Below are 57671 nucleotides of genomic sequence, written 5' to 3' on the forward strand. Positions count from 1 at the left end.
TGGGGGGACGCCTGCAGCATTGACCGGAGCGGGCTATGATGGCGGTTGCACAACGCCCGCCAGGAGCCCGTCTTGACCGCCATCCTTCCCGACGACGAATCGTTCTGGTCCACCATCCGCGCGCAGTACACGCGCTCGCCCGACTTCCTCAACCTGGAGAACGGCTACTTCGGCATGCCGGCCGATCCCGTGCGCGCGGCGCTCAAGCGTTACCAGGACGAGGTCGATGCCGAGAACGCGTTCTTCCTGCGCGAGCGCTGGCCCGCGCGCCTCGCGCACGTGAAGGCGCTGCTCGCCGGCTTCACCGGCGTCGCGGCCGATGAGCTCTTGATCACCCGCAGCGCCGTCGAGTCCTTGAACATCGTGTTCCAGGGTTATCCGTTCGAACCGGGCGACGCGATCCTGATGGCGCGCCACGACTACGACTTCAGCCACGACATCGTCCGCATGGTCGCGGCGCGCAAGGGCCTGACCGTCATCGAGGTGGACGTGCCCCACGACGTGGAAGACGAAGACGCGATCGCGGCACTGTACGCGGACGCGATCACGCCACGCACCCGCGTGCTGCTGATCACGCACATCGTGCACCGTACCGGCCGCATCATGCCGGTGGCGCGCCTGGGCGCGCTGGCCCGGGAGCGTGGCATCGACCCCATCGTCGACGGCGCGCACGCGCTCGCGCAACTGGACTATACGATCCCGCAACTGGGGACGCAGATCGCCGCGTTCAACCTGCACAAATGGGTCGGCGCGCCGCTGGGCACGGGCCTGCTGTACATCGCACGCGAACGCATCGCGGACATCGCCCCGCTGTACGGCGACGTGACGTCCGGCCGCACCGACATCGACAAGCTGGGCGCGTTCGGCACCGTGCCGCCGGCGCCGGTCATGGCGATCGAGGATGCGCTGGCGTTCCACGCCTCGATCGGGTCCGGCAACAAGGAAGCGCGCCTGCGCTGGCTCGCGCGGCGCTGGATGGACCAGGTGCGCGACCTGCCGGGCGTGCGCGTGTACACCCCGTGCGATCCGGCCCTGCATGGCGCGCTGGGCGCGTTCGGCATCGACGGCGTGCCCGCCGCCGAGGTCGTGCGGCGGCTGATGGATGACCACCGCATCTTCACCGTCATCCGCAAATTCGGCGGCACCGAGATCGTGCGCGTGACGCCGCACCTGTACAACGGGCCCGAAGACCTCGATGCGCTGGCGGATGCGATCCGTCAGTGGGCGCCGCCCAGGTAGGCCGCGACCACCTTCGGATCGTTCTTCAGGCTCGCGGCGGGGCCGTGCACGGCGATGCTGCCGTTCTCCAGCACATAGCCGTAATCGGCCACGTTCAGCGCGGCCTGGGCGAACTGCTCGACGAGCAGCATGGTGACGCCTTCCGTCTTCAGGCGCGCGATGATACGGAAGACTTCGTCCACGAGGATGGGCGCGAGGCCCATCGACGGTTCGTCCAGCAGCACGACGTCCGGATTCAGCATGACGGCGCGCGCCATCGCCAGCATCTGCTGCTCGCCGCCCGACAGGGTGCCGGCCAGCTGCGTGCGGCGTTCCTTCAGGCGCGGGAACAGTTCGAGTGCCCGCTCCAGGTCGTGCTGCACGTCGCCTTTCGGCCGCGAGCGCGTGAATCGCGGGAAGGCCCCCAGCAGCAGGTTGTCCGTGACCGTCATCGTCGCGAACACGCGCCGCCCCTCCGGCGAATGGGCGAGGCCCGCGCGCGCGATGCGATGCGAATCCATGCCGGTGATGTCGCGGCCGGCCAGGGTCACTTTACCGCCGCGCGGCTTGATCATGCCGGAGATGGCGCGCATGGTCGTCGTCTTGCCGGCCCCGTTGGAACCGATCAGCGTGACGAGCTTGCCCTTCGGGACCTCGAGCGAGATCCCGTGCAGCACTTCGACCTTGCCATAGGCCGCGTGCAGGTTGTCGATGGTGAGCATGCGGTCTCCTCAGACGGCGGCGGATGCGGCGGGTTCGCCGGCACCGCCCAGGTAGGCCTCGATCACGCGCGGGTCGGACTGCACGCGCGCCGGCGATCCTTCGGCGATCTTCTGGCCGAAATCCAGCACGGTGACGGTGTCCGAGATCGACATCACGACGTCCATGTGGTGCTCGATGAGGACGATGGTGATGCCGTGGTCGCGGATCTTGCGGATGATGGCCATCAGCTCGCGGATGTCCGGTGCCGTCAGGCCCGCGGCCGGTTCGTCCAGCAGCAGCAGGCGCGGGTCGAGCGCCAGCGCGCGGCCGATCTCCAGCAGGCGCTGCTTGCCGTAGGGGAGGTTGCGCGCTTCCTCGTCCGCCAGGTCGGCGAGGCCGACGAAGCTCAGGATCGCCGCGGCGCGCGCCCGTGCGGCCAGTTCCTCGCGCAAACGGCGCGGCGTGTGCAGCATGGCGTCGAACACGTTCGAGCGGAAGCTGTGGTGCAGCCCGACGAGGATGTTTTCCGTCGCCGTCATCTCGCCGAACAGCTGCACGTTCTGGAACGTCCGCGCGATGCCGCCCAGCGCGATCTGCGCGGGCGTGCGGCCCGTGATGCCGCTGCCGGCAAAGACCACCCGGCCGGCCGTCGGTTTATAAATGCCGGTGAGGACGTTCATCATCGTGCTCTTGCCCGAGCCGTTCGGTCCGATCAGGCCGTGCACGGTGCCGCGCGCGACGGTCAGGTCGACCTGGTTCAGCGCCTTCAGGCCGCCGAACTGCATCAGCACCTGCTCGACTTTCAGCAGGTCGCCGCCGGCGGCTTCCGCCTGCGGGACGCCTGCAAAAGGATCGCCGCCGTGGTCGGCCAGCGCGCGCGCATGCTGGCGCCCGCGACCCAGCACGTCGCGCAGGAAGCCGACGATGCCCTCCTGCAGGTAGTAGACGACGAACAGCGTCATGAGGCCGAAGATCGTGAGGCGCCAGTCGACCATGCTTTGCAGCTTGTAGGAGACGACGGCCAGCGCCAGCGTCGCCACGACGGGCACGATGACGCGGCGCGCGGTCGTCTTGCGGCGCGCGAGCAACAGGCCCGCGACGACGACGGCGAGGATCGCGGCGCCGACGGCGATGCGGCGGAACAGGTCGATGTCGGACAGGAGGCTCGGCAGCATCACGACGATCACGGCGCCGATCAGCGCGCCGCTGCGGGTCTTGCGGCCGCCCATGATCACGGCGAGCAGGAACAGGATCGTCAGCTCGAAGTTGTACGTGTTGGGCGAGATGTATTGTTCGGAATACGCATAGAGGCTGCCCGCGAGGCCCGCGAAGCCGGCGCTGATCACGAATGCATACACTTTATAACGGTACACGGAGACGCCCATGCAGTCCGACGCGATGGGGCTGTCCCGAAGGGCCTCGAACGCGCGGCCGATGTGCGATTTCAGCAGCCGGTGCACGAGCAGCAGCGACACGATCATCAGCGCGGCCACGGCATAGTAGTACTCGACTTCCGTCAGCTCGTGGCCGGCCACGCTGGGCTTCGTCAGCATGATGCCCATCGGGCCTTCGGTGAGGAAGGTCATCTCGTTGATGAGGATTTGCACGATGGTGCCGAAGGCCAGCGTCACCATCGCGAGATACGGCCCCGTCACCCGTAGGGCGGGGAGGGCGAGGATCGCGCCGAACAGCGCCGCGCCCGCGATGCTGGCGGGGAGCGTGAGCCACCACGCGGCGCCCAGCTTCATCACCAGCACGCCCGTCACGTACGAGCCCACGCCGAACAGGCCGGCATGGCCCAGCGACACCTGGCCCGTGTAGCCGACGACGATGTCGAGGCCGAACAGCAGGATCGCGTAGATCAGGATCGTCTCGACGAGGTGGATGTAGTACGGGTTCCCGACCAGCACGGGAAAGGCGGCCAGCAGCGCGATGCCCGCGATCGCGCCGCCCCAGGTCAGCTTGTTCATCGTCATACCTTCTTGATGGCGGCCTTGCCGAACAGGCCGGACGGCTTCACGGCCAGCACGAGCAGCAGCAGGACGAGGCCCGGCACTTCCTTGTAGCCGGTCGACAGGTAGAAGCCGGTCGCCGTCTCCGCGATGCCGAGGATGATGCCGCCGACGATGGCGCCCATGCCCGACGTCAGCCCGCCGATGATCGCGACGGCGAACGCCTTCAGGCCCAGCGACGCGCCCATCGTGGCGCTCGTGAGCGTCAGCGGCGCGACGAGGGCGCCGGCGAAGGCGGCCGTCGCCGACGACAGCGCGTACGAGAACGTGATGACCATGCCGGTGTTGATGCCCATGAGGCCCGCCGCGTCGCGGTCGTTCGCGGTGGCGACGACGGCCTTGCCGTAGATGGATTTGCGGTTGAAGATCTCGACGGCGAACATGATGGCGAGCGCGCCGACGATCACGGCGACCTGCATCGGCTGCACGTTCGCGCCGAGCACGGTGAACGGTTCGGACGACAGCGGCGAAGGGAAGGGCAGCACGTCCTTGCCCCAGATGTTCTCGGCCACGTTCTTGAAGATGATGGCGAGGGCGATGGTCGACATGATCCAGCCGAATTCCGACTTGATGCGGATCGCGGGCCGCACGGCGATCCATTCGACGAACACGCCCTGCAGCGCGCCGAACAGGACGACGATGGGAATCATCAGCCAGTAGCCGAGATAAGGCCCGCCGTGGATGGTGCCGACGAGCGACAGGCCGACGAGCGCGCCGAGCATCAGCGCCTCGCCCTGGCCGAAGTTGAGGGTGCCGGACGTGGCGAACGTGAGCTGGTAGCCGAACGCGATCACGGCATAGATCATGCCGAGTGCGATGCCGGACACGACGAGTTGGAGCAGGATCTCCATGGTTCCTCCGGGAGCAGACGCGTGAATCCAGTAACGTCGTTCCCGCGCAGGCGGGAACCTAATTTGCGTGCGTAACGACGGCGCAAACAAAATTGGGTCCCCGCCTTCGCGGGGACGACGTTATTTGGCCTGCACCACTCGCCCATCCTTCACTTCACCGAACTTGGTGTTCTCGAAGTTGATGGCCTCGTGGTCCGCATGCGAGTACGGCTTGTTGTAGGTGGTGACGACGCCTTCGACCGGCAGCGTGAGGTTTTCCAGCGCGGCGGCGATCTTCGGTCCTTCGGTACTGCCGGCCTGCTGGATGGCGGCGGCCAGCAGGTACACGGAATCGTAGCCCTGCGCTGCCGACACGGCCGACGGCATGCGGCCGCCCGGCGGGTTGTAGGCCTTGATGTAGGCGTCGATGAACGCCTTGCGCTTCGGCGTGTCCGGGTTCTGGATGAAGGTCTGCGGCATGCGGGTGCCGTCGCCGTTCTTGCCCGCGTTGTCGATGAAGTTGGCCATCGCGAGCGTCCAGCTGCCGACGATGGGCACTTTCCAGCCGAGCTTCTGCATGCCGTTGGCGATCTGCGCCAGCTCGGGGCCGATGCCGTAGGTGAGGACGACGTCGGCGCCGGCCTGCTTGGCGCGCAGCAGCTGCGCCGTCATGTCGACGTCGCCGATGTTGTACTTCTCGACGACGACCGGCTTCACGCCCTTCTTCTCGAGCACCTTCTCGAGGTCTTCGCGGCCCAGCTGGCCGTAGTTGGTGGAGTCGGCGAGGATCGCGGGCTTCTTGAAACCGCGGCGCGCGATCGCTTCCTCGACGATCATCGCGGACTGGATGGTGTCGTTCGCGGAGTTGCGGAAGATGTAGTTTTGCGGCTGGTTCGCGAACTGCTTCGTGACGATGGAGCCGGTGGCCACGTTGTTCATCACGGGGATCTTCGCCTGCTGGTAGAAGCGCTGCGAGGCGAGGGCCACGCCGGTGTTGATGTAGCCGACGGTGGCGACGACGCGCTCCTTGTTGATGAGTTCCTGCGCGACCTGCACGCCGCGTTCGTTCTTCGCTTCGTCGTCGCGTTCGACCAGTTCGACCTTGCGGCCCAGCACACCACCCTTGGCATTGATTTCAGCGACGGCGAGACGGACGCCATCGCGCATCGACACGCCCATCGGCGCCGACCCGCCCGTGAACGGACCGGACACGCCGATCTTGACCGGCTCCGCCGCCATGCCCGACATCGAAAAACCCAACACTACCCCTGCAACCAATGCCTTTACCTTGAAATTCATTGTCGTCTCCGTAGTCGTATTCTCGTTTTACGCCGGGCGCCGCGGACCAGTGCCGGGCCCATCGTGAGCCGATTGTAGAATAGCAATCAGACAACAGCAATCGATTGATGTGACGCGATGCAACATGCGTCATTCATGCAAACGCGTAAGGAAAGCGTCAGGCAGCAGGGGTACGGACGAAAAAAAAGCTGCGCCGAAGCGCAGCCTTTTCGGTACGGCGGAGGTCAGCGGTGACGCCACCCGCCCCGATGGCCCCAGCCGCCGCGATGGCCGCCGCTCCAGTGGTTCCAGCTGAAGCCGAGGCCGATCGAGATCGGCGGATACCACAGCGGGTCGGCATAGACGGGGGCCGGCGCGTAGATCGGCGCGGGCGCGTACACGGGCGGCGCGACGTACACCGGCTGGGTCACGACGGTCGCCGGGGCCGGGGAATAGGTCACGCGGCCGGCGTCGCCCGATGCTGCCGCGGCCGCACCGGTCCCGGGCGCCACCGGCGTCACGGACACGACCTGCCAGCCGTTGGCGTCGGGTTGCGCATAGGCGCGCGTGCCGTAGTTGGCCGGCGCCGGGTAATACGTGGCGCAGCCGGTCAGGGCGGCGGCGCAGGAAACGATAATAGCGAGCTTGATCATGGCGGTTCTCCTCACCTGCCAACTATAAAGAATCCGTTGGCGCGTGCCTGTTGTTTTACAGGCTGTTACAGATGTTCATGTTCCGGAAAAAGAGCGTTACCCGGTCCCATCCCATCGTAGCGCCGGCGGAGGGGGCCGGTTTGATGATATCGTCGCACGTTTCGCTACACGCCGCTTTTCGATGTCCTCTTTCACGCGTTCGTCCATTTTCCCCTACGCGGCCCTGTTGTTGTCCCTCGTCTCGCTGACGACGGGCGCCTCGCTCGCCAAGCACCTGTTCCCCGTCGTCGGCGCGGCCGGCGCCACCGCGATGCGGCTGACCTTCGCCGCCGTGATCCTCGCGATCGTGTTCCGGCCGTGGCGTTTCAAGCCGCGCGGCGACAGGCGCGCGCTGCTGCAATACGGCCTGTCGCTGGGCGCCATGAACCTGAGCTTTTATTCGGCCCTGGCGTACGTACCGCTGGGGATCGCGATCGCCGTCGAGTTCACGGGGCCGCTCGTCGTGGCCGTGGCGACGTCGCGCCGGCGCCTGGACTTCGCCTGGATCGCGCTCGCGTGCGTGGGCCTCGCGCTGCTGCTGCCGCTGGGCGGCAATGCGCCGGCCGTCGACTGGCGCGGCATCGCGTTCGCGCTCGGCGCGGGCGCCTGCTGGGCCGTGTACATCCTGGCGGGCAAGCGCGCCAGCGCGGCCTATGGCGCGGCCGCGTCGAGCTGGGGCACGGTGCTCGGCGCGCTGATCGCGGCGCCGGTCGGCATCGCGCACGCGGGCGCGGCGCTGCTGGAACCCTCGGTGCTGCTGTTCGGCGTGGCCGTCGCCGTGCTGTCCAGCGCGATCCCGTATTCGCTCGAGATGGTCGCGCTGCGCCGCCTGCCGGCCAACACGTTCAGCACGCTGCTCAGCGCGGAGCCGGCCATCGGCGCGCTGATGGGCCTCGTGCTGCTGGGCGAGCACCTCGACGTGTCGCAATGGCTCGCGATCGCGCTGATCGTCGCGTCGTCGATCGGCGCCGCGACGAGTGCCAGCCTGGCCGCGCGCCGCCGTCCCGCCGATGCCGAGCCGCCGGTGCCGGTGTAGCGCGGTTACCCCGGGCCCACGCGTGACGTATGCGTTTTGCCGGCGTCACGCGTGGGCGGAGGGCCGCCCACCCTACGAACTGGGGTAGAGTAGCGCACCAAATTCACCCACAACCGAGGGAAGACCATGCAACGACGACAACTGGGCCAGGACGGCCTGACGGTACCGGAGATCGGCCTGGGCTGCTGGCAGCTGGGCGGCGGCTGGAGCAACGACTGGAACGACGACATCGCGCAGCAGACCTTGCAGGCGGCCATCGACGCCGGCGTGCGCTTCATCGACACGGCCGACGTCTACGGCGACGGCGCGAGCGAGCGTTCGATCGGACGCTTCCTCGCCGGCCGCAAGGAGCCGGATATCGTCGTGGCGACGAAACTGGGCCGCGCGGGCATCTACCCGGACGGCTACACGCGCGCGTCGCTGCGCGAAGCGACGCAGCGTTCGCTCGAGCGCCTGCGGGTGGACGCGCTGGACCTCACGCAGCTGCATTGCGTGCCGACGGAGGTGATGCGCCAGGGTCACGTGTTCGACTGGCTGCGCGAACTGCAGCAGGAGGGCCTGATCAAGCGCTGGGGTGCCAGCGTGGAGTCGGTCGAAGAGGGCCTGATCTGCCTGGCGCAGGACGGCCTCACGTCGCTGCAGGTGATCTTCAACGTCTTCCGCCAGAAGCCGGCCGAGGAACTGTTCCCGCGCGCGGCGGAGCAGAAGGTCGGCATCGTCGTGCGCCTGCCGCTCGCGAGCGGCCTGCTGGGCGGGAAGATCACGCGGGCGACGACGTTCCGCGACGACGACCACCGCAATTTCAACCGCGACGGCGCGATGTTCAACGTGGGCGAGACGTTCGCCGGACTGGAACTGGAGCGCGGCATCGCGGCCACGGAGCAGGTGGCGGCGCTGGTGCCGGCCGGGATGACGATGGCGCAGATGGCGCTGCGCTGGATCCTCGACCACCCGCAGGTGTCGGTGGTGATCCCCGGTGCGAGCCGCCCGGAGCAGGTGCGGGCCAACGTGGACGCTGCGGCAGTGCGGCCGCTGCCGGCGGACCTGCACGGGAAGCTCGCGGGCGTCTACCGCGCCCACGTGCGCGACTTCATCCGGGGGCCGTACTGATGGTGCGCGCCGGTGCGCTGGCCGCGCTCGTCCTGGCCGCAACGATGGGCGGCGCATCCGCCCAAACCGTATCGAACGGCACCTGGGCCGGACCGCCCGCCAACGCGGGCCCCATCGCCGTCACGCCTCCGCCGCCGGGCGCGGCGCCGGCGTCCCCGGTGCCGCCCGGGATGCGCTCGCCGTCGCCCAAGCACGTGCTGGTGCTGGGCGGCGCGCGCGGCTGGCATCACGATTCGATCCCGGCCGGCATGGCCGCCGTCTACAACTGGGGCCGTGCGACGCATCTGTGGGACACCGAGATGCGCACGGAATTCAGCCTCGTCAACGGGCGCGGCGGCCAGCCGATGACGGCCGGCTTCCAGCCCGTGGGCCTGCGCGACTTCGATGCGATCGTCGTCGTCAGCGCGACCGGCGACTGGGGCCTGGACGCCGCGCAGAAAGCCGCGTTGCTCGACTTCGTGCGCGCGGGCGGGGGCCTGGTCGCGATCCACGGCGGCGTCGACGCGAATGCCGGCTGGAAGGATTATGTGGAGATGGTGGGCGGCGTGTTCGTTTCCCATCCATTCAACAACCACGCGTGGCCGCTGTTCCCGTTCCCGCTGCGGACCGAGAACCGCGATACCCCGATGACGTCGTTCCTGCCGGCCCGCTGGATCCGCCAGGACGAACTCTATGTCGTGAAGAATTTCTCGCGCGCCGACTCGGAAGTCCTGCTCAGCATGGACGGCGAGCGGCTGGACATGACGCGCATCCCGGAGCAACTGCCGCCCGACCGCGACGTCCCCGTCGCGTGGATCAGGCAGTACGGCCAGGGACGGGTGTTCGCGTCCACGATCGGCCACGCGAAGGAAGCCTTCGACGATCCCGATGTGGCGCGCATGTACACGGAGGCGATCCGCTGGGCGCTGCGCCTGTCCGGAGACGACGCGCGCCCGCGTCCCGCGCTTACAGGGCCACGTCCAGGCGGGCCGACCACGAACGGCCGTTGATGCCGAACGGGCAGGTCTCCCAGCAGTAGGTGAAGCCCAGTTGCGGGAACGGCGCGGCCTTGACCGGGTCCCACTTGGTCGGGAACGTGTTGAAGATGTTGTTCGAACCGACGGTCAGGCTGGTCGACTTCGAGAAGTTGTAGCGCACGGTGGCGTCCACGATCCACTTGCCGTCCCAGGTCTGCACGAACGGGGCGGTGAAGCCCTGGCCCTGCACTTCGCCATACCAGTTGGCGCGCACGTTGCCGTTCCACTGGCCGTGCGTCAGGTCGGCCGCGAGCACGTGGTGCTGGCGCGGCTGGCCCCGTTCGATCAGCGTCACCTGCGAATCGTCGAACAGCTGGGCGCCCGTCAGCACCGGCGAATCCGAATGGCGGCCCGTCACCGACGTGCGGTTGAAGTCCAGCTGCGCGGACAGCACGAGCGTCGTGGCCGGCCAGCGCGTCGTGTGCTCGGCGACGATGTCCAGGCCCTTCGTTTCGGTGTCGATCGCGTTCGTGAAGAACTGCGCCTGGCCGACCTTGAGCGGATCGAGGATCGCCTTGATCGGGCACGCGGCGGCCGTCGCGCACGCACCCGATTCCGGTGCGATGTTCGACGAGAACACGATGCGGTTGTCGATGTCGATGCGCCACAGGTCGGCGGTGACCGAGAAGTTCGAGGCCGGACGCAGGATGATGCCCACGCTGCCGTTCTTCGACGTTTCTTCCTTCAGGTTCGGGATGCCGAAGGCCTTGGTGACGGCGCTGCCTTCGCGCGCGGTCAGCGTCTCGGTCAGCACGCCGGCGCCATTCAGGTTCGTCGACACGGAGCTGTAGAACTTCTGCTGCACGCTCGGTGCGCGGAAGCCGGTCGACAAGGTGCCGCGGAAGCCCACCTGGCGGCTCGGGTCATAGCGCAGCGACAGCTTGCCGGTCGTCGTGCTGCCGAAGTCCGAGTATTTTTCCCAGCGCGCGGCGGCGCCGACCAGCAGCTGCGGCGTGATGTTGTATTCGGCGTCGGCGTACAGCGCGATGTTGTGGCGTGCATCGTCGACGGCGGTAGCGGGCGTGTAGCCGGGGAAGCCCTGCGTGCCCGACGCGGCCGCGCCGCCCGTCTGGTCCTTGATCACGATGGCCGGATTGTTCGTGCGGCCGTACTGGTACGAGACCGGGTCGCCGGCGTCGATCGCATAGCCGTCGCGGCGCCATTCGAAGCCCGTCGCGAAGTTGATCGTCCTGCCCAGGACGTCCAGCGGGCCGCGCAGGTCGGCGTTGAACGTCGTCTGCTTGAATTTCAGCTTGCCGGTATCGGCTTCCAGCGGCGATTCGGCGTAGATGCCGCCGCCCGGTTTCGGTTCGAACCAGTAGCTGACGTTGATCGTGCTCTTTTCATGGAAATCCAGTTCGCTGCGGCCGTGGTTCAGGGAGACGTCGACCTTCCAGTCGTTGGCCAGGTCGCGGCGGTAGCCGACGGCCAGCGACGCGTCCTTGACGGTGGTGCGGATGTTCGGCAGGAAGCCGTTCGGGTAGACGGCGGGCACGTTGCGGCCGTCGCCCGCGGAGCGGAAGAAACCGGCCGAATCGCCCGTGCGGTGCGACACGCCGCCGAACGTGTAGAACTCGCCCTGGCTCGACACCGGCACGGCCGAGTTCCACCAGAAGTACTTGTCTTTCGCGAGGCTGTCGCCGATGCGCTGGGTGACGCGCGGCGGGTCGACCCGGAGGGAGTCCACGCCCGCGCGGTTGGTTTCGCCGCGGTGGCGGGCCTCGGCCGTCAGGTTGATGTAGCCGCCGTCGCCGATCGTCCAGCCCTTGTTGACGCTGCCCTGGCGCAGCTCGCCGCCGCCCTCGGTCGTGCCGCCGACGGTGCCGGACAGCTGCGTTTCGTTGGTCTGGTTCTTCAGCACGATGTTGATCACGCCGGCGATCGCGTCGGAACCGTACTGCGCGGCGGCGCCGTCGCGCAGCACCTCGATGCGCTGGATCGCCGACATCGGGATCGCGTTGATGTCCGTACCGGCCGAGCCGCGGCCGATGGTCTGCTGCACGTTGACGAGCGCCTGCTGGTGGCGGCGCTTGCCGTTCACGAGCACGAGCAGCTGGTCGGGGCCCAGCGAGCGCAGGGTGGCGGGGCGGATGATGTCCGTGCCGTCGCTGATGAACGTGGTCGAGAAGTTGAAGGACGGGTCGAGCGTCTGCAGCAGCTTGCCCAGTTCCACCGGACCGGCCATCGCCATGTCCTTGGCGCCGATCAGGCCGACCGGCGCGGCCGAGTCCAGCGCCGTGCGCGCGGTCGAGCGCGAGCCCAGCACCACGACGGACGCCATGCCGTTGTCGGCGGCCGGCTGTGCCTGCGGCGCAGTGGCGGGGGTCTCTTGAGACCAGGCGGGAGAGAAGGCCAGGAACAGCGAGGAAGCAAGCAAAGTGCGGGTAAAGACGGGTACGGCGCGGAGTTGGGTCATCCTTATTCTCTCGTCGATGGTTGTTGTTGTGAGAACGCCCAACCGCACCGGGTTGGATGCCGGCCAGGCGTGACGCAGTGTAACGAGCGCCCAGCCGTATTCACAATCGTCACTTGTCTATACTGTTGTGAAATTGATGCATCAAGGGCAATCTTGCTTGTTGTGATAGACGAAATGCGGCTATTCTGGGGAGGATGCGGCATTGCCGGCCACGCAAAGGCCGTTGGCGAGCATGAGAATTCCGGATATGCATATACGCGGAATGTCACAAAGTTGCTGGTTTGTTAGTGCGAGACGGGCCCGGCGGCATGCCGGGCCAAGGTGGACGGTCAGGCCGATACGTCGGTGGTGGAGCCCGGAGCTGGGGTGGGCGCGGTCGTTGCGGACGCGCTGCAGGTCAGCGACTCTGCGCCGCCGGCTTGCGTCCGGTGGGCGCGGCGATGATGCGCTTCCTGCGTTTCGCCGCTGGCTTCCCTGCGGTCGTCGCGCAGCTTCGCGAGCGCCCTGGCGCTCGTGAGGTCGCCGCCGTTACAAGCATGACGCGCAGTCCATGTAGCGGTCACACGTAGACATTGATCGTGTTGACGATGCCCTGCGCGACGGCGTCCTCGACCGCGACGCTCGTCAACGCGGGATTCGATTTCAGGATCGTGCCCCAGTCGCCCGGCACGGCGGCCGCCACGGATGTGCTGGATTCCGCGGACGTGTCCACGGATGCGGCGGGATCGGTCGACGCCGGCGCCGCCGTGCCCGCCTGCGCCATGCCGGCCTGCGCGACCGCGTTCAGCAGGCCCGCCGCGTCATACGTCTGGACGCCGTTGTCGCGGTTGCCGAGTGTCGCGACGATGCTTGCCTGTTCGGACAGGTTCGATAAGGTCACGCGGGTCGCCGGATCCTGCGTCGCCGTCTCGGGCGGTTTCGTCGTCACGGACGTGTTTGCCGTCGAGGTGGTCGTCGACGAGATGGAAGAGATGGCCATGATATTCACCTGAATTGTTGCCACAAGCAAACTATACACCGAACCAGCCCAACGGTATCGCTTTCGCCACGGCTTCGTAGCCGAGATCGTTCGGATGCAGGTGATCCCCGCCGTCGTAGGCCGGCAGCAGCCGGGTGGGACGGCCCGGATCGCGCAGCACGGCATCGAAGTCCGCCACGGCATCCCAGGCGCCGGACGTCCGGATCCATGCGTTGGCGCGCTGACGCACGGCATCGCGCGCCGTCGTGAAATACGGATGGCCTTCGTACGGCAGCAAGGTGGCGCCGATGACCTGCATGCCGCGCGTGCGCGCCCGCGCGATCAGTTGCAGCCAGCCCGCTTGCAGGGATTCCGCGGGGATGGGACTTGACGCAGAACTATAGAGGATGTCGTTGATGCCGATGAGGACGAACAGCCAGCGCGCGCCGGCCGTGGCCAGCACGTCGCGGTCGAAGCGTTCCAGTGCGTCGCGGCCGGACAGCAGCGCCGTCGGATAGTCCGTCAGCAGCGAATTCGCGCTGATGCCCCGGTTGACGACGGCGATGGGCGGGCTGCCGGGCAGGGTTTCGGTGCGCAGGCGGCGCGCCAGGTAGTCGGTCCAGCGGCGGTTGGCGTTGCTCGTGCTGCGCACGCCATCCGTCAGCGAATCGCCCAGGGCCACGATGGCGGACGGCGTGCCGGCGGCACTCGTCACGTCGACTTCGGTCAGGAACGGCCACGAGGCCAGCGTGCGCTGCACGGGCAGGGTGTTCGCGCCCGCGTAATTGCCGGCGGCGGACACGTAGTTCGTCTGCAGCGCGAGGTCGTGGATCGACGCCGCCTGCGTGCTGCCCGGCAGCCAGAGGCTGACGGCCAGGTCGGCCAGCGCGGGCACGGCGAAGTCGACGGGGTCGGAGACCAGTGGGTCGCCCGGTGCGACGGTGGCGGACGGCGATCCGCCGAACGTCAGGTCGCGCCCGCTGCCCGCGACGAGGCTGGCGCCACTGGATCGGAGGCCGATGTGCGCGGCGCCGATGCGCAAAGGCCCGCTGCCCATTTCGTTGGACAGCCGCACGCGCACGCGGTTGCCGGGGATGCTCGTGTGCACGATCAGGCGCAGCGTCTGGTTGCTGAACGTCTGCAGGCTGGCGGACGGCGGCGGCCCGGCCGGCGCCGTGCCCCACGTGGCGCACCAGGTGTCGGCACCGATGGCCGGCAGCGTCAGGCAGCCGGCCAGTGCCGGCAAGGCGTGGAGAAATGTGCGGCGTGACGGCATCGCGGGCTCCGTGATCGACGAGCGGACCCCATCAATCTACACATGCACACCGCATAGCCCTTGCGCCAGATCAGGAGAGGCGTCAGGCGAGGACGGCCAGCAGGCCGTCGAGGCCCGTGACATTCAGCGCCACGTCGGCCTGCGCGCGCACCACGGGCTTGGCGCGGAAGGCAACGGACAGGCCGGATACGCCCATCATCTTGAGGTCGTTGGCGCCGTCGCCCATGACGATCGCCTGCTTCGTGGCGATGCCCAGCTCGGCGCACACGCGTTCGACGGTGCGCTTCTTTTCCTCCGCGTCGACGATCCCGCCGACGACTTTGCCGGTCAGCACGCCGCCGGCCGCTTCCAGCACGTTCGCGTGGGTGTAGTCGAGGCCCAGGCGGGTCTTGAGGCGTTCGGTGAAGAAGGTAAAACCGCCCGAGACGAGCAGCGTCCTGAGGCCCGCGGCCTGCACGGCCTGCAGCATCGCTTCGCCGCCCAGCGAGATGCGCAGGCGTTCTTCGTACACGCGCTCGAGCGCATCGACCGGCAACCCTTCCAGCAGCGCGACGCGGCGCGTGAGGCTTTCCGAGAAATCCAGTTCGCCGCGCATCGCGGCTTCCGTGATCGCGGAGACCTGGGGCTTGAGGCCCTGCATGTCCGCGATCTCGTCGATGCATTCGATGGTGATCAGGGTGGAATCCATGTCCATCGCGACCAGCCTGAAATCGGCCAAGGTCAGGTTCGCGTCGACGAACGTCGCGTCGACGCCGGCGGCGTGGGCGGCCGCCTCGACTTGCGCTTTCAGTTCCGGCGTGAAGTCGAACCCGTCGCAGCGGAGCGCGTGCGCGTGGACTTCGGTGGTGCGTGCCGGACGGACGATGGCGGCGATCTGTGCGAGTGCGGCCTGGTCGGCGTTCGGGCCCTGGAGGACGAGCTTCTTGAACATGATTTGGTTTGCTTTAAGCTATTTAAGCGAGGAGTTGTTTGATGGTCTGCTTGACCTGGTTCACGCGCGCGGCCAGGTCCGGCATGTTGGCCGTGATGCGCAGCTTGTCCTGGCCGGCCAGCTTGACGTGGCGGTTCTTCTGGATCAGCGTGATGATCCTGATCGGGTCGATCGGCGGCTTCTCCATGAACTGCAGGCTGGCGGCATCCGCATGCGCGTCGATCTTGACGATGCCGACGGACTTCGCCGCGATGCGCAGGCGGTGCGTCTCGATCAGCGCCTTCACGGCATCGGGCAGCTTGCCGAAGCGGTCGATGAGTTCTTCCTGCATGTCGTCGATGCGGCCCTGCTCCTCGCAGTTCGCGAGGCGTTTGTAGATCGACAGGCGCTCGTGCACGTCGCCGCAGAAATCCGCCGGGAGCAGGGCCGGCACGTGCAGGTTGATCTCCGTCGTCGACGACAGCGGCGCGCTCATGTCCGGTTCGCGGCCGGCCTTCAGCGCCTTCACCGCTTCGTTCAGCATGTCGGAGTACAGCTGGAAGCCGATTTCCAGCATCTCGCCCGACTGGTTCTCGCCCAGCACTTCGCCGGCGCCGCGGATTTCCAGGTCGTGCATGGCGAGATAGAAGCCGCTGCCCAGTTCTTCCATCTGCTGGATCGCATCCAGGCGGCGCTGCGCCTGCTTCGAGAGCCCCAGCACGTCGTTCACGAGCAGGTAGGCATAGGCCTGGTGGTGCGAGCGGCCGACGCGTCCGCGCAGCTGGTGCAGCTGGGCGAGGCCGAACTTGTCGGCGCGGTGCATGATGATCGTGTTCGCCGTCGGCACGTCGATGCCGGTCTCGATGATCGTCGTGCACAGCAGGATGTTGTAGCGCTGGGCGACGAAATCGCGCATCACCTTTTCCAGGTCGCGCTCGTGCATCTGGCCGTGCGCGACGGCGATGCGCGCTTCCGGCAGCAGTTCGCGCAGCATCGCGAGGCGGTTCTCGATCGTCTCGACTTCGTTGTGCAGGAAGTAGATCTGGCCGCCCCGTTTCAGTTCGCGCAGGCACGCCTCGCGGATGACGGAGCCGTCCTCGCCGCGCACGAACGTCTTGATCGCGAGGCGCTTCTGGGGTGCCGTCGCGATGACGGAAAAGTCGCGCAGGCCTTCCAGCGCCATGCCCAGCGTGCGCGGGATCGGCGTCGCGGTCAGCGTGAGCACGTCGACTTCCGCCCGGAGGGCCTTCAGCGCTTCCTTCTGGCGCACGCCGAAACGGTGTTCCTCGTCGATGATGACGAGACCGAGGCGCGTGAACTTCACGTCCGGCGACAGCAGCTTGTGCGTGCCGATCACGATGTCGACGGTGCCGTCGGCCATGCCCTTGATCGCGTTGTTGATTTCCTTGCCGGTGCGGAAGCGCGACAGTTCGGCGATGCGCACGGGCCAGTCGGCGAAGCGGTCGGAGAACGTCTGCGCGTGCTGTTCCGCGAGCAGCGTGGTCGGCGCGAGGATCGCGACCTGCTTGCCGCCCATGACGGCGATGAACGCGGCGCGCAGGGCAACCTCGGTCTTGCCGAAGCCGACGTCGCCGCACACGAGGCGGTCCATCGGCCGGCCCGACGTCATGTCCTGGATGACGGCGGCGATGGCGGCGCGCTGGTCCGGCGTCTCGTCGAAGCCGAAGCTTTGCGCGAAGTTCTCGTAGTCCGTGGCCGAGTATTCGAACGAATGCCCCTGGCGCGCGGCGCGGCGGGCGTACAGGTTCAGCAGCTCGGCCGCCGTGTCGCGCACCTGTTCCGCGGCTTTTCTCTTCGCCTTGTCCCACTGGCCCGAGCCGAGCGTGTGCAGCGGCGCGTCGTCGGGCGAGGCGCCCGAATAGCGCGAGATCACGTGCAGCTGCGACACCGGCACATAGAGCCTGGATTCTTTAGCGTATTCCAGGTGCAGGAATTCCGTCTCGCCTTCGCCCAGGTCCATGCTGACGAGGCCCAGGTAGCGGCCGATGCCGTGATTGATGTGCACGACGGGATCGCCGATCTTCAGCTCCGACAGGTCGCGCACCATCGACTCGACCTGCGAGCCAGCTTCCTGCTTCTTCTTGCCCGCGCGCCGCCCGGTGCCCGCGTACAGCTCCGTCTCCGTGATGAACACGAGATGGCCGGCGCCTTCTTCCATCAGCTCGAAGCCCGCCTGCAGCGGCGCGACGCCCAGCACCACCTTCGCCGCCGTCGCGCGCAGGCCGTCGAAGCCTTCGATCGATGCGAGGTCCAGCTTGTACTCGCTGAAGTACTGCTGCAGGGTCTCGCGCCGGCCGGCCGACTCCGCGCAGATCATCACGCGCTTGCCCGCGGCCTGCATCAGGTACGAGCGCAGGTTCGCGAGCGGATCGTCGAGGCGGCGGTTGACGGCGATGTCGGGGACCGCTGCGGAGAGCTCGGAAGCGCCCGCCGACGGGTCGCGCGCGATGGCCCAGCGGCCGTGCGGCTTGGCCTGCACGAAGAAATCCTCGGCGCCGAGGAAGATCTCCTTCGGTTCCAGGATCGGGCGATCGCGGTCGCTCTTGAGGAATTTGTAGCGCGATTCGGTATCGAGCCAGAAGCGCTGGATGGCCGCCTCGATGTCGCCGACGAGGGCGAGGCTCGTTTCGTCCGGCAGGTAGTCGAACAGCGTGGCCGTCTCGTCGAAGAACAGCGGCAGGTAGTATTCGATGCCGGCCGACGCGATGCCGTTGCCGATGTCCTTGTAGATCGTCGACCGCGACGGATCGCCTTCGAAGCGTTCGCGCCAGCGGCCGCGGAAGGCGCTGCGCGATTGCTCGTCCATCGGGAATTCGCGGCCCGGCAGCAGGCGCACTTCCTTCACGGGATACAGCGAGCGCTGGGTGTCGGCGTCGAAGGTGCGGATCGTCTCGATCTCGTCGCCGAACAGGTCCAGGCGGTACGGCAGCGCGGAACCCATCGGGAACAGGTCGATCAGGCCGCCACGCACCGAGTATTCGCCCGGCGACATCACCTGCGTGACGTGTGTGTAGCCGGCCAATGTCAGCTGCGCTTTCAGCTTCGCTTCGTCCAGGCTTTCGCCCTGGCGGAAGAAGAATGTGTAGGCGGCCAGGAACGACGGCGGCGCGAGGCGCACCAGCGCGGTAGTCGCGGGCACGACGAGCACGTCGCACTGGCCGTTGCGGACTTCGTGCAGCGTGGCGAGGCGTTCGGATACGAGGTCCTGGTGCGGCGAGAACGCGTCGTACGGGAGCGTTTCCCAGTCCGGCAACAGGTGGCAGGACAGCTTGCCTTCCGCGAACCAGGGAATTTCATCGAGCAGGCGCTGGCCGTCGCTGGCATTCGCGACGATCACGGTCAGCATCTGCTTCCTGGCTTTCAGCGCAAGGGCGGCGACGGCGAGCGCATAGGCATCGGCCGAGCCATGCAGCTGGGGCAGGGCGAAACGGGTTCCGGGCTTGGGAAGGTGTTTGGTGAGATCGAAGGGCATTGACGCGGTGCTGTTCGGGTTCGTCAGGACGAGCGTCCATTATAGTCGAACAACGTGCGGGCCGCCCTCGTGCCGGGTTGGCCGGAGTCGTCCGGCCCGGGGTGGCCGGACGACGGAGACGATTACTGGTTGCCGCTGGTCTGGGCCGGTGCGGGGTTGGTACCCTGGCCGGTGGCGTTCGAGTTGCCGGTACCGCCGGCGGAGATGCCCGTCGGCGTCGTGCTGGAGGTGCCCGTGGCGTTGGATTCCGGCGTGCCGGTCGAGGCCGGGGCGGCGCCGCTGCCGCTGGACATTGCGCCCGACGAGGAGCTGCCGCTGGCGCTGCTGCTGTCGCTACCGCTGGTGCCGGTCGAGCTGCATGCGGCCAGGGACATGGCCATCAGGCCGCCGATCAGGAGGGCTTGGTACTTTTTCATGTTGACTCCTTTTGTAAAAGTGACGCCATCATGGGGGCACACTTTTGCGTTCGAAATAGGATGAGTTCGTACAGACATGTAGGACTGGGCGCACGATCTCTTCCATTTGTTGCAATGCGATTGCCGGCCTGCCAATGAAAACGGGCCGCACGCGGCGGCCCGTTCGTCGAGTGACCAGGGGTCAGAACAGCGTATTCGACGGCTGCTGTTGTTGCGGCACCGGCCGCACCGGCTGCACCGGCTGGCCAGGCTGGCCCGGCGGGACCGTGCCGTCCACCGGCTGTACGGCGTTCGGATCCGGCGCCTGGTCGAGGTCGATGCCGCCGAGGGCCGGCGTTTCCGCGAACTCGGCGTACACCCAGTCGTCGTTCTCGCGCACGACGCCCTCCGGCGCCAGGCGCTCTTCCTGCTGCGGGCGCTTGGCCAGCGCCACGCGCATGTAGTCGATCCAGATCGGCAGCGCGACGGTGGCGCCGAATTCGCGCCCGCCCAGCGATTTCGGATCGTCGTAGCCCATCCACGCGACCGCGACGACGTTGCCGCCATAGCCCGAGAACCAGCCATCCACGGCGTCGCTGGTCGTACCGGTCTTGCCGGCGATGTCCGTGCGGCCCAGCGCCCTGGTCGCTTCGGCGCCCGTGCCGTAGCGGGTCACGTCGCGCAGCATGCTGTCGGTGATGAAGGCGTTGCGCGGGTCGAGCACGCGCTGTTCGTCGGTGTGTTCGGCGGGCGCCTTCGTCTCCTGGATGATCTTGCCGTCGGCATCCTCGATGCGGGCGATCAGGTAGGGCTGCACGCGGTAGCCGCCGTTCGCGAAGACGGCGTACGCGCCCGCCATCTGCAGCGGCGTCGCCGCGCCGGTGCCCAGCGCCAGCGTGTAGTTCGACGGCTGGCGCGCGAGGTCGAAGCCGAACCTGGCGATGAACTCGTGCGCATACGGCACGCCGACGGCGCGCAGCAGCCGCACGGACGGGACGTTCTTCGATTCGGCCAGCGCGCGGCGCATCGTGATCGGACCGTCCCACTTGCCGTCGTCGTTCTGCGGCGACCACGTCTTGCCGGCATCCTCGCCCGCCATGTCGAGCGGCGCGTCGAGGATGAGCGTGCCCGGCGAATAGCCCTTGTCGACGGCGGCCGAGTAGATGAACGGCTTCATGCCGGAACCGGGCTGGCGGTACGCCTGCGTCACGTGGTTGAATTTCTGGAAGTTGTAGTCGAAGCCGCCGACGAGCGCGTGGTAGGCGCCCGTATCGGCATCGATGGCGACGAAGGCCGCGGCCACCTGCGGCACCTGCGTGACGCTCCAGTTGCCTTTCGCATCCTTCGCGACGCGGATGATCGCGCCCGGCGTCAGCTTCATCTTTTCCCTGGCGCTGGACGACAGGCCGGCCTGCGCGAATTTCAGGCCGGCGCCGGTGAGGTCCACCGTGTCGCCGTCGACGGTCTCCACGCGCACCGTCTTGCTCGTGGCCGACAGCACGACGGCCGGGATCAGGCCATCGCTGGTCGGGCGCTTGCCCAGCGCGTCGCCGATCGCGTCTTCGCGCTCGACCGGATCGGACGGCAGCTCCATGCGGTCTTCCGGGCCGCGCCAGCCGTGGCGCTGGTCGTACGTGAGCACGTTGCGGCGCACGGAGGCGTAGGCGGCGTCCTGCTCGGGCTTCAGGATCGTCGTGTAGACCTTGATGCCTTTCGTGTACGCGTCTTCCTTGAACTGGCTGTAGACGGCCTGGCGCGCCAGTTCGGCCACGTACTCCGCGTGCGTGCCGAAGTCCTGGACGCCGCGCTGGTTGACGCGCAGCGGTTCGGCCATGGCCTTCTCGTATTGCGCGTCCGTGATGTAGTTCAGTGCGCGCATGCGGCCCAGCACCGCGTGCTGGCGCTCGCGCGCCCGCTTCGGATTGGCCACCGGATTATGGCGCGCCGGGTTCTGCGGCAGGCCCGCCAGCATGGCCATCTCGGCCACCGACAGCTGGTCCAGCGTTTTGTTGAAATAGATGCGTGCGGCGCTGGAGAAGCCGTAGGCGCGCTGGCCCAGGTAGATCTGGTTCATGTACAGCTCGAGGATCTCGTCCTTCGACAGGGCGGTCTCGATCTTGTACGCGAGCGCGATCTCGTTGATCTTGCGCGACAAGCGCTTTTCGCGCGACAGGAAGAAGTTGCGGGCGACCTGCATCGTGATCGTCGACGCGCCGCCGGAGCCGAAGCCGCCGCGCAGGTTCGAGCCGACGGCGCCCATCGCACGCTTCCAGTCGATGGCGCCGTGCTCGTAGAAGCGGGCGTCCTCGATGGCGAGCAGCGATTTCTTCATCAGGTCCGGGATCTTGTTGATCGGGACAAAATCGCGGTGCTCTTCGCCGAACTCGCCGATCAGGACGTTGTCCGCCGTATAGACCCGGAGCGGGATTTTGGGCCGGTAGTCGGTGACGGCATCCAGCGCCGGCACGTTGGGCAGCACGCGGAACACCACGTAGCCGGCGACGCCGGCAATGAACAGGACGATGATTGCGGCCGTGACGGCCAGGATCGGGAGCAGGAAGCCGCGTTGGCGGCGGGGGATAGTTGCCAAAACTGAACTCTCTTGATGCGGGTCGTAAAACCCCGTTGAGGCCGTAAACACGGGCGGTTTGAGAAATTATAATCCGCTTTTCTTAACGTACGGCATGTGAGATAGTCACGCTTTCAAGGGCTGCATGGCGATCCCGGCAGTCCTGTTTGCCACTACCCACGCCTGAAGGAAATCCCTCCGATGCCCTACGATCCCCATCCGCCCGCGGTCAAACCGTATATTCCGGCGTCGGCGCATTTGCCCGAGCTGACGTGGCGCGCCCTGATCATGGGCACCGTACTCGGCATGGTCTTCGGCGCGTCGTCGCTGTACCTCGTGCTGAAGGTGGGCCTGACCGTCAGCGCATCGATTCCCGTGGCCGTCATCGCGATCACCCTGTTCGGGCTCGCCAAGAAGATGGGCGGACGCGAATCGACGATCCTCGAAAACAGCATTACGCAAACGGCCGGTTCGGCCGGCGAATCGCTCGCGTTCGGCCTCGGCTGCACCATGCCCGCGATCATGATCCTCGGTTTCGACCTGGAGATCTCGCGCGTGATGCTCGTGGGCGTGCTGGGCGGCCTGCTGGGCATCCTCATGATGATCCCGATGCGGCGCACGATGATCGTCGACCAGCACCGCGAACTGAAATACCCGGAAGGCACCGCGTGCGCCGAAGTGCTGAAGGCGGCGGCCACGGAAACGTCGCGCGAGGCCGCCGGCGAGGTGCGCGACGCGGACTCGGACGAAGCCAGGGACGCCCGCCGGCGCGCCTTCATCATCTTCGGCGGCTTCGGCCTCGGCCTGCTGTACAAGGTGATGAACATCTCGCTGAAGCTGTGGAAGGACACGGTCAACTTCATCTTCGACGCGCCGCTGAAATCCGGTTCGGCCGGCGCCGAGATCTCGCCCGAGCTGTTGGGCGTCGGCTACATCATCGGCCCGCGCATCGCGATGATCATGGCGGGCGGCGGCGTGCTGTCGTACCTGCTCCTGATCCCGATGATCAAGTTTTTCGGCGACGCGCTGACGGTACCCGTGGCGCCGGGCACGATGCTGATCCGCGACATGAGCCCGGACGACGTGCGCAGTGCCTACGTGCTGTACATCGGCGCGGGCGCCGTAGCGGCCGGCGGTCTGATTTCCCTCGTGCGCTCGCTGCCCACGATCTGGCATGGTCTCAAGGGCGGTCTGGCCGGCATCGGTAAATCCTCGAACGTGGATACGTCGCTGCGCACCGAGCAGGACATGCCGCTGAAATGGGTGGTGATCGGCTGTCTGGCCATCATCGCCGTGATCACGTTCGCGACGCCGCTGCACATGAACGTGCTGGGCGCGCTGCTGATCCTCGTGTTCGGCTTCCTGTTCTCGACCGTGTCCTCGCGCCTGACGGGCGAGGTGGGTTCGTCGTCGAATCCGATTTCCGGCATGGCCGTGGCGACCCTGCTGTTCACGTGCCTGATCTTCCTCGTGATGGGCTGGACGGGCGGGCGCTACTACGTGACGGCGCTGTCGGTCGGCGCCATCGTCTGCATCGCCGCCAGCAACGCGGGCACGACCTCGCAGGACCTCAAGACGGGCTTCCTCGTCGGCTCGACGCCGAAGCTGCAGCAGTACGCGATCCTCGCGGGCGCGCTCGCGTCCGCGCTGATCCTCGGCCCGATCCTGCTGAAGCTGAACGACGCGGGCACCGTGTACGTGCCGGCCGCGCAGGTGGCGCCGCACATCAGGACGGACGCGTCGAAGCTGACGGAGTCCGCGCAGCTGCAAGGCCCGCAGGCCGCATCCGATCACGCAACGTATAAAGTCTGGCAGAAGACGGACACCGTGGGCGGCCCCGCCGGCAAATACCTCGTGCGCGCCGACGGCTCGCTCGCCTGGCTCGTCGACCCGGGCATCAACGGCCAGTACCACACGCGGCCGGACGGCACCGAGGTCAAGAAATTCGATGCGCCGAAGGCCGTGCTGATGTCGTACATCATCAAGGGCATCCTCGACCACCAGCTGCCATGGACCCTCGTGCTGTTCGGCGTGATGGTCGCGGTCGTGCTGGAGATGTCCGGCGTCGCGTCGCTCGCGTTCACGGTGGGCGTGTACCTGCCGCTCGTGTCCACGTTGCCGATCGCGATCGGCGGCATCATCCGCTGGATGGTCGACCGCCGCAACAGCGGGCTGCCGCAGTACCAGGGCCTGAACGAGGACGAGTTGCAGGCCGCGGGCGACCGCAGCTCGGGCACCTTGCTGGCCTCCGGCTACATCGCGGGCGGCGCGCTGGCGGGCATCATCATCGCCATCACGGCCGGCGTGATGACGGGCTTCGACGATGCGATGAACAAGTGGGCCGAGGCCGCGAATCCGTTCTTCGCGGGCGCCAGCGCGGACCTGCTGTCGATCCTGCCGTATGCGGCGATCTGCGTGCTGTTGTACGTCGTCGGACGCGAAAAAGCACGGTAGGGTGGGCGCCCGGTGCCCACGCGTGACACATGCGATGTGTTGGCGCCACGCGTGGGCTCGGCGAGCCCACCCTACGTATTGAGCGTGGCTTTCATGGATTCCATCTCGGCCAGGATCCACGCCCGGAAATGCTGGACCTTCGTCATCGCCTCCTTGTGCGGATTGACGAGCAGTCGGTACCCGTAGCCGAACGGCGCGCTCCTGCACGCGAGCTGAAGGAGTGTCCCCGCGCGGATGTCCTCGAACGCGATCCCGTACGGCACGAGGCCGATCCCCTGGCCCGCGACGGCCGCCTGTGCCAGCACGCCCCAGTGGCTGTACGTGCGCGCAAAATCGTAATCGCCTTTCAGCGCGCGGTTCTCGTTCAACAGCTGCAGCCACGTTTCCGGCGTGCGTTCGCACAGCAGCGGGAATCGGGTCAGGTCGGATAACTGCAGGGCATCCTGGCCCTCCGCCAGCAGGTCCGGGCTGTACACCGGCACGAGCCGCTCGCGGAACAGCAGGGCGGGGTCGTCGTCGCGCACGGGGCCGTAGCGGATCGCCACGTCGACGGTGTCGTCCTCGATGTCCACGGGCGTGTCGTTGGAGTCGATACGCAGGTCCAGCTCCGGATGCAGCTTGGTGAAGCGCGACATGCGCGGCACGAGCCACTTGATCGCGAACGAGTGCGTGGTCGAGATCCGAAGGACCGCTTCCTCGTCGCCCCGCTGCAGTGCCGCCACCTTGCCGCGCAGGTCGGCCAGCATGCGCGCGACGACGATCGCCAGTTCCTGCCCCTTGGCCGTCAGCGCGATGTGGCGCGGATGCCGCACGAACAGCGGAAAACCGATGGCTTCTTCCAGTTGCTTGACCTGCAGGCTGACGGCGGCGGGCGTCTTGTGCAGCTCGCGCGCGGCCAGCTTGAAGCTGCCCCAGCGCGCGGCGCAATCGAAATCGATCAGGCCCGAGAGGCTGCGCAGCGGCTTCACGCCATCCCCGAGCGTAAGTTTTTCTTATTCATATCATTTATTTTTCTCGGTTGAACAATTGCCGTTCTAGTTACAGAATATAACGGATTCACCAAAACAGTGCTACGAGCCTCGCCCACAGACTAAGGAAAACTTCATGCCCAAGAATGTCCTGGTGATCGGCGGTACCCGTTATATCGGCAAGCTGCTCGTGCAGCGGTTGCTCCGCGCCGGCCATCGCGTCACCATCGCGACGCGCGGCTATGCTCCCGACCCGTTCGGCGACCGGATCGCGCGCGTGCGCGTCGACCGCCGCAACGAGACCGCGATGCGCAATGCGTTCGCCCATCGCGGCCCGTTCGACATCGTGTACGACCAGATGTGCTACAACCCGCTGGACGCGGCCATCGCCGTGCGCACGTTCGCGGGCAAGGTGGGGCGCTACGTGATGGCGTCCACGATCGACGCTTACCGCGCCCTCGGCTACGACCACGCCGACCCGCTGCGCGAGAGCGACCTGGCCGTGGAGGCGCAGCCGATCGACACGGGCTATCCGTGGCACGACCCGTGTCGCGCGACCGAGTGCTACGTCGCGGGCAAGGTGCAGGCGGAGGCCTATCTCGTGCGCGACGGCTCGCTGCCCCTCGTCACGCCGCGCCTGGCGCACGTGCTGGGCGGGCCGGAAGACTTTACCGGCCGCCTCGCGCACTACGTGGAACTGGCGCGCATGAACGGGGTGCTGGAGTATTCGAACCCGGACGCCGTGTTGTCCTTCATGCCGCTGCAGGGCGCGGCCGACTTCCTCGTGTGGGTCGGGATGCAGGATTTCACGGGGCCGGTCAATGCGGCCTGCGACGGCGCGCTGTCGGCAAAAAGCCTGTACGAGCGGGTCGGCGCCGTGCTCGACACGCCCGTACGCATGCGCCAGCGCGTGCCGCCGGCGGAGATGGGGCGCCTGTCGCCGTTCGACGTGCCGGGCGCGATGGTGCTCGACACGTCGCGCGCGCAGGCGCTCGGTTACCGGTTCGGCCATTGCGAGGACTGGATCGACGCTACGATCCAGTTGCACGACCTGGCGTTCGTGTAAACGACAACGGTGGCCTGCGGGCCGCCGTCGAGGACGAAGCGTGACGTTTTACTTCACGCCGTGCATCAGTTTCTGGATCAGCGGTGCGACCAGGAACAGCAGCACGCCGGCACCGATCAGGGCCCAGAAGCCGAACGTGTAGCCGGACAGCGCCGATTCCACGGTCATGCCTTTTTCACCCGAGACCACGGAAGCGAAGATGCCCGACAGGTTGTTGCCGATACCGGTGGACAGGAACCAGCCGCCCATGCCCAGGCCCACGAGGCGGGTCGGTGCGAGCTTGGTCACCATCGATAGGCCGATCGGCGACAGGCACAGCTCACCGATGGACTGGATCACGTACACCATGAACAGCGTCCAGAACGGGATCTTGCTGTCGGCGCCGACGAGGTGCTGCAGCGCGAACATCAGCAGCAGGAAGGCGAGGCCGTTGAAGATCAGGCCCAGGCCGAACTTGCGCGGGATCGACGGGTTCTTGCGGCCCATCGCGACCCACACGGCGGCGACCATCGGCGCGCACACGATGATGGCCAGCGTGTTCACGGACTGGAACCAGCCGGTCGGGAAGGTCCAGCCGCCGAAGTCGCGGCGCACGATGTATTCGGCCAGGAACGTGAACGAGCTGCCGGCCTGTTCGAAGAAGCACCAGAACATCACGTTGAAGAAGAAGATGACGAGCATGGCGATCGTCTTGTCGCGCACGACCGCGCCGCCGCGGATGCCTTCCACCATCAGCATGATCGCGAGGATGATGAAGAGGACCGACAGCACGCCCTGCAGCTTTTCCGCGCCGAGCTTCAGCAGGAAGTACACGACCGGGATGACGAGCAGCGAACCGATGACGACGCCGACGAGGCGTACCGGACTGGCCAGCGGGCCGGTGGCGGCGCCGATACCCTTCAGCATGCGACGGCCGATCTGGAACCAGATCAGCGACAGGATCATGCCGACGCCGGCGGCGAAGAACACGACCTTGTACGCGGGCACGCCGGTCTGGCTGGACATGCTCTGCGCCAGCGCGCCGGTCAGGATCGGGGCGAGGAAGCCGCCGCCGTTGATGCCCATGTAGAAGATCGTGAAGCCGGAATCGCGGCGCTGGTCGTTGATGCCGTACAGCTGGCCGACCATGGCGGAGATGTTCGGCTTGAACATGCCGTTGCCGACGATGATCGTGGCGAGACCCAGCTTGAAGATGTCCGGGTTGGGAATGGTGATGGCGAACAGGCCGGCCACCATGAACGAGGCGCCGACGAGGATCGAGCGCTGGTAGCCGATCACGCGGTCGGCGATGTAGCCGCCGAACACGGCGCCGGCATACACCAGGGCGAGGTAGGAACCATAGGTCAGGTTGGCGTCGGCCTGGCCCACGCCGCTGCCGCCGTAGAACTGGGCGACGATGTAGAGCACCAGGGCCCAACGGATGCCGTAGAAAGCGAAGCGTTCCCAGAATTCGGTCATGAACAGCATCCAGAGGGGCGCCGGATGGCCCATGATCTGCTTGAATTCCGGGACCGCCTTCGGTTCGGCGGTTGAAGTAGCTGCACCGCTCATGCGGTTCCTCCCCTAATCTTTTTAAGAGTGATTGTCTTTTCCTGGCCTGCGCGTCCTGGGTAAGGACCGCGGCTAGCGTCGCATTTTAGTGGAAATAGTGCATATGGGGCCAGCTTTTTACAGCTCAGCCATATGCGGAATCGGCATAAGCGAAAACGGAGACGCAAACTCGGTTGACTTGTCGTATATTGGAGCAAAAGCCACACCGATTCACAGAAGAGAAAAGGAATACACCATGAACTACGACGTTGTCGATACGCTGATTTCTCCGGAAGGCCGATTGGAAGTCCTGTCCAAGGCCGAAGTGGCCAAGCTCCTCGATACGAGCCAGGGTGGGCTCTACCAGATCTTCCGCAAGTGCGCGCTGGCGGTGCTCAACTCCGGCAGTTCGATCGACGACGGCAAGGAGCTGCTCGAGCGCTACAAGGATTTCGACATCAAGATCATCCAGCGCGAACGCGGCATCAAGCTCGATATCCGCGGCGCGCCCGCGCACGCCTTCGTCGACGGCAAGATGATCAAGGGGATCCACGAGCACCTGTTCTCGGTCCTGCGCGACATCGTCTACGTGAATTTCGAAGTGACGGACAATCCGCGCTTCGACCTCACGCGCCCGGAGGGCATCACCGACGCCGTCTTCCACATCCTGCGCAACGCCAACGTGATCCAGCCGCAGCGCAACCCGAACCTCGTCGTGTGCTGGGGCGGCCACTCGATCAACCGGGTCGAGTACAACTATTCGAAGCACGTCGGCTACCAGCTCGGCCTGCGCGAACTCGACATCTGCACGGGTTGCGGTCCGGGCGCGATGAAGGGGCCGATGAAGGGCGCCACCATCGGCCACGCCAAGCAGCGCCTGCAGGGCGGCCGCTACCTGGGCATCTCGGAGCCGGGCATCATCGCGGCGGAATCGCCGAACCCGATCGTCAACGACCTCGTGATCATGCCGGACATCGAGAAGCGCCTCGAAGCCTTCGTGCGCACGGGCCACGGCATCGTCGTGTTCCCGGGCGGCGCCGGCACGGCGGAAGAGATCCTGTACATCCTCGGCATCCTGCTCCACCCGGACAACGCGGAACAGCCGTTCCCGCTCGTGTTCACGGGCCCGGCGACGGCGCGCGAGTACTTCGAACAGATCGACCAGTTCATCGGCCTGACCCTGGGCGAGGCGGCGCAGCGCCGCTACAAGATCATCATCGACGACCCGGATGCGGTGGCGCGCGAGATGCAGCAGGGGATCCGCCAGGTGCGCGAATTCCGCAAGTCGCGCAGCGACGCGTACTACTTCAACTGGGGCCTGCGCATCGATCCGGAATTCCAGAAGCCGTTCCGCCCGACGCACGAGAACATGCGCAACCTGTCGCTGCACAAGAACCAGGAAACGCACTTGCTGGCCGCGCACCTGCGCCGCGCGTTCTCCGGCGTCGTCGCGGGCAACGTGAAGGAAGAGGGCATCCGTGCGATCGAACAGTTCGGCAAGTTCGAGATCCATGGCGAGAACGAGATCATGGCGCCGATGGACAAGCTGCTGCAGTCGTTCGTGGAGCAGAGCCGCATGAAGTTGCCGGGCAAGGAGTATGTGCCTTGCTATCGGGTGGTTCGATAAGGGAAGCCAAACGGTCGTCTGCGGCGTGTGGTGGGCGGCCGTTTCCCTGAGATCGGCCTCTTTTGCCGGCTATATGGGCAATCCTTATGTAGGGTGTGACGCCCGATCCGGGTTACCAGTGTGCCTTGAATCTGTCGACAAGACCGTACAGGCGCATCCAGACAAAGGTCCCGAGAACGCAAAGGGCAATCAGTAGCCAACCCGGTATGGAGTACGTGCTTTTCGGGAGCGCGAAATTGACGAATGCGCCTATAAGAAAATTCAGTGCTGCTCCTCGAGCTATTTTTTCTCGTGCTGTCAATTGAAGCAGGTAGCGGGCACTTTCGTCGGCGGAGGGTTTGATAATCCTGATCGTGTTTTTGTAAGAGGTGCCTGAAGCAGCCCCGAACCTTCTTTTGGCGAAGTTTCGTAGGCGCTGCGTCGCCATCGAGGCAAACACGTCCACAAACATGCCGGCGACGTAAGCAGCAGGCAAGCCGACGGCAATCAGTACTTCTTTATAATCCGACCATTTTTCTGTCGGCGGAAGTAACGGAATGATCCCGAAAAAATGCGCCACGGGCAAAATCCAAACCAAGGCCAGTATGCCGACGATGAGATGCTCGACAAGCGCTGCGAAGAACTGCATGTTATCCACCTTTCTCGTTGCCTGGACCGTGAGTGGGATCTTCTGGCGTTGCAATTGCACGTCATATCCATTTTTGCACGGACTTCTACTCGTGTGATTGTCATGCCGGGAGTCGGCGAAGAAAAAGGCGCGGACGATTTCTCGTTCGCGCCTTTTTCGTGATGCATTGCATCGCTCCGTCGATCAATCTTCCTTGCGCAGGTGCGGGAACAGCAGCACGTCACGGATGTTCGGCGAATCGGTGATGATCATCATGAGACGGTCGATGCCGATGCCGCAGCCGCCGGTGGGAGGCATGCCGTATTCCAGCGCGCGGATGTAGTCGGCGTCGTAGTACATCGCCTCCTCGTCGCCCGCCTGCTTCGCTTCGACCTGCGCCAGGAAGCGTGCCGACTGGTCTTCCGGGTCGTTCAGCTCCGAGAAGCCGTTGGCGATCTCGCGGCCCACCATGAACAGCTCGAAGCGTTCCGTGATGCCTTCGCGCGTATCCGACGCGCGCGCCAGCGGCGACACTTCGACCGGGTAGTCGATGATGAAGGTCGGCTCCCACAACTGCGCTTCCGCCGTCTCTTCGAACAGCGACAGCTGCAGCGCGCCCAGGCCCGAGATGGCGTGCGGCTTGACGCCGAACTTCGCCAGTTCCGCCTTCAGGAAGTCCATGTCGTGCAGCTGTTCGTCCGTGTAGTGCGGGGCGAACTTGTTGATGGCCTGGACGATCGTCAGGCGGTGGAACGGCTTGGACAGGTCCAGCGCGCGGCCGCCGTACGTCAGTTCGGCCGTGCCGTGGGCGTCGATGGCGGCCTGGCGGATCACGGCTTCCGTGAAGTCCATCAGCCACTTGTAGTCGGTCCACGCGGCGTAGAACTCCATCATCGTGAATTCCGGGTTGTGGCGGATCGACACGCCCTCGTTGCGGAAGTTACGGTTGATTTCGAACACGCGGTCGAAGCCGCCCACGACGAGGCGCTTCAGGTACAGTTCCGGCGCGATGCGCAGGAACATCTGCATGTCGAGCGCGTTGTGGTGCGTGATGAACGGTTTCGCCGCGGCGCCGCCCGGGATCGGGTGCAGCATCGGCGTCTCGACTTCCATGAAGCCGTGGTCCTGCATGAAGCGGCGGATCGACGAGATCGCGGCCGTACGTGCCTTGAACGTGCGGCGCGTTTCCTCGTTCATGATCAGGTCGACGTAGCGCTGGCGGTACTTCGTTTCCTGGTCGGCGAGGCCGTGGAACTTGTCCGGCAGCGGACGCAGCGACTTGGTGATCAGGCGGAGCAGGGTGACCTTCACGGTCAGCTCGTCGGTCTTGGTCTTGAACAGCGTGCCCACGACGCCGAGGATGTCGCCCAGGTCGTAGTGGCGCAGCGCTTCCATCGCTTCCTCGCCCGTGTTGTCGAGGGTGACGTAGATCTGGATGCGGCCGTCGGCGCGCAGGCCCGACGCATCCTGCAAGGTCGCGAACGCGGCCTTCTTGCCCGCTTCGCGCTTGAGCATCATGCGGCCAGCCAGCACGACCTGCTGCGGTTCCGCTTCCAGCTGTTCGCGGGTCCAGCCGCCGAACTGCTCGGTGAGATCGGCCGCCTTGTGCTGCGGGACGAAGTCGTTCGGGAACGCGATGCCTTTTTCGCGGATCGCGGCCAGCTTGGCGCGGCGCTCGGCGATGATCTTGTTGTCTTCGGCCGCGAGAGTCGTGGGCTCGTTCTGCTGTTCTTGGTTTTCGTTGCTCATGTCAGTGTCTGTCTAGTTTGGAATCACGGGTGCCGAGCAGCTCGCCGACGTTCAGGTCGCCTACGCGCAAGTCTTCGTAGTGCTCCACGATGCGCACGATATTGTCGAATTCGCGGAAGGCCTCGGCGGGCAGGGTGGTCGTGATGACGACGGCCTTCATGCCGGCGCGGCGCGCCGCTTCCACGCCCATCGGCGCGTCTTCGAACACGATGCAGTCGCGCGGGTCGACGCCCAGCTTCTCGGCCGCTTTCAGGAAGACGTCCGGATGCGGCTTGCCGCGCGCGACGTCGGCCGCGCCGACGACGGTGTCGAAATGGCGGCGCAGGTCCAGCTCGTCGAGCGTGAAGACGATGTTCGCGGGCGGGGCGGACGTCGCCACCGCCAGCTTCACGCCTTGCGCGCGTGCGGCCGTCACAAACGCCTCGAAGCCCTGGATCGCGCTGCGGTGCGGGCCGTACATCTCGCGGTACAGTTCATCCTTTTCGTGCGCCAGCACGGCGATCTCGTCGTCCGTGATCTCCGGGCCGAGGCGTTCGCGCAGGATCTCGCGACCCTGCGCGCCCGCCGTCTCGCGGAAGAACGCCTCGGCGTCGTACGTCTTGCCGTGGCGCTCGAAGAACGCCAGCCAGGAATCCGTGTGGAACGCCATGTTGTCGACGATGGTGCCGTCCATGTCGAAGATGAAGGCCATCGGCTTACACCCCTTGCTTCAGCGAAGCGGAGATGAAGTCGTCGAGGTCGCCGTCCAGCACGTTCTTCGTGTTGCCGGTCTCGAAGCCGGTGCGCAAGTCCTTGATGCGCGACTGGTCGAGGACGTACGAACGGATCTGGTGGCCCCAGCCCACATCGGTCTTCGAATCTTCCAGCTTCTGCTGTTCGGCCATGCGCTTGCGCAGTTCCAGTTCGAACAGCTTGGCGCGCAGCATGTCGAAGGCTTCGGCCTTGTTGCGGTGCTGCGAGCGGTCGTTCTGGCACTGCACGACGATGCCCGACGGGGCGTGGGTCAGGCGCACCGCGGAGTCGGTCTTGTTGATGTGCTGGCCACCGGCGCCGGACGCGCGGTACGTGTCGATGCGCACGTCGGCCGGGTTGATTTCGATTTCGATCGATTCGTCGACTTCCGGGTACACGAAGATCGACGAGAACGACGTGTGGCGGCCGTTGGCGGAGTCGAACGGCGACTTGCGCACGAGGCGGTGCACGCCCGTTTCCGTGCGCAGGTGGCCGTAGGCGTATTCGCCTTCGACCTTGATGGTGGCCGTCTTGATGCCGGCGACCTCGCCCTCGGACAGTTCCATCACCTCGGCCTTGAAGCCCTTGCGCTCGCAATAGCGCAGGTACTGGCGCATCAGCATCGACGCCCAGTCCTGGGCCTCGGTGCCGCCGGCGCCGGCCTGGATGTCGATGAAGCAGCTGGCGTGGTCCATCGGGTTGCTGAACATGCGACGGAATTCCATCGCCTCGATGACCTTCCTGATTTCCCCGGCATCGCCTTCGACCGACTCGATCGTGGCGTCATCGCCTTCTTCGCGCGCCATCTCGAACAGGTCGGCCGCGTCCGTCAGGTCGGCACGCGCCTTTTCCAGCGTGAGGACGACGCCTTCCAGCGCCTTCTTCTCGCGGCCCATCTCCTGGGCGCGTTTCTGGTCGTTCCAGATGGCGGGGTCTTCCAGCTCCTGGTTGACCTGCTCTAACTTCTCCGCTTTGCGGTCGAAGTCAAAGATACCTCCGAAGTTCGGCTTCACGGCTGGTCAGGTCGTTCAGCAGGGAGGAGAGGGCATTGATGCGTTCAGCTTCCATGGTCTGTGGCAATTTTCTGTGGTTGAATCGAACCGGAGATTATACCTTAGTGCGCGCATGCTTTATGATGCGAGCCCATGACGCGCCACCTTTCCCACCTGTTCCGCCTGCTGCCGCTCGCGGCCATGGCCGCCGCCGCCGGCGCGGCACCTGTGCCGCGCGCATCTTTGCCAGCAGGCACTCATGCCACGCTCGCGATCCTGGAGACGACCGACCTGCACGCGAACGTCGTCGGTTACGATTATTTCAAGCTGGCGGCCGATCCGTCGCTGGGCCTGGACCGGACGGCGACCCTGATCGCCCAGGCGCGGCGCGAGTTCCCGAATACGGTATTGCTCGACAACGGCGACACGATCCAGGGCAGCGCGCTGGGCGATTACCAGGCCGTCGTCGCGCCGGTGAAATGCGGCGAGCTGCTGGGCATCCACAAGGTGATGAAGCGGCTCGGCTATGACGGCGGCGGGGTCGGCAACCACGATTTCAATTATGGCCTCGGCTTTCTCGGCCAGGTCACCGGCAACCGTTTCGACGTGCCCGGCGTCCCGCGCGCGCAGAAACCCTGCGCCGGTCCCGGCTTCCCGATCGTGCTGGCGAACGTCGTGAGCGTCAGGACGCACGGGCCCCTGTTCGCGCCGTACCGCATCATCGAGAAGCGCGTGCGGGCCGAGGACGCCGCCGGCAAGCCCGTCGAGGCAACGGTCAAGGTCGGGATCATCGGCTTCACCACGCCCACGATCCTGTCCTGGGACAAGCGCTGGCTCGAAGGCCGCGTCACCACGGAAGGCGTCGTCGAGACGGCGCGGCGCTACATACCGGAGATGCGCGGGAAGGGCGCCGACGTGATCGTCGCGATCTCGCACGGCGGCCTCGATGCGAGCCCGTACTCGCCCACGATGGAAAACGGGAACTACTACCTCGCGCAGGTCCCGGGCATCGACGCGCTGCTGCTGGGCCACGCGCACCAGCAGTTCCCGAACCCCACGAGCACGGTGGCGCAGTTCAATCTTCCGAACGTCGACAAGGCGCGCGGCACCGTGTTCGGTGTGCCGACCGTGATGGCGAGCCTGTGGGGCAAGCACCTCGGCGTGATCCGCTTCGACCTGCGCCACGACGGCAAGGGCTGGACGATCGCCCGTGACAATACCGTCGTCGAGACGCGCGCCACGCAGCAGGCGGATAAATCGTACGTGGCAGCCGACCCGGCCGTGCTCGACCTCGTGCGCGCCGGGCACGAGGCGACGATCCGCTATGTGAAAACGCCGGTCGGCAGCACGGACTTCCGCATGTCGACGTATTTCGCCGACCTGGGCGATCCGTCGGCGCTGCAACCCGTCAACGCCGCGCAGGCGGATTACGTGCGCGCCTACGTGAAGGCCAACCTGCCGCAGTACGCGAACCTGCCGGTGCTGTCCGTGTCCGCCGCGTTCAAGGCCGGCGCGGCGGGACCGGGCGATTACACCGACGTGGCGCCCGGCAGCCTCGCGCTGAACAACGCGGCGGACCTCTACCTGTACCCGAATGCGCTGTACGCCGTCAAAGTCGACGGTGCGGCGCTGACGGCCTGGCTGGAAAAGGCGGCGCACCGTTTCAACACCATCGACCCGGCGCGCACCGAACCGCAGGAACTCGTCAACGGCGGCTTCCCCAGCTATAACTTCGACACGGTCACCGCCCCCGATCTGCACTACGAGATCGACGTGACGCGCCCGCCCGGCCAGCGCATCCGCAACCTCGAGTGGCAAGGCAAGCCGGTGGCCGGCGGGCAGGCGTTCCTCGTCGCGACGAACAACTACCGGGCGAGCGGCGGCGGCAACTTTCCGGGCCTCGACGGCAGCAAGACGGTGATCGCGTCGCCGGACACGAACCGCGACGTGCTGATCGCCTGGATCCGCGCGCGCAAGCGGCTCACGCGGGCGGCCGACGGCGCGGCGCGCAGCTGGCGCTTCACGCCCGTGACGACGGCCGGACCGGTCGTGTTCCACGCGCCGCCGGGCAAGCTGGACCTGGCGCGCGCCGCAGGCATCGGCAACGTCACGGAACTGCGCGCGGACGACGGCCAGGGCAAGGGCTTCGCGCTGTACGCGGTCGACCTGTCGAAATGAAGAGAATGTTCGCAGCCATGCTGCTGGCCGCGCTGGCGCTGCCTGCGTACGCCGACGCAGGCGTGGACGACCGGCGGCATCGCCTGCAACAACGGGCGGAAGGCGGCGCACCCGCCGCGATGTTCCTGCTGGCGCACATGCTGGCGGACGGAGAAGGCGGGCCGCCCGACGCGGTGGCCGCGCGCGCGTGGCTGGCGCGGGCGGCGGAGCTGGAGTACCCGGAAGCGTTGCAGGAGCTGGCGCTGTCCGAGCCGGACCCGCGGCGGGCGGACATGCTCATGCGCGCGGCCGCGCACGCGCTGGCCCACCGCGCGCACGCGGCAGGCCGGCATTGATCAGTTGCGGCTGTTGCGGCCCGTGGCCTGGATCTCGCCCGAGGCGATCTCGGCCAGGTCGATGAGACCTTGCACTTCGGCCGCGCGCAGGCGGCGCGGTTCGCGGTCGATCACGCACAGGGTGCCGAGCGGCTGGCCGGACTTGTCGCGCAGCGGCACGCCGGCATAGAAACGGATGTGCGGTTCCTGCAGCACGAGCGGATTCGTGCGGAAGCGCTCGTCTTCCATCGCGTCTTCGACGACGAACAGCTCGTTTTTCAGGATCGCGTGCGAGCAGAACGCCCAGTCGCGCGGCGTCTCGCGGGCGGCGAGGCCGACCCGGGCCTTGAACCACTGGCGGGTCGACGTCAGCAGGGAGATGAGGGCGATCGGCGAGCCGGTCACCATCGAGGCGAGGCGGACGAGGCGGTCGAAGCGGGCTTCCTCGTCGGTGTCGACGAGGCCGGTGGCGGCCAGCGCGGCGAGGCGCGAACGTTCGTTGGCGCCGATGGGGTAACCCGGCTGCGGCGCCGGCTGGTATTCCTTGTCCGTGCTGGGATTCGGGGTCGACCGGGCCTGGTCGTCGCCATGCATCAGGCCTTGCACGAGGGAGAGGCGCGTGCGGCGGTGTCCGCCCGGCGTTTTCCACGATTCGATCGCGCCGCTTTCCATCCAGATCTGCACCGTGCTCGTCGCCACGCCGAGCAGGCGCGCCACTTCGCTCGTGGTCAGGATCGGATCGTCTTCTTGTAAGTTGCTTTGCATAAACTTCCTCACTTCACGCCAGTATAGCGGATTCGGAGGGATCACATTTCTTAAAAACTAGTTGCTCCACGGTAATGTGTTTGCTGGCCAACACTTTCTCAGTGAACCGCGTGCTTTTCCGGCTGCACGAGCACGAACGGGCTCACGACGGACGCCCACAGAAGGGTGTCGGACGCCTGCCAGGTGCTCGCCTGCACGTCGGATACCTTGGCAACCTTGCCTTCGTTCATCCAGCGGTTGATGGCATCCTTGTCATCGTGGGCGATGCGCAGGGCGACTTCGACGAGGTCCAGGTCTTCGCTCACATACACGACGGAACCGTGGGCGAAATGGCGTTCGAGTTCGGACCAGTGCACGCGGGCGGTCTCGCGGTTGATCTTGTCGTGCAGTTCGGTGTCTTTGAGCGGATCGGTTTTCATGGCGGTGTCTGATTCAGAGGGGTTCGATGGCGGGAAGCGGCGAACCCGCCCATGTTAACCGATATGCATGGCCCTTGCGGACATTGCCGACCAATGCGGGGCGGAAGCATGCGAGATTCGTGCCCTCTGGCCGCCGCACGCTCGGGTAGATGACGCCCATCGAACCCGCCTCCAGCAGCTCCGCCGCCAGTGCCTGCGATGCGACGTAGCTGTCGGCCGCGAGGCAGTCGTCCCAGGTATCGGCGCCGCGCAGGTCGTGGAAGCTGGCGCTGAAGTCGGCCAGCAGGGCCTGGTAACTCACGCTGTCGTCGAAGCGGCCGATTTCCTGGTATTCGACGGCCTTGTGGAACGCCACCTCGGCCAGCGCCGTCTCGATCTCGAACGCGCAATACCATGCGCCCCGTTCGCCGTCGTTGAAACGGCTGCCTTCCGGCCGCGCATACGTGTAGGCCGCGTTGATGATGCGGAAGTTCGGCACGCCGAACACGAGTTCGTCGACGCCGATCCCCGGCAGCAGGCCGGACTCGCCGCGCAGGCGGTCGTTGGTGGCGTTGTCGAGGTCGAACAGGTCGCGCAGCATGCCATCGTCATCGGCGAGCGGAGCCAGCACCGAGTCTTCGAGGTCGGCGAAGCGCGACGGGATGAGGCGGCACGTATCGAACCGCCGCAGCGCGGTCAGGCGGGGGATGAGTTTCACTCACAGCCCTCCGCGACGGGCGTCGAGCAGGCGGCGCACGGTCTGCATCGCCAGCAGGCCGCCGCCCAGCATGTAGGCCAGCGGCGTGCGGCCGTTGAAGATGGGATTGGTGTTGGGGAGGTGGATCCATTCGTCGGCGAGCTTGTCGCCGTACAGGATGTGCAGGGCTTTATAGATGCCGAGCAAGTAGGAGATGCGCGTGATGCGGTCGACTTCCAGCACCCGCGCGGGGTGCTTCTTCCATTCGTAAAACGAGGACGACGACAGGCCGCCGAGCAGCTCGCGCGCATCCTCGTCGCGGATCTGCCAGGCGCCGGCCAGGCGAAAGAAACCTTTTAGGGCCGATTCCGACAGCCGTTCGCGCTCGGAGCGGGCGGACAGGTCGACAAGAACCGCCGGTTCGAACCGGCTCTTGGGGTAGGCGTAGGCGTAGCTCATGAGGAATCCTCCGGTTATGGACTATATATACTCCGCTTTCGGACATCGTGCAAGCATCTTGTACAAACCGTACTGCCGTGCCAGAATTCAAGGCTTGTCAAATCATCATCCTGGTAAACGACATCAAAGGGGGGCGCGATGCGTCTGCTGTCGATTGGGGTCATGTGCATCAGCACGCTGATGCTGGCTATGGCGAGCGCGGCGCGGCCGTCGCACGACGAGCTGAAGAAACAGGTGGCGGACACCGAACGTGCCTTCGCCGCGACGATGAAGGCGCGCGACCACGCCGCGTTCACATCCTTCCTGGCCGACGAGGCCATCTTCTTTGCCGGCCCGACTCCGCTGCGCGGGCGCGAGGCCGTCGCCAATGCGTGGCGCAAGTATTACGACGGCGAACGCGCGCCATTCTCGTGGGAGCCGGAGCAGGTGGAAGTCGTGGATTCCGGCACCCTGGCCTATAGCGGCGGGCCTGTCTACGATCCCAGCGGCAGGGTGGTTGGACGCTACAACTCGATCTGGCGGCTGGAAGCGCCGGGGCGGTGGAAGATCGTGTTCGACCGGGGCGAGGCGCCGCCCTGTCAGTGCGGCAAGAAAGAGTAGTCGGCCCGCTCAACATTGTGACTGCTTGCCTGGGCCGAATTGACACTCCCCGGGCCAATCCAGATACTCGAACGCCCAACAACAACGACGAGCAGGCTGGAGACATGATACCGATCCGAACCGTTGCACCGCTAGGGCTGCTGGCGCTCGCCCTCGCGCAATCCGCGTTTGCCGCGCAGGGCAAGCAGGTCGAAAAACTCGACCGCGGCGTCGTCGCCGTCGCCACCGGCGGCGGCGTCTTCGTCAGCTGGCGCGTGCTGGGCGTCGACGACCCCGATACCCGCTTCAACCTCTACCGCGACGGCGTGCGCCTGAACGGCGCGCCACTTACGGCGAGCAATTTCACGGACACCAACGGCACGCCGGCGGCCCGCTACACCGTGCGCGCGATCGTCGACGGGCACGAAAAGAAGGACGAAGCGGCCGGCGCCACGTGGAGCCAGCCCGTCCTGCGCATTCCCGTGCAGCGGCCGGCGGGCGGCGTCACGCCGAAGGGCGAGGCCTACACCTACGACGTCAACGACGGCACGCCGGCCGACCTGGACGGCGACGGCCAGTACGAGCTGATCGTCAAATGGCAGCCGACCAATGCCAAGGACAATTCGCAGTCGGGCTATACCGGCAACACGTATGTCGACGCCTATAAACTCGACGGCACGCGGCTGTGGCGCATCGACCTGGGCCGCAATATCCGCGCGGGCGCCCATTACACGACGGTGGTCGCGTACGACTTCGACGGCAACGGCAAGGCCGAGGTGATGCTGAAGACGGCCGACGGCACCGTCGACGGGCAGGGCAAGGTGATCGGCGCCGCCAATGCCGACTACCGCAATGCCAACGGCTACATCCTGTCCGGCCCCGAGTATTTGACGGTATTCGATGGCCGCACGGGCAAGGCGCTGGCGACCACGGATTATCTGCCGGCGCGCGGCTCGGTGGCGGCGTGGGGCGACAACTACGGCAACCGCGTCGACCGTTTCCTGGGCGGCGTCGCCTACCTGGACGGCCGCCGGCCCAGCGCCATCTTCTCGCGCGGCTATTACACGCGTGCCGTGGTCGCGGCGTGGGACTACCGCGACGGCGTGCTTTCCAGCCGCTGGGTGTTCGATACGGACAAGGAAGGCAGCGCCGTCCGCGGCCAGGGCTCGCACTGGTTCGCCGTGGCGGACGTCGACGGCGACGGCCGCGACGACATCGTCTACGGCGCGGCCGCGATCGGCAGCGATGGACACATGCTGTACAGCACCGGCCTGTGCCACGGCGACGCGCTGCACGTCGGCAAGCTGGACCCGACCCGCGCCGGCCTGCAGGCGTACATGGTGCACGAAACCCCGTCCTGCTACGGCGCCACCGGCTCCGAGATGCACGACGCGGCGACGGGCAAGATCCTGTGGGGCGTCAGCGGCAGCGGTGCGGACGTGGGCCGCGGCGTGTGCGCGGACATCGATCCGAACTACCTGGGCGAGGAATGCTGGGCGTCGCGCGGCGGGCTGATGGCGGCGAACGGGCACCAGATTTCCACGGCGCGTCCGGGGAACATGAATTTCGCCAGCTGGTGGGATGGCGACCTGGGCCGCGAACTGCTCGACGGCACCGTGATCAACAAATGGCAGCCGGCGACGGGGAGCGTCGTGCGCCTGCTCGACGGTGCGCCGTACGGGGCGGCGTCGAACAACGGGACCAAGGCGACGCCGGTGCTGTCGGCCGACATCCTCGGCGACTGGCGCGAGGAAGTCGTGTGGCGCACGGCGGACAACTCGGCCCTGCTCGTGTTCACGACGACGGCGCCGACCACGGCGCGCATCCCGACCTTGATGCACGATCCGCAGTACCGGGCGCAGGTGGCGGGGCAGAACGCGGGGTATAACCAGCCGCCGCATCCCAGCTTTTACCTGGGCGAGGGGATGGGCGCGGTGACGCAGGCCCCGATTTTTACGCGTTGAACGGCGGGTAGGGTGGGCACCCCGTGCCCACGCGGACGCCGGCGAACTGCAAACGTCCCGTGGGCACAGGGGTGCCCACCCTACCAGGCGGAAAGTGGGTCATGCCGGCTCCGCGTGCTCCACCAGCAGCTGCACCTTGGTCACCCCGTTGTATTCGTTCGCATCGAGCCGGAACGCCACCCGCGCCTTGTCGCCCAGCGCATCCGTGTGCCCGAACCAGATGGCATCGTAGCGCCGCCCGTTCCGCTCCAGCAGCAGCTTGAGGTGCTTGTCCTTCAGGATGCGCTGGCTGACGACACGGAATTCGTCGCAGAACACGGGCGGCGCGAACCCCTGGCCCCACACCTGGCTGTCCAGCAGTTCGATGAACTGCGTGCTGTAGAAATCGTCTTCCAGCGGGCCGTCCGTCTCGACGACGCGCTCCAGTTGCGCCTCCGTCAGCCACGCGCGGCCGACGGCTTCGAACGCCTGCGCGAACGTGTCGAAATGGTCGCCGCGGATCGACAGGCCGGCTGCCATCGCGTGCCCGCCGAACTTGTCGATCAGCCCCGGCACTTTCTTCGACACGAGGTCGAGCGCGTCGCGCAGGTGGAAGCCCGGGATCGAGCGGCCGGAACCCTTGATCCAGCCGTCGCCCGCGGGCGCGAACGTGATCGTCGGCCGGTAGAATTTCTCTTTCAGGCGCGAGGCGACGATGCCGATCACGCCCTGGTGCCAGCCGTCGTCGAACACGGCGATGGTGCTGGCGTCCGCCGGCTCGAAATCGTCCAGGTGCAGCAGGGCCGTACCCTGCATGTCGGCCTCGATCTCGCGCCGTTTCAGGTTGATGTCGTTGAGTTCCTGCGCGATGGCCCAGGCGCGGCCCTCGTCGTCCGTGATCAGGCATTCGATCCCGAGCGACATGTCCTCCAGGCGGCCGGCGGCGTTCAGGCGCGGGCCGAGCGCGAAGCCGAGGTCGAACGGCGAGGCGCAGCGCGCCTCGCGCCCCGCCACGCGGAACAGCGCCGCGACACCCGCATGCATCCGGCCCGCGCGCATGCGCTTGAGGCCTTGCGCGACGAGGATGCGGTTGTTCGTGTCGAGTTTCACGACGTCGGCGACGGTGCCCAGCGCGACGAGGTCGAGCAGGTTGTCGAGCTTGGGCTGCGTCTGCGCGTCGAACACGCCCCGCTTGCGCAATTCCGCCCGAAGGGCCAGCAGCACGTAGAACACGACGCCGACGCCGGCCAGGTGCTTGCTGGGGAACCCGCATTCCGGCTGGTTCGGGTTCACGATCACGCGCGCGTCCGGCAGCGCGTCGCCCGGCAGGTGGTGGTCGGTGACGACGACGTCGATGCCGCGCGCCTTTGCCGCCGCCACGCCGTCGATGCTGGCGATGCCGTTGTCGACCGTGATGATGATGTCCGGCGCTTTCTCGCGCGCCGTCAGTTCGACGATTTCCGGCGTCAGGCCGTAGCCGTATTCGAAGCGGTTCGGCACGATGTAGTCGACGCGCGCGCCCATCGCGGTGAGGCCGCGGATCGCCGTGGCGCAGGCGGTGGCGCCGTCGCAGTCGTAATCGGCGACGACGGTCATCTTCTTGCCGGCCGCGATGGCGTCGGCGAGGTAGACGGCCGCCGCGTCGATCTGGCGCAGCGCGCCGGGCGGTACCAATGCTTGAAGTCCAGTCTCCAGTTCGCGCGGGTCGGTCAGGCCGCGGGCCGCGTACACGCGCGCGAGGACGGGGTGGATCCCGCCCTGGCGCAGCATTTCGGAGAGTCTTACGGGGCAGGGGCGGATGGTGATGCGGGTTTTCAAAGCAGTCGTTCCAGGGTCGGGCGGCGCCAGAATTTACGTTGCGCCAGCGGGGTCGTCGTCGTTTCGAGGTGGCCGTCGCGGTGGCTCAGCACGAGGCGCACCTCCTTGATGCGGCCGGTTTTCAATGCGGCCAGCAAGGGCGCGAACAGCCCGGTCTCCAGGCGCTGCATCTGGTGCAGCCAGCCATGCCAGTCGGCCGCGATGCCGGGCGCCGCCACGTTGCCGCAGGCGAGCAGCCAGTCGTCGCCGCCGTCCAGCAGCGCGTCGACGTCCGCCAGGCTGTCCAGGCGGCGGTCGGCCAGCGCCGTCAGCCAGCCGGGCGTGTCGAACGCCGCCACGCGCGGGCGCACGAGCGGCTTGCCGGAGACCTTCGCCACCAGTTGCTGGGCGTGTTCGGTCGCCATGCTCGCATTCCCCCACGGCCAGAAGGAATTGATCGGCAACTGGCCACGCGCCTCGCGCGCCGCGTTGGCCGGGTCCGTGAACCACGTCACCTGCACGTCGTTCTGCAGCTTGCGGAACGCGCGCGCCTGCGGGCCGGACGGCATCCAGTCGGTCAGGTTCATGTTGACGGCCGCGTCCGGGCTCGCCGTCGCGATCTCGGTCCAGTCGTCCGCGCGCATGAACCACGTGTCGGGGGCGCCCCATGCGAGCGCGTAGCCGGCGTCCTCGAAGCAGGGCCGGGCGCTGTCGAACAGGGCGCGCGCTTCGTCCTCGCGCAGGTCGAGCTGGCGCATGTCGTCCATCTGCAAATGCGTGCGCGCGATCTGGATATGGGTCGGGTTCACGACGAACCACATGCCGTCCTCCGGATCGAGGCCGATTGCGCGCATCGCGCTGGTCGCGACCCCCGGCACGAGCCCGTGCGCGACGCCCAGCGTCCGCGCGATCCAGAGCTCATGCGGCAGGACGCGTGCGTCGGTGTCGAGCGGGCGGTAGCGCGCGTCTGATACTTTCGATAACAGCGCGGCCAGCGCCGGCGCCTGCAGGGCGCGGGTCAGGTCGGGCGCGAATTCGGGAGCGGGGAGGGCGAACGGCAGGACGAGCGAAATGTGGGCCATCCCTCTATTTTAGGCGAAATGGACTCAGATGTCCGCCCCCGGTCCCGGCGTCGTCACGTCCGGCGAGGTCGTCGGCGCGGTCGTCGAATCGGGCGGCATGCCGGCCGACCCGCCCGGCGGCAGCATCCCGGGAACGGGCGTCAGCCCGATCGCCTCGTGATACCACCCCTGGACGAGGACGAGGTGCCGGTGCTCGTCTTCCAGCGCCAGCGTGAAGCCGGCCACGAGGTCGTCCTGGCCGGCCTCGCCCGCGAGCGCGATCAGCGTCTCCCAGCCGGCGCGATCGGCCAGTTCGGCCGTCAGCAGCGCGTGCAGCGATTGGGCGAGGCTCGTGCGCGGATCGTTCAGCACCTGCACGAAACCCAGCGACTCGACGCCGGTCACGTCCGCGCTGGGCGTCTGCGCCGTCGGATCGCCGCCCAGCGATTCGATCGCGTCCTTCAGCAGCAGGAAGTGGCGGGCTTCGTCGCGGCGGATGGCGGCGACGTGGTCGCGCGTCATGCCGGCGGGGCCGCCCTGCATCACGTCGCATTTTGCCAGCAGCGCGTCGTACAGACGGGTGCCCGTGCGTTCGAACGCGAGGCGTTCGCCCAGCTTGTCGAGCAGGATCTGCGGCCGGTCGCCCTTGAGCATGTGCATGCCCATGTTGACGGCGCCGGCGACCGAGCCCGGCATGGGGATGGAGCCGATGTCGCCGGCGTCCATGATGAGCGCTTCGCGCGCGTCCAGCAGGGCGCGCTCGTCGCCCGGCGCGCCGCGGATCGGCGCGTTGTCGCTGCCCTGCATGGCCGCCGTGTCGATGGGCGACATCTGCACGCCCGTCCGGTTCATGCCGAGGTGTTCGGTCTGCTGTGCCATGGTGTCTCCGTTGCGGTTCAGGGCTGGACGACGCCACCCTGGTTGGCGGGCAGGGTCGTCGTGACGGCCGTCGTGGTGGCGGCGCCATGGCTCACGAGTTCCGTGCCCGGCGTCCAGACGTAGCCGGCCGCCACCGCCGCGCTGGGCGAGCCGTCGCCGTTCATCTGCCGCCGGTAATCGATGCTGGCCTGGTCCTCGTGCGCCTTCGGCACGAATTGCGTGCCCAGCGCGCGCAGGTCGACTTCGCTGGCCAGCACCTGCCGCACGTAGTCGCGCTGGCTGCGGAACGGGATCGGGCCTGAAAAATCGCCGACGATCTCGGCCGGATCGCGCCGCTCGTAGCGCCGGAACGCGTCGGCGGCCATGTGGAAGTGGCCCAGCTCGTAGTCGAGGCACCGCTCCCAGATGGCCTTGACGTGGTGGTTCGTCTCCGTCTCGACGCAGCTGTAATAGGTGTAGCACTCGTTCGCCTCGTGCAGCATCCACTGCTCGACCCACGTCTCCGTCGGGTCCAGCAGCGATTCGTATTGCGTGACGTGCTGTTCTTCCACCGAGGCGATCTCCGCATACAGCTGGCGCGCGACCGGGTCGGCGAACGTCGGGCCCACGTTCATATAATAGTTGTGGGTCTGCGCCTCGGCCGCCGTGATCGTCAGCGCATGCAGCTTGCTGAGCATCGCGGCCATGCTGCGGTCGTACGGGATGCGCAGGTCGTCGCGCGGGGCGCGGTGGTGCTCGGGCGTGGGGCGGCCGGGGAGGATGTCCGTATAGCTCTGCAGGATATTGTTCGCATCCTTGCCCTCCACGCGGTCGAGCAGCGCCGCATAGCGGTACAGGTGGTCGAAGTCTTCCAGCAGGCCGAAACGATACACGCCGGACAGGTAGTCGTCCGGCTCGGCCCGGGCCACGCTCGCCGTCAGCTCGATGGCCAGCTGTTCATAGGCGATGGTCGTCTCGAGCGGAGAATGATCGGGCGCCAGCAGCCAGTTCACCATCGTGGCCTGGTGCTGCTCGACCCGCCTGACGTCGGCCAGCGGCTGGCGCAGCGCCATGTTGCAGCGCGCGGCCATGTGCGAGAAGCGCAGGGCCTCGAGCTCGATGCCGTTCATGAGGATGATGCGCATGCGGGTAAAGGCATCGTCGTCCAGCTTGCTGATCGGCCTGCGCACCATGTCGCGCCACGTGGTGTGCTGCCGGTCGAGCGGCGTGCCCTTCGAATCGAAGACGGAAAATGCCATGGTGGGCCTCCTGTCTGCGTTCGATAGTCTTGCCGCGCCCGGAGTTCCGGACTTTTTATGGTGTGTGCAAGATAGAAAAAGTACTTCCAATTGTGACAACGCCCCACATGGATGAGCGTTGTGTGGCAAACTGCGGGACCCAAGCATTTACCATGGAGCCCATGAGCCTCATCCACAAACTGCCGTACGAATGGCTGGTCGGCTTGCGCTACACGCGCGCCGGCAAGCGCAGCAGCCGCAACAGCTTCATTTCCTTCATCTCGCTGATCTCCGTGTCCGGCATCGCCCTCGGCGTGGCCGCCCTGATCGTCGTGCTGTCGGTGATGAACGGGTTCCAGAAGGAGGTCACGGACCGTATGCTGTCCGTGCTCGCGCACATCGAAGTGTTCGACGCGAGCGGCACCATGCCGAACTGGCGCCAGGCCGAGCAGGAAGCCTTCCGCAACCCGGCCGTGCGCGGCGCCGCGCCGTTCGTCGAGACGCAGGGGCTGCTGGTGCGCGAGGACACGATGAAGCCGGCCGTCATCCGCGGCATCCTGCCGTCGGAAGAGCACAAGGTGTCGGACGTGGCGAAGCAGATCCGCCAGGGCAGCATCGAGAGCCTCAAGTCCGGCGAGTACAACATCGTCATCGGCTACGCGCTCGCGCGCTCGCTCGGCGTGGGCATCGGCGACAAGGTCAACATGCTGCTGGCGCAGGGCCAGACGACGCCGGCCGGCATGGTCCCGCGCTCGCGCGTGTTCACGGTGAGCGGCATCTTCGAGGCCGGCCACTACGAATTCGATTCGGCGCTCGCGTTCATCAACATCGAGGACGCGCAGCGCATGGTGCGGATCGACGCGCCGAACGGCCTGCGCCTGCGCATCGCCGACATGCACCAGGCCCCGTTCGTCGCCCAGGAACTCAAGCGCAGCATGTCGGGCGAGCTGATCATGCGCGACTGGTCGCAGCTGAACGCCAACTGGTTCGCCGCCGTGCAGACGGAAAAGCGCATGATGTTCATCATCCTCACGCTGATCATCGCCGTCGCCGCGTTCAACCTCGTCTCGACCCTCGTCATGACGGTGACCGACAAGCAGCCCGACATCGCCATCCTGCGCACCCTCGGCGCGTCGCCGCGCTCGATCACGAAGATCTTCATGATCCAGGGCGCCCTCGTCGGCATCATGGGCACCGCGGCGGGCGTGGGCCTGGGCGTGCTGGTGGCGCTCAATATCGACGTCATCGTCCCGTTCATCGAGCACCTGCTCGGTGTGCAGTTCCTGTCCAAGGATATTTACCTGATCAGCGAAATCCCGTCCGACCTGCGCTGGCCGGACGTCTCCAAGATCGGCGGCGTCTCGGTGCTGCTGGCCTTCGTCGCGACCATCTACCCCAGCTGGTCCGCGTCGCGCGTGAAACCGGCGGAGGCACTCCGCTATGAATGACATGAATGTGAATACCGCTGTACTTGCCTGCCGCAACGTCGCCAAGACCTTCCGCCAGGGAGACTACTCGGTCCAGGTGCTGGACAACATCGATTTCTCGATCGCCCGCGGCGAGCGCGTCGCCATCGTCGGCGCGTCCGGCTCCGGCAAGTCCACGCTGCTGCACATCCTGGGCGGGCTGGACACGCCCAGCACGGGCAGCGTCACGCTGCAGGGCGAGGACTTCGCGACCTTGTCGGAGACGCGCCGCGGCGAGCTGCGCAACCGCTCGCTCGGCTTCGTCTACCAGTTCCACCACCTGCTGCCGGAGTTCACGGCGCTGGACAACGTCGCGATGCCGCTGCTGATCCGGCGCATGAAGCGCGCGGACGCCGTCGCGCGCGCCGAGGCGATCCTGGCGCGCGTGGGCCTGACGCAGCGCGCCATCCACCGGCCGGGCGAACTGTCCGGCGGCGAGCGCCAGCGCGTGGCGCTGGCCCGCGCCCTCGTCACGGAACCGGCGTGCGTGCTGGCGGACGAACCGACCGGCAACCTCGACCACTCGACGGCGCAGGGCATCTTCGACCTGATGCTCGAACTGTCGAAGACCCTCGGCACCGCCTTCGTCATCGTTACGCACGACCCGGAACTGGCGCGCCGCTGCGACCGCGTACTGCGCATGACGGAGCACGGCCTGCAGCCGGCCGGGGCTTGACCCTTCCATGTGGATCGACACGCACTGCCATCTCGACGCCCACGAATTCGGCACGGGGTCGGGAGCCATCGCTCGACGTGCGCAGGAACTCGGGGTCGGCATGATCGTGATACCGGCCGTCGCGCGCGATAACTTCGGCGTCGTGCGCGCTCTGGCAGGCAGCCTGCCCAACGCCAGCTATGCGCTGGGCATCCATCCGATCTACGTGCCGCAGGCGACGGACGACGACCTCGCCGAACTGCGGCGCCAGGTCGAGGCGTCGCTGGCGGACCCGAACTTCGTGGCCATCGGCGAGATCGGCCTGGACTTCTTCATCCCGATGCTGTGCGAGCCCGCGATGCGCGCGAAGCAGGAACGCTTCCTGCGCGAGCAGCTGCGCATCGCGCGCGACTTCGACCTTCCCGTGCTCACGCATGTGCGCCGCTCGCAGGACCAGGTGCTGAAGCACGTGCGCCAGATCCGTCCCGCGGGCGGCATCGCGCACGCCTTCAACGGCAGCTTCCAGCAGGCGAAGGCCTTCATCGACGCCGGCTTCCACCTCGGCTTCGGCGGCGCCATGACCTTTACGCGCGCGCTGCAGATCCGCAGGCTCGCCGTGGACCTGCCGCTGGAATCCATCGTGCTGGAGACGGATGCGCCGGACATCGCGCCGGCGTGGGTCCACCCGGGCCGCAACAGCCCGGAGCAATTGCCCGCGATCGGTGCGGCGCTCGCCGACATGCGCGGGCTCGATCCGGACGCCGTGCGCGCGGCGACGCACGCGAGCGCGCTGGCGACGATGCCGCGCCTGGCCGCGCTGCTGGGCTGATGCCCGGCTGATGCCGGGCCGGCCACGCGCCGCGCATGAAGCACATGGGTCCTACCCGGCCCTCATGACGGCGCGACCGCGCCGGGAGTGTCCAGTTCCATCGAGTCGCGCCGGCGCGCGGTGCGCACCCGCGCGGCGCGTAGCGTGGGACCATCCGCATGCGCCGAAGTTCGCTCCTGTACACCCTGACGCACGTTAATCTCGCGGCGGTTGAAGCATGGAAGAATCCATTCTCGTGCCGCAGCCGCGGCGTGTTCACGGGAGAGACAGTGGAAAGCGCGAGCGAGTTCCTGCGGGTTCTGCAGCACGAGAAGGTCCTGAGCACCGCGCACCGGCCGTTGCGCCTGCGCCTTGCCCAAGGCGGCCAGCTCGCGGAGGACGTGCTGCTGCCCCAGCGGGTCGTGGGCCACGAGGCGATCTGCGGCGGCATCGACTACCGCGTCGCCTGCCTCGCCAGCAGCCCGCACATCGCGCTGAAGGACCTGATCGCGCTGCCGGCCGAACTGCGGTTCGTCACCGACCGCGGCATGCTCCGCAGCGTGTGCGGCATCGTCACCGAGGCGCGCGCGGGCGACGCCGACGGCGGCCTGGCCGGCTACGAGCTGGTCTTGCGCGACGTGTTCGCCGTGATGGAAAAGCGCACCAACAGCCGCGTGTTCCGCTACCAGAACGAGCTGGAGATCGTGCAGGTGCTGTGCGACGAATGGCGCCAGTCGAACACGGTGCTGGCCAACGCCTTCGAACTCGAACTCGATCCGCTGTTCGACATGCGCCAGTTCCCGCCGCGCGAACAGACCATGCAGTACAACGAGTCGGACGCCGCGTTCGTGCGCCGCCTGCTCAAGCGGCGCGGCATCGCGTGGGTGTTCCGGCCGGGACGCAGCCGCGGCAGCCCCGTCGATCCCGCGCACGACCGCACGCCCGCGCACACGCTGGTGCTGTTCAACGACCCGAACGGCCTGCCGCGGAACGCGGCCGGCACGGTGCGTTACCACCGCGACAGCATGGCGGACGGCCGCGACACCGTCAGTTCCTGGCGCGCCGCGCGCCGCCTGCAGCCGGGCGTCGCCACGCGCCACAGCTGGGACTACAAGAATCCCGGCGCCGCGCAGTTCATGACGGCCTCCGCGCGCAGCAACGTGGACCAGGGCCCGAGCGGCAACACGCTCGCCGCGTCGCTGGACGACTACCTGATCGAGATGCCGCACGCGGGCAACGACGTCGAGGACCACTGGCGCCTGGGCCAGGTGCGCATGAGCCGCCACGAATTCGAATCGAAGTGCTTCCAGGGCGAGGGCAGCGTGCGCGACTTCTGCGCCGGCCAGTATTTTGCGCTCGAAGGCCATCCCGAGATCGACACGCACCCCGCCGCGGAGCGCGATTTCGTGATCACGGAACTGCACGTCGTGGCCGACAACAACCTGCCGCGCGATCTGGAACGCCACGCCAGGCAGGTGTCGGCGGACGCCGCCCTGAGCGCGCTGCCGGCGCCGCGCGCTGGCGACGGGCAGGCGCGCGTGCGCGTCAGCTTTTCCGCCGTCCGGCGCGGCATTCCGATCGTGCCCGCTTACGATCCGCGCACCGACCTGCCGCAGCCGCCGCTGCAGAGCGCCATCGTCGTCGGGCCGGCCGGCGAGGACGTCCATTGCGACGCGCTGGGCCGGGTAAAAATCCGCTTCCCGGGCATGCGCGTCGCCGACCATCGCCATGCGCACGGCGCCGGCGCGTCCGATTCCCCGGCCGATTCGGCCTGGGTACGCGTCGCCTCCAACTGGGCCGGCAACGGCAACGGCAGCCAGCAGCAGGCCGGCGCGCTGGCGCTGCCGCGCGTCGGTTCCGAAGTGCTGGTGGCCTTCCTCGGCGGCGACCCGGACCGCCCGATCATCCTCGCCCAGCTGTACAACCAGCGCACGGCGCCGCCCGCGTTCAGCCAGGCGGGCGTGCTGCCGGGCAACCGCTACGTATCCGGCACGCGCACGCACGAGATCCAGGGGGCGCGCGGCAACCAGCTGCGCTTCGACGACACGCGCGGCGAGATCAGCGCGCAGCTGGCCAGCGACCACGGCACGTCGGAACTGAACCTCGGCTGGCTGACGCGGCCGCGCGCCGACGGCACCGGCACGCCGCGCGGGGAGGGCGCCGAGCTGCGCAGCGACCTGTCGGTGGCCGTGCGCGGCGCCCAGGGCGTCCTGATCAGCGCGGAGGCGAGCCCGCAGGCGGAAGGGGGCCAGCTCGACCGCGCCGGACTGGCGGGCCTGGCTGACGTCATGCAGGGCATCCTCGACGAAGTGGGCAAGCTGGCGGCCGTCCACACGGACGACGAGCCGACGGGCCGGCGCCTTGCCGCCCTCGTCGACAAGCTGAAACGGTGGCACGCCGGCAGCAACGTCGCGGAAGGCGCGGCGGGGGGCGGGGAACCTATCCTGGCCGCGACGGCGCCGAACGGCGTCATCGTCGCCAGCAACGACAACCTGGCGCTGGGCGCGGGCGGCAAGGTGGACGTCGTCAGCGCGGGCGACGCCGAGGTCGCGGCCGGCGCCAACATCTTCGTGCGCGCCGCCCGCCGCCTGAGCCTGTTCGCCCACGAACTGGGCGTGCGCCTCGTCGCGGGCCGCGGCGACATCATCGTGCACACGCACGTGGGCAATATCCAGATCAGGTCGGCGGGCCGCATCAGCCTGATCGCCGCCGAACGCATCGAGCTGGAAGCGCCGGCCGTGAAGATCATCGCGCCGGGCGCGCAGACCGACTGGGCCGACGGCACGGTCACCCAGCAGACGAGCGGCCGCCAGGTCTTCAAGGCGAGCGAATTCGACCAGGTCGGCCCCGGCGGCGCGACACCGGAGGGCGTGCGCATGCCGACGTCGCACCTGCACACGGACGAATACGTCGTGCTGCGCCACCAGCAGACCGGCAGGCCGGTCCCGAACCAACGCTACCAGGCGACGTTCGAAGACGGCCGCACCGTCACCGGACGCACCGACGAACAGGGCCGCACCTCGTTGCTGATCGGCGAAATGATCGGCGACGTCGACATGGCCTTCCTCCCCGACGACGACCCGGCCCGTTGACGCCGAATTTTCCGCAAACTCAACCCAGACCACGGAGCGCGCATGGCAGACCCGACCCGCCCCTTGCCCAACCTCGTCCCGCAGCCCGACGGCAGCTGGACGGGTCGAACCGTCCTGACCCCCACCTCGTTCACGACACGCGGGCTGTTCACCTTGCCGCCGTCGAAGGTCGTTCCGGTCATCGTCGTACCGGGGATCATGGGGAGCAATCTGCGGGCCGCGACCAGTCCGGCGATGCGGGCGAACGAGCTGCTGGATCCGGGGGAACCGGCGTGGCGGGCACCGAATGGGACGTTCGAGGGGTTGAATACGTCGCGTAAATGGAAGAAATACGATGCCGGGACACGGCAACTCCTGTTGGATGGCCGAACACTCGAGACCGATAATCGCGGCGACATCCATTTGCCTCTTGAGGCACGCAATTACGGGATGACGGAGGCCGAAGTGCGCCAACGGTCGTGGGGCGAAGTGCACTGGGATTCCTACGGAAACCTGCTTTACGGCTTGCATGTGGGTCTCAACCATACGTTCGAAATGGATCAGCTCGACAACGTGCGCGTGATATGCCGCCACTGGAAGGACGTCATGGAGTGCGACCCCGCCAAGTGGGGCGTGCGCGGTATCGACAAGGTCAGCGAGGAAGAGCTGGAAAAGCACGCTGGCTATTACTATCCGGTTTACGCGTGTGGCTATAACTGGCTCGAATCGTGCGCGGACTCGGCCAGGCGGCTGCGTCAACGCATCGAGCGCATCATTGCGTTCTGGACGGAGCGCAGGCGTGAGTGCCGACAAGTCATCCTGGTGACCCATTCGATGGGCGGCCTGGTCGCGCGCGCTTGCGCCAAGGAGATACCCGATCTGATCCTTGGGGTGATTCATGGCGCGATGCCGGCACTCGGCGCACCTGTTTGCTATCGCCGGATCGCTTGCGGAACCGAGAAGTGGAGCCCAAGCAATGGGAAAGTGGACAACGTCAAAGCTGAGCACATCGCTGAAATCCTCGGTGAAATGCCGAAAGACACAATGGCGGTCATGGCCACCGCGCCAGGTGCTTTGCAATTACTGCCCAACCATTTGTATCCGCAACCGTGGCTGCATGTCTCGCTGGTCAGCCGGATCAATAACAAGGATGTACCGAGGGATGTTGTGCATCTACCGGTCGGTAATCCATATGACATGTATCGCGACTTCGACGCATGGTATCGCTTGGCAGACCCGGATCTCGCAGACCCTGCCGGCAAGTACAAGGGCAGTCCCGGAATCAGGGAAATCATGTGGAAGGCAATCGGCAGTGCCGAAGAGTTTCATCGCCAGACGCTGGGCACCTACTATCATCCGAACACGTATGCCTTCTATGGTGCCGATCCCGGACATATGTCCTTCGGCGCCGTTCGCTGGGTCGCGCGCGACCCCGGCACCGGTGCCGTTTTCACGGAATCGAACCTGCGAGGCGCGGTCGGTCACGGCTACGGCCCGTCCGGAGGGCGCCGCGTGCAAGTCGAGGGGCGCACCAATCTGCACTTCGTGCCGGCACGCCAGGATGTGGCTGGCGACGGTACCGTGCCGCACCAGTCCGGTGCGGGTCCACGCGGTAAAGTTGGCCAGCTATTCGATGTCCGTGGTTTCGATCATCAGGGCGCGTTCAATGCCGACGCGATCCTGTTGCTGACACATCACCTTATCGTCAAGCTGGTGCAAAAGCTGCCATGAAGCGCACATTGAAACGCGGATTGCGGAAGGCAGTTGTCTTGCCCCTGGTGTCGGGCTGTGTCGACGCGTACGCGGCAGGGCAACGGGCTTGCTTGCCATTGGACAAACCAGTATGCAGGTCAGGTGAGGTAATGTTTGACACCGGTAGGTTTGACGACAGGACTGCGCTCGAGCGGCAGTCGCCGCGATCGTCAGCCTTCGACCCTGTCGTCAAGCTGGTGTCGATGTTGCCATGACGCGAACGAGGAAGCGCGGCTGGCGAGAGCTCATCGTATTGTGCGCAGCTCTCGCCTGTGCGGGAACCTGGGCCGCCGGTCAGGTCCGCAGCATACGAGACAGATCCGAGGTGGCAAAAATGACCGAACAGATGAAAACGGTATGTGTCGGACGCTACTTGGTCGATGTGCCGAGCGAGGCAGAAACGAGCCTTTCGGGGGAAATGATATCCGGATTCTCGATCGATACGGTCGAAGAAAGCGAGGCGGCGTTTCGGGCACGGGTCGACACACGAGAGTCCGCCATAGCTGCGCAAGAAAACGACGCGGACCCGGCCCGGGCAGGAGGGATGATCGAAGCACGCGATCTACGAATTGCCGGAATGATTGGGCGCGCGCTCGAATATGGCAGGGATCGCACCTATGGTTTCGAGGGTGGGCGCCGTGTCGATGTCGAATGGGTATCGGTGGAGGTCCATGCTCACCTGGAAGGGGTCAGTTTTACCCTGTCGAAAAAAGTTGCCAATGAGGGCGACGCAAGATTGGCTGAAGCATTATTGACGCGCCTGCACGTGCGTGGCAGCGACGACATCCCGGCGTTTCCGGGGTTTTGTGTCTGGCGCGGCGTATTCGCGGAGCCGCTGCCTGAGCATACGAACGAACACGTCGTCTTTCATCTCGGCCTGCCAGGCCATCCTGACATGGGGCTGGCTCTCAGCAGCGTCGCGGGCGGCCACGTCGACGACGGGTTGCTCGAGCGCGTCGCTCTCGCGGATGCAGAGGCGAGTGCCGACGAGATGCTGCGTGTAACCAAGCTACGTTCGGGCAAACGCAACATCAACGGAATCGAGGGTGAAGAGGTCCTCGAGCGCGTGCGCGAACTGAATTTTACGACCGGCTATGGCTTCATGTGGGAGGCCGGCGGGGGCGTCGACGATTTGTTGCAGCCACATCTGTTGCTGAATATGGAGACAGGCACCAACCCGCGTCCGGGCGGTAAGCCAGTCGACTCCAGCCTGCACGAAGACGCCGTTCTGGCCCTATGGGACAGTATCTCGTCCAGCATCCGCCTGCGCAAGTCCGGCCCGGCGCCGGCGGCCGAGCCTCCGCCAGAACCGCCCGGACCGGCGCTGGGAGCATTGGCTTCGGCCGGGGACGTCTGCCCACAGTCAGGCTGGTGGAAATGCCGTGAAGGCGGACCCGGTGTGGATGTGCAAGGCGGTGCAGTCCAGTGGATTCGCAAAGGCGACCGCATGCCGCAGGCGTTGCTGTTACCGCGGCAGACGCTGTGGCAAAAGCTGCGTGGCCTCCAACCGAGCATCGAACCGTCGCGGCCGACCATGTGGAGACTGGTCGACAAGCGCCTGCGCCCGCGTACGCCTACGCTGGTTACGCTTGCCCCGCCCGGACCGGTCGGTGCGGCCCTGGAAGACGACGCCGTCCACGCACCGGCAGCGGCACTCGGCGCGAACGTCCGGACCGGCGAGGTCTGTCCCGCCAGCGGCTGGTGGCGCTGCGGAGAGACGCATGCCCTCGACGGGACACGCTGGTTTCCCCGTGGGAGCACGCTTCCGGCCGCGACGTTCCAGATACCGGTCGGCGTATTCGGCCGTTCCGCCGGTCCGGAAGTGATCCAGCGGCGCAGTACCTGGCAACTGATGCGCCTTGCAGAAGCCGAATGTGCCGCGCTTCTTGCCGATAGTGGGCAGGAGGCGCAAGACGGCATGGCGCCGCCCCCGGTCGGGCCGTCGCGGCTCGCGTGAGGGCTGCCGGCTCCCGGCCCGCCTGCCATGCGCAGCTGCATCCTGGGCTTCGTCACCGGCGTCACGTACCTGCAAACCAGCGCCACGCTGCCGACATCCGGTCAGTTGGCCACCGGCGCAGCGACGGCGCTCTTGGTGCTGGCCTGCGCCGGCATGATCCGCCCCCCGCCAGCACGCATCATCGCGCTCGCCGCCGCGGGCCTGCTGTCCGGCTACGCGTGGGCCGCCTTCCTGGCCCAGGCGACGCTGTCGGCGGAGCTGGCCAGGCGCGACGAGGGCCGCGACGTGCGGGTCGTCGGGATCGTCGAGACGCTGCCTTACCGCTTCGACCAAGGCGTCCGCTTCGATTTCCGCGTGGAGCGCACCATCGATGACCCGGTACGCGTGCCTTCCCACATCGCGCTGTCGTGGTACCAAGGCCGCTATGGCATACGCCAGGCCGTGGGCGACGTCCAGCCCGGCCAGCGCTGGCAATTGACGGTGCGCCTGCAGCGCCCGCACGGCAACGCGAATCCGGGCGGATTCGATTACGAAGCGTGGCTGCTGGAACAGGGCGTGCGCGCCACCGGCTATGTGCGGGCCGACGACGGCAACCGGCTGCTGGACGCGTTCGTGGCCGGTCCCGGCGCGGTCGTCGAGCGCGTCCGCGCGGCGCTGCGCGCGCGCATCCAGGCGGCGCTCGCGGGCCGCACGTACGCGGGCGTGATCGTGGCGCTCGTGATCGGCGACCAGCGCGGCATCGAGCAGGCCGACTGGCAGGTGTTCAACCGCACCGGCATCGGCCACCTCATTTCGATCTCGGGCCTGCACATCACGATGATCGCGGGACTGGCCGCGTGGGCCATGTCGGCGCTGTGGCGCCGCTCGTTCTTCACCGATGCGCGCCTGCCGCTGCGGCTGCCGGCACAGAAGGCCGCCGCGCTGGCCGGCACCACCGTCGCCTTCCTGTACGTGCTGCTGGCCGGCTTCGGCGTGCCGGCACAACGCACCCTGTACATGCTGTCCGTCGTCGCGCTCGCGTTGTGGATGGGGCGTCTCGCGGCCGTGTCGCACGTGTTGTGCGCGGCGCTCGCGGTCGTCGTGCTGCTCGATCCGTGGGCCGTGCTGTGGCCGGGGTTCTGGCTGTCGTTCGGGGCCGTGGCCGCCATCCTGTTCGCGGGTCATGGCCGGATCGGGCCGCCGCCCGCGGGTCCGCGCGGCGCGCTGCTGCTGGCCGGCCGGACGCAATGGGCCGTCACGGCCGGGCTGGTGCCGTTGACGTTGCTGTTGTTCGGCCAGGTGTCGATCGTGAGCCCGGTCGCGAATGCGGTGGCGATTCCGCTCGTCAGTTTCGTCGTGACGCCGCTCGCGCTGGCCGGCAGCCTGGTGCCCGGGCCGCCGGGCGACTGGCTGCTCCTGCTCGCGCACTGGACGGTGGAGATGCTCGCCTGGCTGCTGCGGCTGATGGCCGGCTGGCCCGGCGCCGTGTGGCGCGCGCCGGCACCGCAGGCGTGGGTGTTCGCGCTCGGACTCGGCGGCATCCTGTGGCTGCTGATGCCGCGCGGCTGGCCGCACCGCTGGGCCGGGGCCGCCGCGCTGCTGCCGATGCTGCTGCAGCTCCCGGACCATCCCCGCGACAACACCTTTCGCGTAACCGCGTTCGACGTAGGGCAGGGCATGGCGCTGCTCGTCGAAACGCAGCGGCACCGCCTGCTGTACGACACGGGTCCCGCGTACGCCCCCGGCGCGGACGGCGGCAGCCGCGTGATCCTGCCGTACCTGCGGATGCGCGGCATCGCCACGCTCGACGGGATCGTCGTCAGCCATGGCGATACGGACCACACGGGCGGCGCGCTGGCGGTGCTGGAAGGCGTCGGCGCCGGCTGGCTCGCCTCGTCGCTGCCCGCCGATCACGCCATCGTCCGCGCGGCGCCGCGCCACGTGCGCTGCAGCGCCGGCCAGCATTGGGAGTGGGACGGCATCGCGTTCGACATGCTGCATCCGACGCCGGCCAGCTACGATGACGCGCACCTGAAGACGAATGCCCGCAGCTGCACGCT

At 67.0% G+C, this 57671-nt stretch carries 46 protein-coding genes (2 of these 46 running past the window's edge); 19 read left to right on the forward strand and 27 right to left on the reverse strand.

What is annotated here, in order from left to right:
• Positions 1 to 23, forward strand: the final stretch of a protein-coding gene (locus tag ACEN98_RS29425) for a glycerate kinase (RefSeq protein WP_413388373.1). 1117 nt of this gene lie to the left of the window's left edge; 23 of the gene's 1140 nt are visible here — the last part of the coding sequence; its start codon lies beyond the left edge, outside the window; it ends in the stop codon at positions 21 to 23.
• A gap of 49 nt (positions 24 to 72) precedes the next feature.
• Entirely contained in the window at positions 73 to 1239 is a 1167-nt protein-coding gene (locus ACEN98_RS29430) for an aminotransferase class V-fold PLP-dependent enzyme (RefSeq protein WP_413343030.1), read from the forward strand.
• Here the strand turns inward: ACEN98_RS29430 and ACEN98_RS29435 are convergent.
• The 5 genes from ACEN98_RS29435 to ACEN98_RS29455 all read right to left on the reverse strand — a co-directional run bounded on the left by ACEN98_RS29435 (position 1218) and on the right by ACEN98_RS29455 (position 6693).
• Positions 1218 to 1940: an ABC transporter ATP-binding protein gene (locus ACEN98_RS29435; RefSeq protein ID WP_413343032.1), complete on the reverse strand. Its 723-nt coding sequence runs from the start codon at positions 1938 to 1940 to the stop codon at positions 1218 to 1220. The genes ACEN98_RS29430 and ACEN98_RS29435 overlap by 22 nt on opposite strands.
• Before the next feature lie 9 nt (positions 1941 to 1949).
• Positions 1950 to 3896 (reverse strand): ABC transporter permease subunit, encoded by a 1947-nt coding sequence (locus ACEN98_RS29440; protein ID WP_413343033.1) that lies wholly within the window; start codon positions 3894 to 3896, stop codon positions 1950 to 1952.
• Positions 3893 to 4783 carry a branched-chain amino acid ABC transporter permease gene (locus ACEN98_RS29445; protein ID WP_056131728.1) on the reverse strand — a complete coding sequence of 297 codons (891 nt, stop codon included), beginning with the start codon at positions 4781 to 4783 and terminating at the stop codon, positions 3893 to 3895. The genes ACEN98_RS29440 and ACEN98_RS29445 overlap by 4 nt, the downstream gene beginning before the upstream one ends.
• 120 nt (positions 4784 to 4903) lie before the next feature.
• The gene (locus ACEN98_RS29450) at positions 4904 to 6061 is read right to left on the reverse strand and encodes an ABC transporter substrate-binding protein (protein WP_413343036.1); all 1158 of its coding nucleotides are present in this window, start codon (positions 6059 to 6061) and stop codon (positions 4904 to 4906) included.
• A gap of 224 nt (positions 6062 to 6285) precedes the next feature.
• The gene (locus ACEN98_RS29455; protein ID WP_413388374.1) at positions 6286 to 6693 is read right to left on the reverse strand and encodes a hypothetical protein; all 408 of its coding nucleotides are present in this window, start codon (positions 6691 to 6693) and stop codon (positions 6286 to 6288) included.
• A 181-nt stretch (positions 6694 to 6874) separates the two neighbouring features.
• Here ACEN98_RS29455 and ACEN98_RS29460 point away from each other — a divergent pair, with 181 nt between their 5' ends.
• The 3 genes from ACEN98_RS29460 to ACEN98_RS29470 all read left to right on the forward strand — a co-directional run bounded on the left by ACEN98_RS29460 (position 6875) and on the right by ACEN98_RS29470 (position 9867).
• On the forward strand, positions 6875 to 7768 hold the full coding sequence (locus ACEN98_RS29460) for an EamA family transporter (protein ID WP_413388375.1): 894 nt from the start codon (positions 6875 to 6877) through the stop codon (positions 7766 to 7768).
• A 126-nt stretch (positions 7769 to 7894) separates the two neighbouring features.
• Entirely contained in the window at positions 7895 to 8878 is a 984-nt protein-coding gene (locus ACEN98_RS29465; protein ID WP_413346258.1) for an aldo/keto reductase, read from the forward strand.
• Positions 8878 to 9867, forward strand: a complete 990-nt coding sequence (locus tag ACEN98_RS29470; protein WP_413388376.1) for a ThuA domain-containing protein — start codon at positions 8878 to 8880, stop codon at positions 9865 to 9867. The genes ACEN98_RS29465 and ACEN98_RS29470 overlap by 1 nt, the downstream gene beginning before the upstream one ends.
• On the opposite strand, the gene ACEN98_RS29475 is transcribed toward ACEN98_RS29470, so the two are convergent.
• The 8 genes from ACEN98_RS29475 to ACEN98_RS29510 all read right to left on the reverse strand — a co-directional run bounded on the left by ACEN98_RS29475 (position 9824) and on the right by ACEN98_RS29510 (position 21932).
• On the reverse strand, positions 9824 to 12310 hold the full coding sequence (locus tag ACEN98_RS29475) for a TonB-dependent receptor plug domain-containing protein (RefSeq protein WP_413388377.1): 2487 nt from the start codon (positions 12308 to 12310) through the stop codon (positions 9824 to 9826). The two genes, ACEN98_RS29470 and ACEN98_RS29475, sit on opposite strands and share 44 nt — an antisense overlap.
• A 329-nt stretch (positions 12311 to 12639) precedes the next feature.
• Entirely contained in the window at positions 12640 to 12873 is a 234-nt protein-coding gene (locus tag ACEN98_RS29480) for a hypothetical protein (protein ID WP_413388378.1), read from the reverse strand.
• Positions 12870 to 13289: a hypothetical protein gene (locus ACEN98_RS29485; RefSeq protein WP_413388379.1), complete on the reverse strand. Its 420-nt coding sequence runs from the start codon at positions 13287 to 13289 to the stop codon at positions 12870 to 12872. The genes ACEN98_RS29480 and ACEN98_RS29485 overlap by 4 nt, the downstream gene beginning before the upstream one ends.
• A 31-nt stretch (positions 13290 to 13320) precedes the next feature.
• On the reverse strand, positions 13321 to 14544 hold the full coding sequence (locus tag ACEN98_RS29490) for an SGNH/GDSL hydrolase family protein (protein WP_413388380.1): 1224 nt from the start codon (positions 14542 to 14544) through the stop codon (positions 13321 to 13323).
• 82 nt (positions 14545 to 14626) lie between these two features.
• Positions 14627 to 15475 carry a phosphoserine phosphatase SerB gene (gene serB / locus ACEN98_RS29495; protein ID WP_413388382.1) on the reverse strand — a complete coding sequence of 283 codons (849 nt, stop codon included), beginning with the start codon at positions 15473 to 15475 and terminating at the stop codon, positions 14627 to 14629.
• Positions 15476 to 15497: 22 nt separating this feature from the next.
• Entirely contained in the window at positions 15498 to 18947 is a 3450-nt protein-coding gene (gene mfd / locus ACEN98_RS29500) for a transcription-repair coupling factor (protein WP_413388383.1), read from the reverse strand.
• A 122-nt stretch (positions 18948 to 19069) separates the two neighbouring features.
• Positions 19070 to 19363, reverse strand: a complete 294-nt coding sequence (locus ACEN98_RS29505) for a hypothetical protein (protein WP_413388384.1) — start codon at positions 19361 to 19363, stop codon at positions 19070 to 19072.
• Positions 19364 to 19544: 181 nt separating this feature from the next.
• Positions 19545 to 21932 (reverse strand): penicillin-binding protein 1A, encoded by a 2388-nt coding sequence (locus ACEN98_RS29510; protein ID WP_413388385.1) that lies wholly within the window; start codon positions 21930 to 21932, stop codon positions 19545 to 19547.
• 180 nt (positions 21933 to 22112) lie between these two features.
• Here ACEN98_RS29510 and ACEN98_RS29515 point away from each other — a divergent pair, with 180 nt between their 5' ends.
• Entirely contained in the window at positions 22113 to 24365 is a 2253-nt protein-coding gene (locus ACEN98_RS29515; RefSeq protein WP_413388386.1) for an OPT family oligopeptide transporter, read from the forward strand.
• A gap of 71 nt (positions 24366 to 24436) precedes the next feature.
• Here the strand turns inward: ACEN98_RS29515 and ACEN98_RS29520 are convergent, their stop codons facing one another.
• Positions 24437 to 25333 carry a LysR substrate-binding domain-containing protein gene (locus ACEN98_RS29520; RefSeq protein WP_413388387.1) on the reverse strand — a complete coding sequence of 299 codons (897 nt, stop codon included), beginning with the start codon at positions 25331 to 25333 and terminating at the stop codon, positions 24437 to 24439.
• Positions 25334 to 25469: 136 nt separating this feature from the next.
• Here ACEN98_RS29520 and ACEN98_RS29525 point away from each other — a divergent pair, with 136 nt between their 5' ends.
• Positions 25470 to 26399, forward strand: coding sequence for an NAD-dependent epimerase/dehydratase family protein (locus tag ACEN98_RS29525; RefSeq protein ID WP_413388388.1), 930 nt, complete (start codon positions 25470 to 25472; stop codon positions 26397 to 26399).
• A 48-nt stretch (positions 26400 to 26447) separates the two neighbouring features.
• Here the strand turns inward: ACEN98_RS29525 and ACEN98_RS29530 are convergent, their stop codons facing one another.
• The gene (locus ACEN98_RS29530) at positions 26448 to 27950 is read right to left on the reverse strand and encodes a peptide MFS transporter (protein WP_413388389.1); all 1503 of its coding nucleotides are present in this window, start codon (positions 27948 to 27950) and stop codon (positions 26448 to 26450) included.
• 235 nt (positions 27951 to 28185) lie between these two features.
• On the opposite strand from ACEN98_RS29530, the gene ppnN reads away from it, so the two are divergent.
• Positions 28186 to 29556 carry a nucleotide 5'-monophosphate nucleosidase PpnN gene (gene ppnN, locus ACEN98_RS29535; protein WP_413388390.1) on the forward strand — a complete coding sequence of 457 codons (1371 nt, stop codon included), beginning with the start codon at positions 28186 to 28188 and terminating at the stop codon, positions 29554 to 29556.
• Between the two features lie 112 nt (positions 29557 to 29668).
• Here the strand turns inward: ppnN and ACEN98_RS29540 are convergent, their stop codons facing one another.
• The 4 genes from ACEN98_RS29540 to prfB form a co-directional block, all read right to left on the reverse strand.
• Complete coding sequence (locus tag ACEN98_RS29540) at positions 29669 to 30244, reverse strand: hypothetical protein (protein ID WP_413388391.1); 576 nt, start codon at positions 30242 to 30244, stop codon at positions 29669 to 29671.
• 123 nt (positions 30245 to 30367) lie between these two features.
• A complete protein-coding gene (lysS, locus tag ACEN98_RS29545) occupies positions 30368 to 31912 on the reverse strand; it encodes a lysine--tRNA ligase (protein WP_413388392.1) in 1545 nt (514 codons plus the stop codon).
• Between the two features lies 1 nt (position 31913).
• Positions 31914 to 32603, reverse strand: coding sequence for an HAD family hydrolase (locus ACEN98_RS29550; protein ID WP_413388393.1), 690 nt, complete (start codon positions 32601 to 32603; stop codon positions 31914 to 31916).
• A gap of 4 nt (positions 32604 to 32607) precedes the next feature.
• Positions 32608 to 33712 (reverse strand): peptide chain release factor 2 gene (gene prfB / locus ACEN98_RS29555; protein ID WP_413388394.1). Its coding sequence is split into 2 segments (ribosomal slippage): positions 32608 to 33630 and positions 33632 to 33712, totalling 1104 coding nucleotides; the frame shifts between segments, so codons are not numbered across the junction.
• 77 nt (positions 33713 to 33789) lie between these two features.
• Here prfB and ACEN98_RS29560 point away from each other — a divergent pair.
• Complete coding sequence (locus tag ACEN98_RS29560; RefSeq protein ID WP_413388395.1) at positions 33790 to 35814, forward strand: bifunctional 2',3'-cyclic-nucleotide 2'-phosphodiesterase/3'-nucleotidase; 2025 nt, start codon at positions 33790 to 33792, stop codon at positions 35812 to 35814.
• A complete protein-coding gene (locus tag ACEN98_RS29565; protein WP_413388397.1) occupies positions 35811 to 36149 on the forward strand; it encodes a hypothetical protein in 339 nt (112 codons plus the stop codon). Before ACEN98_RS29560 ends, ACEN98_RS29565 begins: the two co-directional genes overlap by 4 nt.
• Here ACEN98_RS29565 and ACEN98_RS29570 read toward each other — a convergent pair whose 3' ends face one another.
• The 4 genes from ACEN98_RS29570 to ACEN98_RS29585 all read right to left on the reverse strand — a co-directional run bounded on the left by ACEN98_RS29570 (position 36150) and on the right by ACEN98_RS29585 (position 38447).
• Positions 36150 to 36893 (reverse strand): GAF domain-containing protein, encoded by a 744-nt coding sequence (locus ACEN98_RS29570; protein ID WP_413388398.1) that lies wholly within the window; start codon positions 36891 to 36893, stop codon positions 36150 to 36152.
• 98 nt (positions 36894 to 36991) lie between these two features.
• Complete coding sequence (locus ACEN98_RS29575; RefSeq protein WP_413388399.1) at positions 36992 to 37312, reverse strand: DUF2288 domain-containing protein; 321 nt, start codon at positions 37310 to 37312, stop codon at positions 36992 to 36994.
• A 13-nt stretch (positions 37313 to 37325) separates the two neighbouring features.
• Positions 37326 to 38009 (reverse strand): RES family NAD+ phosphorylase, encoded by a 684-nt coding sequence (locus tag ACEN98_RS29580; RefSeq protein WP_413343237.1) that lies wholly within the window; start codon positions 38007 to 38009, stop codon positions 37326 to 37328.
• Complete coding sequence (locus ACEN98_RS29585) at positions 38010 to 38447, reverse strand: MbcA/ParS/Xre antitoxin family protein (protein ID WP_413388400.1); 438 nt, start codon at positions 38445 to 38447, stop codon at positions 38010 to 38012.
• A 180-nt stretch (positions 38448 to 38627) separates the two neighbouring features.
• On the opposite strand from ACEN98_RS29585, the gene ACEN98_RS29590 reads away from it, so the two are divergent.
• Positions 38628 to 39047 (forward strand): YybH family protein, encoded by a 420-nt coding sequence (locus ACEN98_RS29590; RefSeq protein ID WP_413388401.1) that lies wholly within the window; start codon positions 38628 to 38630, stop codon positions 39045 to 39047.
• A gap of 104 nt (positions 39048 to 39151) precedes the next feature.
• Positions 39152 to 40990, forward strand: coding sequence for a rhamnogalacturonan lyase (locus ACEN98_RS29595; RefSeq protein ID WP_413388402.1), 1839 nt, complete (start codon positions 39152 to 39154; stop codon positions 40988 to 40990).
• Positions 40991 to 41089: 99 nt separating this feature from the next.
• On the opposite strand, the gene recJ is transcribed toward ACEN98_RS29595, so the two are convergent.
• From recJ to ACEN98_RS29615, 4 genes are read right to left on the reverse strand one after another with little or no spacing between them, the layout of a single operon-like run.
• Positions 41090 to 42739, reverse strand: coding sequence for a single-stranded-DNA-specific exonuclease RecJ (gene recJ / locus ACEN98_RS29600; protein ID WP_413389108.1), 1650 nt, complete (start codon positions 42737 to 42739; stop codon positions 41090 to 41092).
• 44 nt (positions 42740 to 42783) lie between these two features.
• Positions 42784 to 43848, reverse strand: a complete 1065-nt coding sequence (locus ACEN98_RS29605; protein ID WP_413388403.1) for a hypothetical protein — start codon at positions 43846 to 43848, stop codon at positions 42784 to 42786.
• Between the two features lie 24 nt (positions 43849 to 43872).
• Positions 43873 to 44706 (reverse strand): ferritin Dps family protein, encoded by an 834-nt coding sequence (locus ACEN98_RS29610; protein ID WP_413388404.1) that lies wholly within the window; start codon positions 44704 to 44706, stop codon positions 43873 to 43875.
• 17 nt (positions 44707 to 44723) lie between these two features.
• Entirely contained in the window at positions 44724 to 45944 is a 1221-nt protein-coding gene (locus ACEN98_RS29615) for a hypothetical protein (RefSeq protein WP_413388405.1), read from the reverse strand.
• A gap of 161 nt (positions 45945 to 46105) precedes the next feature.
• Here ACEN98_RS29615 and ACEN98_RS29620 point away from each other — a divergent pair, with 161 nt between their 5' ends.
• The 7 genes from ACEN98_RS29620 to ACEN98_RS29650 all read left to right on the forward strand — a co-directional run.
• Positions 46106 to 47371 carry a lipoprotein-releasing ABC transporter permease subunit gene (locus ACEN98_RS29620; protein ID WP_413388406.1) on the forward strand — a complete coding sequence of 422 codons (1266 nt, stop codon included), beginning with the start codon at positions 46106 to 46108 and terminating at the stop codon, positions 47369 to 47371.
• Between the two features lies 1 nt (position 47372).
• Positions 47373 to 48065 (forward strand): lipoprotein-releasing ABC transporter ATP-binding protein LolD, encoded by a 693-nt coding sequence (gene lolD / locus ACEN98_RS29625; RefSeq protein WP_413389109.1) that lies wholly within the window; start codon positions 47373 to 47375, stop codon positions 48063 to 48065.
• Positions 48066 to 48072: 7 nt separating this feature from the next.
• Positions 48073 to 48873 (forward strand): TatD family hydrolase, encoded by an 801-nt coding sequence (locus ACEN98_RS29630; protein WP_413388407.1) that lies wholly within the window; start codon positions 48073 to 48075, stop codon positions 48871 to 48873.
• A gap of 158 nt (positions 48874 to 49031) precedes the next feature.
• The gene (locus ACEN98_RS29635; RefSeq protein ID WP_413388408.1) at positions 49032 to 51944 is read left to right on the forward strand and encodes a type VI secretion system Vgr family protein; all 2913 of its coding nucleotides are present in this window, start codon (positions 49032 to 49034) and stop codon (positions 51942 to 51944) included.
• A 42-nt stretch (positions 51945 to 51986) separates the two neighbouring features.
• Entirely contained in the window at positions 51987 to 53654 is a 1668-nt protein-coding gene (locus ACEN98_RS29640; protein ID WP_413388409.1) for an esterase/lipase family protein, read from the forward strand.
• Positions 53655 to 54009: 355 nt separating this feature from the next.
• Positions 54010 to 55632 (forward strand): T6SS immunity protein Tli4 family protein, encoded by a 1623-nt coding sequence (locus tag ACEN98_RS29645; protein WP_413388410.1) that lies wholly within the window; start codon positions 54010 to 54012, stop codon positions 55630 to 55632.
• Positions 55633 to 55659: 27 nt separating this feature from the next.
• Positions 55660 to 57671 carry the 5' portion of a DNA internalization-related competence protein ComEC/Rec2 gene (locus tag ACEN98_RS29650; protein ID WP_413388411.1) on the forward strand. 367 nt of this gene lie beyond the right edge of the window, so the window shows 2012 of its 2379 coding nt (coding positions 1-2012); its start codon is at positions 55660 to 55662; the stop codon falls past the right edge of the window.

This window comes from Massilia sp. CT11-137, assembly GCF_047302885.1.
GTDB lineage: Bacteria > Pseudomonadota > Gammaproteobacteria > Burkholderiales > Burkholderiaceae_D > Telluria > Telluria orientalis.

What these genes read in the sequence shown, in the direction of transcription:
- ACEN98_RS29435 (WP_413343032.1), bottom strand. Translation starts at nt 1,940, where the DNA reads ATGCTCACCATCGACAACCTGCACGCGGCCTATGGCAAGGTCGAAGTG.
- ACEN98_RS29440 (WP_413343033.1), bottom strand. Translation starts at nt 3,896, where the DNA reads ATGACGATGAACAAGCTGACCTGGGGCGGCGCGATCGCGGGCATCGCG.
- ACEN98_RS29445 (WP_056131728.1), bottom strand. Translation starts at nt 4,783, where the DNA reads ATGGAGATCCTGCTCCAACTCGTCGTGTCCGGCATCGCACTCGGCATG.
- ACEN98_RS29450 (WP_413343036.1), bottom strand. Translation starts at nt 6,061, where the DNA reads ATGAATTTCAAGGTAAAGGCATTGGTTGCAGGGGTAGTGTTGGGTTTT.
- ACEN98_RS29455 (WP_413388374.1), bottom strand. Translation starts at nt 6,693, where the DNA reads ATGATCAAGCTCGCTATTATCGTTTCCTGCGCCGCCGCCCTGACCGGC.
- ACEN98_RS29460 (WP_413388375.1), top strand. Translation starts at nt 6,875, where the DNA reads ATGTCCTCTTTCACGCGTTCGTCCATTTTCCCCTACGCGGCCCTGTTG.
- ACEN98_RS29465 (WP_413346258.1), top strand. Translation starts at nt 7,895, where the DNA reads ATGCAACGACGACAACTGGGCCAGGACGGCCTGACGGTACCGGAGATC.
- ACEN98_RS29470 (WP_413388376.1), top strand. Translation starts at nt 8,878, where the DNA reads ATGGTGCGCGCCGGTGCGCTGGCCGCGCTCGTCCTGGCCGCAACGATG.
- ACEN98_RS29475 (WP_413388377.1), bottom strand. Translation starts at nt 12,310, where the DNA reads ATGACCCAACTCCGCGCCGTACCCGTCTTTACCCGCACTTTGCTTGCT.
- ACEN98_RS29485 (WP_413388379.1), bottom strand. Translation starts at nt 13,289, where the DNA reads ATGGCCATCTCTTCCATCTCGTCGACGACCACCTCGACGGCAAACACG.
- ACEN98_RS29490 (WP_413388380.1), bottom strand. Translation starts at nt 14,544, where the DNA reads ATGCCGTCACGCCGCACATTTCTCCACGCCTTGCCGGCACTGGCCGGC.
- serB (WP_413388382.1), bottom strand. Translation starts at nt 15,475, where the DNA reads ATGTTCAAGAAGCTCGTCCTCCAGGGCCCGAACGCCGACCAGGCCGCA.
- mfd (WP_413388383.1), bottom strand. Translation starts at nt 18,947, where the DNA reads ATGCCCTTCGATCTCACCAAACACCTTCCCAAGCCCGGAACCCGTTTC.
- ACEN98_RS29505 (WP_413388384.1), bottom strand. Translation starts at nt 19,363, where the DNA reads ATGAAAAAGTACCAAGCCCTCCTGATCGGCGGCCTGATGGCCATGTCC.
- ACEN98_RS29515 (WP_413388386.1), top strand. Translation starts at nt 22,113, where the DNA reads ATGCCCTACGATCCCCATCCGCCCGCGGTCAAACCGTATATTCCGGCG.
- ACEN98_RS29525 (WP_413388388.1), top strand. Translation starts at nt 25,470, where the DNA reads ATGCCCAAGAATGTCCTGGTGATCGGCGGTACCCGTTATATCGGCAAG.
- ACEN98_RS29530 (WP_413388389.1), bottom strand. Translation starts at nt 27,950, where the DNA reads ATGAGCGGTGCAGCTACTTCAACCGCCGAACCGAAGGCGGTCCCGGAA.
- ppnN (WP_413388390.1), top strand. Translation starts at nt 28,186, where the DNA reads ATGAACTACGACGTTGTCGATACGCTGATTTCTCCGGAAGGCCGATTG.
- lysS (WP_413388392.1), bottom strand. Translation starts at nt 31,912, where the DNA reads ATGAGCAACGAAAACCAAGAACAGCAGAACGAGCCCACGACTCTCGCG.
- ACEN98_RS29550 (WP_413388393.1), bottom strand. Translation starts at nt 32,603, where the DNA reads ATGGCCTTCATCTTCGACATGGACGGCACCATCGTCGACAACATGGCG.
- ACEN98_RS29560 (WP_413388395.1), top strand. Translation starts at nt 33,790, where the DNA reads ATGACGCGCCACCTTTCCCACCTGTTCCGCCTGCTGCCGCTCGCGGCC.
- ACEN98_RS29565 (WP_413388397.1), top strand. Translation starts at nt 35,811, where the DNA reads ATGAAGAGAATGTTCGCAGCCATGCTGCTGGCCGCGCTGGCGCTGCCT.
- ACEN98_RS29570 (WP_413388398.1), bottom strand. Translation starts at nt 36,893, where the DNA reads ATGCAAAGCAACTTACAAGAAGACGATCCGATCCTGACCACGAGCGAA.
- ACEN98_RS29575 (WP_413388399.1), bottom strand. Translation starts at nt 37,312, where the DNA reads ATGAAAACCGATCCGCTCAAAGACACCGAACTGCACGACAAGATCAAC.
- ACEN98_RS29585 (WP_413388400.1), bottom strand. Translation starts at nt 38,447, where the DNA reads ATGAGCTACGCCTACGCCTACCCCAAGAGCCGGTTCGAACCGGCGGTT.
- ACEN98_RS29590 (WP_413388401.1), top strand. Translation starts at nt 38,628, where the DNA reads ATGCTGGCTATGGCGAGCGCGGCGCGGCCGTCGCACGACGAGCTGAAG.
- ACEN98_RS29595 (WP_413388402.1), top strand. Translation starts at nt 39,152, where the DNA reads ATGATACCGATCCGAACCGTTGCACCGCTAGGGCTGCTGGCGCTCGCC.
- recJ (WP_413389108.1), bottom strand. Translation starts at nt 42,739, where the DNA reads ATGCTGCGCCAGGGCGGGATCCACCCCGTCCTCGCGCGCGTGTACGCG.
- ACEN98_RS29605 (WP_413388403.1), bottom strand. Translation starts at nt 43,848, where the DNA reads ATGGCCCACATTTCGCTCGTCCTGCCGTTCGCCCTCCCCGCTCCCGAA.
- ACEN98_RS29610 (WP_413388404.1), bottom strand. Translation starts at nt 44,706, where the DNA reads ATGGCACAGCAGACCGAACACCTCGGCATGAACCGGACGGGCGTGCAG.
- ACEN98_RS29615 (WP_413388405.1), bottom strand. Translation starts at nt 45,944, where the DNA reads ATGGCATTTTCCGTCTTCGATTCGAAGGGCACGCCGCTCGACCGGCAG.
- ACEN98_RS29620 (WP_413388406.1), top strand. Translation starts at nt 46,106, where the DNA reads ATGAGCCTCATCCACAAACTGCCGTACGAATGGCTGGTCGGCTTGCGC.
- lolD (WP_413389109.1), top strand. Translation starts at nt 47,373, where the DNA reads ATGAATGTGAATACCGCTGTACTTGCCTGCCGCAACGTCGCCAAGACC.
- ACEN98_RS29630 (WP_413388407.1), top strand. Translation starts at nt 48,073, where the DNA reads ATGTGGATCGACACGCACTGCCATCTCGACGCCCACGAATTCGGCACG.
- ACEN98_RS29635 (WP_413388408.1), top strand. Translation starts at nt 49,032, where the DNA reads ATGCGCCGAAGTTCGCTCCTGTACACCCTGACGCACGTTAATCTCGCG.
- ACEN98_RS29640 (WP_413388409.1), top strand. Translation starts at nt 51,987, where the DNA reads ATGGCAGACCCGACCCGCCCCTTGCCCAACCTCGTCCCGCAGCCCGAC.
- ACEN98_RS29645 (WP_413388410.1), top strand. Translation starts at nt 54,010, where the DNA reads ATGACCGAACAGATGAAAACGGTATGTGTCGGACGCTACTTGGTCGAT.